The sequence below is a fragment of the Acinetobacter sp. AS5 genome, from assembly GCF_048957595.1.
In the GTDB taxonomy this organism is placed as follows: domain Bacteria; phylum Pseudomonadota; class Gammaproteobacteria; order Pseudomonadales; family Moraxellaceae; genus Acinetobacter.
On sequence record NZ_JARDAL010000039.1, the window covers coordinates 1 to 44,388 of the forward strand.

Below are 44,388 nucleotides of genomic sequence, written 5' to 3' on the forward strand. Positions count from 1 at the left end.
ATTTTGTGTGTAGGCTTCTTCATTTGAAAATTATATCGCTGAAAAAGCCTTTACAGATAGGTTTGTGCAACAAAGCCAGTTAGATCGCGAAAGTGATCTTATGAACTTATACAGCCAAATAAAAAAATGCCTGATCGAATCAGGCATTTTTTTATTATCGTGATTATACCGATGAGATTTTATCTGGCGTCATCAGCGCTTGATTAATATACAGTTTAATCAGACGTTCGCGCGAACCAATCGCTTTTTGGTAATTGGTCGAATTTAATAATAGCGAAGCGCCATAGGTGACTGTCCAGATATAAGACAAATAATCGCGAATCGACATGGCACTTTCTAAAGCCACCAGATAATCATGGGTGATGTCTTTAATCCGGATAATCCGTTCTTCACGAATCCGATAAAGCTCCTGAAATAACTCTTTCAGATTTTTTTCGTTATTGGTTAAACGCTCTTCAATGACATGCAACAGGATGGTTCGGTTTGAATTGAGCATGTGATAGAGCATATATTGTGAAACATAACTTTTAATATCGTTATTATGCTTTTTTGATATTTCTAGAATTCTTTTTTCATTCAGAATAATCAGTTCTAAATATAACTGGTTCTTGCTTTTAAAATGTTTGTAGATGGTTCCTTTTGCGATGTCCAGTTCACTGGCCAGCTCACTCAGGGTAATGTCCTGATTATTATCCAGTAGCAGGCTTTCCGCCATGCTGAGGATCTTCTCTTTACGAAGAAGGAAGTTCTGCTGTCTTACAGTCGTCATCTTCTTGGTCCATACTTTTCGAAAAAGAACCTTTCAAGAATATGCAATTTTGCACGCGATGGCTATAAAACTAAGGTCGTGATATTTATCTCATTTTGTATATTTATGCAGCAACTGCTGACAAATAAAAATAGCGATGCTGAGCAGCCAGAAATATTGTCAAGAAAACTGAACCCTAGAGATCAACTTTGCTAAATAAAATTCCATTTTCAGTATAATTATTTTATTGTTTCAGCGCATCAAGCAAAATCCTTTGACTGTTTTAAGCCCATATTTATCCGGGTTTAGTACGGAAAGTAGATCAATATTAAGCTGGTATATTCAGTTACTCATACTGAACATGAAGACGTGATTTTCAATGCAACTTTATGAATCTAGATATAGATTTAATACTGCAAGAATTGGATATCACAATTTTAAAATGGCTTGTTTGTATTCTAATGAAAATTAGAAAATATTTAGCAACAGGATTGAGTATCACCCTTTAAGGAATTTAAAAATGCCGATTTATAATGCGCCGCTAAAAGACATGGAATTTATTTTAAATGATGTATTCCAAGCGGAACAATTTTGGCAAGGTAATGAAAATCTTGCACATTTAGATATGGCGACTGCAAATGCGGTTCTGGAAGAAATGGCAAAATTTTCAAAAAATGTCATTCTTGATCTGAATCGTCCTGCTGATGAAGAAGGTGGTGCTCAGTTTAACAATGGTGTGGTGACGACACCCAAAGGTTTTAAAGAAGCTTTCAGACAGTTTGCCGAAGGTGGCTGGGTCGGTCTGGGTGCTCCTGAAGAATGGGGCGGGCAAAACATGCCGAAGATGCTCACGGTTTTGGCCGATGAAATGATCTGGAGCACCAATCCATCTTTCATGCTTTACCCGCTATTAACGGTGGGTGCAGGTATGGCGATCAATGACCATGCCTCACAGGAACAGAAAGAAACCTATTTACCAAAATTCTATACGGGTGAATGGTCGGGCACTATGTGTCTGACCGAACCACATTCCGGTACAGATCTTGGCATTATCAAGACCAAAGCTGAACCGAATGAAGATGGTTCGTACAATATTACCGGTACCAAAATTTTTATTACCAGCGGTGAGCATGATCTGAGTGAAAATATCATTCATCTGGTGCTGGCAAAAACTCCGAATGCACCAGCAGGTTCACGTGGTATTTCATTATTTATTGTGCCGAAATTCCTGATCAATGCCGATGGTTCACTGGGTGAGCGTAATACAGTAGCTGCCGGTTCGATCGAACATAAAATGGGAATTAAAGGCTCGGCGACCTGCGTCATGAACTTTGACGGCGCCAAGGGCTATATGGTTGGCAATGAAAATGAAGGTCTGGCCGGCATGTTCGTGATGATGAACTACGAACGTTTGTCTATGGGAATTCAGGGCATTGGTGCAGCAGAATTTGCCTACCAGAATGCGGCACAATATGCGACGGACCGTTTACAGGGCCGTGCATCAACTGGTGCAAAATCTCCAGAAAAACCAGCCGATTCAATTCTAGTCCATGGCGATGTACGCCGTATGCTGCTCAATGTACGTGCTAACAATGAAGCTTCACGTGCGTTTGCGGTGTATGTAGGTCAACAACTGGATATTACCAAATACTCAACCGACCCTGAAGCGGTGCGTAAAGCGACTGACCGTGTGGCGCTGTTAACGCCAATCGCCAAAGCTTATTTGACCGACAAGGCACTGGATTCTGCACTGGAAGCGCAAATGTGCTTCGGTGGTCATGGCTATATCCGTGAATGGGGCATGGAACAGTGTATTCGTGACCTGCGTATTTCACAGATTTATGAAGGCACCAATGGCGTGCAGGCGATTGACCTGATTGGGCGTAAAACCACCAAATGTAATGGGGCTTATATCGCGGAATATATTGCTGAAATCCGTGAATTTGCCCAAAATTTAGATGATTCATTGACGATTAAAACGGCGACATTAGAAGCCTGCCAGCAACTTGAAGATATCACCAAATTCATCGTCGAGCAGTCTAAGCTGAACCCTGATTTTGCTAATTCGATTGCTGTCGATTATTTACATGCGGTTGGGCTGCTCAGCTTTGTCTATATGTATGCGCGGATTAGCAAAGCCGCCGCAGCCAAAGACGATAGTTACTTCCAGAACAAACTGGTACTGGCCAACTATTATGTGGCCAAAATACTTCCGGATTTGAGTGCACGAATCCAACGTATTCAAGCCGGTGCGGAACTGGTGATGCAGTTGCCTGAAGACTATTTTACCGCACAGGCTTAACCCGCAATGATTGCGAAGGACCAGCCCTACAGCGCTTTGGCTATGTAGGGTTGATAACAATGATGAAAAAGGATGAAACTAAAATGATCGTAATTGTAGATGCAGTACGTACCGCGATGGGCGGTTTTCAAGGTTCATTGTCAAGCTGTACCGCGCCGGATTTGGGTGCTGTGGCAATTAAAGAAGTGGTGGCACGTGCAGGATTGGCGGCCAATGATATTGATGAAGTGATCATGGGCTGCGTACTGCCAGCCGGTTTAAAACAGGGTCCGGCACGTCAGGCCATGCGTCAGGCAGGTCTACCGGATTCAACTGGTGCGACCACCATCAATAAAATTTGTGGTTCAGGCATGAAAGCCGTGATGCAGGCAGCAGATGCGATCAAGGCCGGTTCAGCAGAGATTGTGGTGGCTGGCGGGATGGAGTCGATGTCAAACGCACCCTATTTAATGGACAAGGCACGTGCCGGTTTCCGCATGGGACATGGCAAAGTCATTGATCACATGTTCCAGGAAGGTCTGGAAGATGCTGAAACAGGTCTGTCGATGGGAATTCTTGCCCAGGAAATGGCGGATAAAAAAGGTTATACCCGTGAGCAGCAGGATGACTATGCGATTGGTTCCTTAAATAAAGCCGTGACGGCGGTGCAGCAAGGTTTCTTTAAAGATGAAATCGTACCGGTCACTGTCAGTAGCCGTAAAGGCGATGTGGTGGTGGAACAGGATGAACAGCCTTTAAATGCCAAGGCTGACAAAATTCCAACTCTGCGTCCAGCGTTCAAAAAAGACGGAACCATTACTGCGGCAAATGCCAGTTCAATTTCAGATGGTGCTTCAGCACTGGTGATCACCTCGAGCGAAATTGCTGCACAGCGTAACTTAAAACCGCTAGCTCATATTCTGGCCTATGCCAGCCATTCGCAGCATCCATCAGAATTTACCATTGCACCGGTTGGTGCGATTGAAAAAGTCCTGAAAAAAACCGGTTGGGATGCTCAGGATGTTGACCTTTGGGAAATCAACGAAGCGTTCGCCATGGTGACCATGTTAGCCATTGATGGCTTTAAACTTGATCCAGCAAAAGTGAACATTAATGGCGGTGCCTGTGCACTTGGTCATCCATTGGGTTCTTCTGGTTCCCGTATTATCGTGACCTTGATTCATGCCTTAAAACGTACTGGCGGCAAGAAAGGGATTGCATCCTTATGTATCGGTGGTGGTGAAGCGACTGCGATTGCTGTGGAACTAATTTAAGCCCATCTTAAATCGTATATTCAGGTAGCAAACTAAATACTGATTCATTCAAAAGTTGCTGCTCTTGGTTCGCCAGGAGCAGGGATTTTTTAAATCATATTAATTTTTAAAATACACAATAAAATCAATATTTTCAGACTTTGCTGATCCGATTCCATCTATATTTTTACTATAAAAATTACTTTTTAAATTATTTAAAAACTTTTTCTAGCACATGCCGGTGAATAAATCGTAACTTGTCTTTTACTGCTTCGCTCAGCTTGAACGGGTAGGCATCTTCCAGGCCCATACAACGGTTTAAGGCATTCAGATTAAAGGTCAAGGTGACCCAATTTTCTAGAATGTGTTCAAAATCCTGTCCACCAATCGGGCATTCTTTAAAATCCATACTGGCCAGATAGCTGCCATTTCCTTCGACACGCATACCACCATAGTAGGCAGTTTCCAGTGTTTCCATCATATGCAGATAATGTGCCCAGGTTTCTGCCCAGTCTTCCCAGGGATGGGCGGTGGCATAAGCACTGATATACTTTTCCTGCCAGTTGATTGGTGCGCCTTCGTTATAATGGCGTTCAAGTGCCTTGCTGTAGTCTTGCCGCTCATCGCCAAAATACTGACGGAATTCATCTAGCAATTCCGGATGCATATGTTGCATGAGCGCAAAATAATAATGGCCGCTTTCATGGCGAAAATGACCTAATAAAGTCCGGTAGTTTTCACCCATATTTACACGTGTAGTTTCCCGATAAACTACATCGGCTTCAATTGCATTTAGGGTAATGACCCCATTGGCATGACCAATTAAAACAGGCTTATCTTCTTGGGGCAGGAGAAAATCAAAACGCAGACCAAATGGATCATCTTCAGACTTTTTAGGGCGTGGCATCATGTTCATGCGCTGGGCCAAATACAGAAATCGACGTTTGGCTTCTTCCAGTCGAAACCAGTAAATCAGGTTTTCGGAATTTTCCAAATCAGGAATGACATGGGTCAACTGACAGGATTCACAAAATTCCTCATCTTCATCGCTGGGAATCATCCAGTTGCATACCTGATAATTTACATAATTGTGACAGGGTTTATAACTGGCATGCTGGTAGTTTTTGGCGATTGGAACCCATCGCTCAGCACTCTGTTTTTCGAATGCGCATAGCTCTTTTTCCGAAGCGATATAACCGATCGGTGACAGACAGTGATCACAAACTGATTTGTAAAAAAACAGCTGTTGCTTGCAGACGGCACATTCAAAATGTTTCATTAAACTCCCTGTAGGGAAGCGAACGACCTAAAATGTTTATCGATGATGAACACGAAAAAAGGTTCAGAATGCCTACCTAAATTTCTTCCTGATAAAGAAACATCATAAAAATTTCATTGAAAATTCTATATGGATGAATTGTAAATATAGGCTGCTTGATATTAAATGAAACATCAATTGAATCTTTGTTTTAATAAAAAAGTATAGTTAAACAAGCTTTTAAATAAATAAATTTTTAAATAGAGTGAGTTGCCATCTTAAAAACACGGACAAGGCGTATTGAAGGATATTACCAAATATTCCGACCGGTTTTTAAATTTGGGGGAAGTCCATTCAAGAACAGCTAACTTTTAAGAATAAAAAATTTTTAATGTGAGCAAGCTAATAAAGAGGAATTAAAAAAAACATGAAAATTAGAAAAGCCAATCTTCAGGATACTCGTGCCATTGTCGATGTGATTGCACCCTTTGTCGATGCCGTGATCAGTTCGGAAGAAGGTCGCCAGCGCTTTCAGCCTGAGATGATCCAGACCATTTTCGAGCGTCCGGACATTCATTATTTTGTGGCAGAAATCGATCATCAGGTGATAGGCGTCGTGGCTTATATGGAACCTGCACACTTCATGCATTTTTTCCTGAACCAAGTCTATCAGGGGCAGGGTTATGGCCGCCGGCAAATGTGGCACTTTTTAGAAAGCGAGATCCGCCGTCAAGGCCATTCAATTATTACGGTAAAATCCAGTCTTTATGCCTTGGATATTTACAAGCGCTTTGGTTTTGTGGAAACGGGAAAATACACGGAAGAACATGGAATCCGTTTTATCCCGATGCGAAAGGATTATCCAGATTTTTAAAAGAAAATTAAAAAAACTGTTAGGCACAATTTTATATTCCAAAATTTTCCAAAAAAATGGTCATTTTCTGACTGTTTTATAGATGATTTCACCTATAACAATGTGCCATTACTTGAGATAGCATCCGGCGATCTGGTACAGGGGTATTCGTCTTCACTGATGAATACTTGTTGTTATTGCATTTCATATTGGAGCCAAGTAGAAAAGAGTTCAATTACACTTCAGGTCTAATTACATACTTTAAACATATAGAATAAATACACACTGTACACATCAGCCTAGGAAGGTTTGACTAGGGCGTGTCCTCATTTGAAAAATTGGTTTTAAATACTTAAAATCCTCCTTTAAGCTCTTTTGATTTCTATATTTTTTCAATGGCACGTACTCTTCTCACCGATGATATCTGGCAGCAAATTCAAGATACTATGCGATTACACGGTTGTTACTGTTCAAAGAATAGTAGAAATATCATGGAAGCGATCTTATGGAAACTGCGTACAGGCGCCACATGGCGTGATATTCCCCAAGAATTTTGTCCTTGGCAAACTGCTTACAATCGCTTTAATCGTTGGGCAAGCAAGGGATTGTGGGATAAATTTTTTTTAGATTACGAGGCGTCTTGGATCAAGAATGGGTATTCATTGACGGAAGTTACATACGCGTGCATCAACATGCAAGTGGAGCTCGGCATGGTTTCGAAAGAGCAATTGGACAATCACGTGGTGGACGAACAACAAAAATACATCTTGCAACCGACGCGAATGGATTACCGATTGATTTTAAAATCACTGGGGGTGACGTCCACGACAGTCAAGTTGCAAAACAACTGATTGATACGGTAGACGAGGCAACTTATCTCATTGCTGATAAGGGGTATGATGCTGAGCACATTAGAATATATGCCAAGAACAAGAATATGATTCCCATTATTCCATTGAGATCAAACAGTAAGAGATCGAATAAGGAATTTGATAAATATCTATATAAATTAAGACATTTAGTTGAAAATGCTTTTGCGAGATTAAAACATTTCCGTGCTATTGCAACTCGATTTGATAAACTGGCACGCAATTATAAATCTATGATTCGTATAGCCTGTATATTTATTTGGTGCAAAGCCAAATGAGGACACACCCTAAGCAAAATTAGTACCATTTTCACGTTTTAAAATGACTGGCAGATCACATTGCATTTTTTCAGCTGGAATCTTTCCAAATTAAGCCAAACTTTCTGCTATTGGCCAGCATCCTATTTTTAATTAGTCAGTCCTTTTGTTAAGACATAGAATTAATTCACTTTTGTAGTAATAGCGATCAGTAGATGGCATTCAGCTGGATTTTTTTCACTTTAATTGCTGCATTTATGCAGGCTTGGCGCAACGCCTTTCAAAAACAGCTCAGCACCACGGTCGATGTGTGGGGAGTCACCCTGGCACGCTTTATTTTCGGTTTGCCATTCGCTGCGCTTTACCTGAGCAGCCTGTATTATTTCAAGCCAGTTGAAAGTGTGATTCACTTCACGCCCAAGTTCTGGGTCTATGTGGTGATTGCGGGTTGCAGTCAGATTTTAGCTACGGCACTGATGGTGCAACTGTTCAAGCAAAAAAATTATGCCGTTGGGGTGGGGCTGGCGAAAAGTGAAGCCATTTTAGCCGCCATTATTGGTGTGACCTTATTAGCAGATCATTTGTCATTTTTGGCCTGGATTGGTGTGGCGCTGGGCGGATATGCGGTATTTTTATTGAGTAAAGGCCAACAGGTCAGCGGGTTTTCAACCAGAACACTGGCTATTGGCATCGGAAGCGGTTTAAGTTTTGCCATTACCTCACTACTGGTACGCGAAGCCAGTTTAGAATTAACCACTTTACCAACCTTGCATCGTGCGGCCTGGGTGCTGTTAATGGTGATCAGTTTTCAGTGCCTGAGTATGCTGCTTTACCTCAGCCTATTCAGTCGCCAGACTTTAGTGGCCATGTGGCAGCGTCTGGGCTTAACTTTTAAGGTGAGTGTGTGCAGTTTTATGGCATCACTCGGCTGGTTTACTGCCATGAGCATGATGAGTGTGCCGGTCGTGAAAACCTTAGGACAAATTGAGATTCTGTTTAGTATGCTGATTTCGGCATATTTCTTTAAAGATAAACTGGCACGTGCGGAGCATTGGGGACTAGGCTTGGTAGTGATTGCGGCGATTCTAGTGATCTGGGCCTAATCTGAACGAATATTGAGAAGATAAAAAAAGCCACTTCAAAAAGTGGCTTTTTCTTTGCATCTGTTTAAGCGGCAATAAATTTCTGAACTGCCTGATTAAATGCTTCAGGTTGCTCGATGTTGGAAATGTGCAAGGCATTGATTTCAAACAACTGGCTTTGTGCAATTTCAGCTTGCATGGCTTGACCATCTGCAACCGTCGTTACGGGGTCTTGCTGACCGGCCACAATCAGTACCGGCACTGAAATGGTTTTGATCTGTTCGCGTAAATCCGCCTTAGCCAAAGCTTCGCAACAACTTGCATAACCTTCCGGGCTGCCAGCTCCAAGGTCGTTTGAAAGTTCTGCAACTGTCGCTGCGGTGCTTTGGATAAAGGGTTCGGTAAACCAGCGTGATGCTGCAGTTGATGCAATCGGTGCCAGACCTTGTTCACGCACCAACGCGGCACGTTCCAGCCAGGCTTGTTCCTGACCAATCTTGGCAGCAGTATTGCAAATAATCACGTGGCTAAAACGTTCAGGCTTGTTAATCGCTAACCATTGACCGGTTAAACCGCCCATCGAGATACCACAGAAAGCGGCTTTCTGGATGTTCAGGTGATCCAGCAGATTCACTACATCCTGTCCTAGCTGGTCCAGGCTATACGGACCTTGTGGTGCAGAGGAAGCGCCATGACCACGAGTGTCATAGCAAATGACAAAATAGTCTTGCTGGAAAAATTCAATTTGTGGTTGCCACATGCTGAATTTAGTACCCAATGAATTAGAAAAAACCAGGGCAGGTTTGCTGGCATCACCAAAGGTCTGGTAATTGATCTGGGCATCGTTGGATGTAAATGTTGGCATTGAAATCCCTCCCGACCTCCCTTTAAAAAAGGGAGGAGGTTTATCTTTTTAATAGGTTGTTAGACGCGTTCAATAATCAAAGCGATGCCTTGACCGACACCAATACACATTGAACAAAGACCGTATTTACCGCCAGTTTGTTCCAGCTGGTTGAGTGCGGTTGTGACTAAGCGTGCGCCAGATGCACCAAGTGGATGGCCCAAAGCAATTGCACCACCATTCGGATTGACTTTCTCTGAACCATCTTCAATGCCAAGGTCACGAGTACAAGCCAAAGCTTGTGCTGCAAAAGCTTCATTCAGCTCGATCACATCCATCTGCTCTAAAGTCAGACCGGTTTGCGCCAGTAATTTCTTAATGGCAGGTGCTGGACCAAAGCCCATGATACGTGGTTCAACACCAACGACGGTTGAACCAATAATTTTGGCACGTGGTTTTAAGCCATGTTGAGCAATTGCTTCATCAGACGCGATCAACAGGGCAGCTGCACCATCGTTAATCCCTGAAGCATTACCCGCCGTTACCGTCCCCTCTGCTTTCACCACAGGCTTCAGTTTTGCCAGAGCTTCTGCAGTGGTAGATGCACGTGGATGTTCATCAGTATACACAACGATCGGCTCGCCTTTACGCTGCGGAATCACCACAGGAATGATTTCATTTTTATAGAAACCTTTGGCCTGCGCTGCTGCAGTACGTTGCTGGCTGGTCAGGGCAAACTTGTCCTGGTCTTCACGGTTGATGTTGAACTGTTCCGCCAGATTTTCAGCCGTTTGCGGCATGGTTTCTACGCCGTACATTTCTTTCAGTTTCGGATTGATAAAACGCCAGCCCATGGTGGTGTCTTCAATCTTCTGGCTACGGCCATACGCCGTTTCTGACTTGCCCATGACAAATGGCGCGCGCGACATGCTTTCTACACCACCGGCAATAATCAGATGAGCTTCACCGGCTTTAATTGCACGTGCTGCCATCGCCACGGCATCCATTGATGAACCACATAGGCGATTTACGGTCGTCGCTGGTACCTGATAAGGCAAACCTGCAAGCAGAGAAGACATACGACCGACGTTACGGTTGTCTTCACCGGCCTGATTGGCACAGCCATAGATCACGTCATCGACCTGTTCCCAGTTCACACTTGGATTGCGTTCCATCAACGCTTTAATTGGCAGCGCACCTAAGTCATCAGCACGGACAGGCGCGAGGCCACCGGCATAACGACCGAATGGGGTACGGATGGCATCGATAATATATGCGTTTTTCATTGTGTATTTGCTCACATATTTAAAAGAAGAAAACTCCTCCCTTTTTAAAGGGAGGTTGGGAGGGATTTAATGAAGTAGTTTTATTCCTCAAATCCTCCCTAAATCCCTCCTTTAATAAAGGAGGGACTTCCCCTTAATTTGATTGAGTCGCATCAATCAGTTTGGCACCGGTCATTGACTGCAATTTTTCAAATGACAGACCTTCAACTTTCTCAATCACTTTCATCCCTTCAGGGGTGACATCAATCACGCAAAGGTCGGTATAAATACGGTCGACACATTTCAGGCCAGTAGCCGGATAAGATAATTCAGCCACAATCTTTGGCTCGCCTTTTTTGGTCACGTGATCAGTCGTAATAAAGACTTTTTTCGCGCCAACAGCCAGATCCATTGCACCGCCGACTGCTGGAATTGCATCTGGAGCACCAGTATGCCAGTTAGCCAAGTCACCATTTTCAGCGACCTGGAAAGCACCCAATACGGCGATGTCTAAATGACCGCCACGCATCATGGCGAAAGAATCACCATGATGGAAGAAAGAACCGCCTTCAAGTAAGGTCACGAATTCTTTACCGGCATTGATCAGCTCAGGATCGCGGTCTTCTTCAGCAGGAGGAGGACCGAAAGCCAACAGGCCATTTTCAGAATGCAGGAAGACGTCTTTATCGCTTGGCAGGTAGCTTGAAATCTTGGTCGGTAAACCAATACCGAGGTTTACATAGGCACCATCAGGAATGTCTTGTGCCACACGTTCAGCGATCTGGTCACGGGTCAGTTTGCTATAGCTCATTATTTATCTCCGATGCCAATTATTGTGCAGGTTTAACTTGAACAACATGTTGAACAAAAATTCCCGGGGTGATGATGTGCTCTGGATCCAGTGCACCCAGTTCAACCACTTCTGATACCTGAGCAATGGTCACATCTGCTGCCATCGCCATAATCGGGCCGAAGTTACGCGCAGATTTACGGTAAACCAGGTTACCCCAACGATCGCCTTTAGAAGCTTTAATTAAAGCAAAGTCAGCTTTAATTGGATTTTCTAAAACGTAGTCTTTACCTTCGTAGTTCATGGTCGGTTTGCCTTCAGCCAGCAAGGTACCAAAACCGGTAGGGGTATAGATTGGACCTAAGCCCATACCCGCCGCCTGAATACGGCAAGCCAGATTACCTTGTGGCACCAGTTCCAGCTCAATTTTTCCAGCACGATATAATTCGTCAAATACCCAGGAATCAGACTGACGCGGGAAAGAACAGATAATCTTGCGAACAGCGCCCGCTTTAAGCAGTTTCGCCAGACCATAATCGCCATTACCGGCATTATTGTTGACAATAATCAGGTCTTTAATACCCAATTCGATCAGACCATCAATCAGTTCAGCAGGCTGACCCGCTGTACCGAAACCACCGATCATAATGGTAGAACCGTCCTTGATCTGGGAGAGTGCTTCTTTCAATGATAATGAACTTTTATCTATCATAATCTGGTCCTTACATATCCTAAACTGATGGATGTCTTTAAACTCGTTTTGAATCTGATGCTGTAACCGGAACTGCGTTACGGTTTTTCTGTGACAGCAGAAAATGTGCGACCAGGCCAAGGCAAATTCCCCAAAAGACTGAACTCAGTCCCAAGAAATGCATGCCGGAAGCAGTCGCTAAAAAGGTGATCAGTGCTGCATCACGTTGCGACTCTTTGCCCATGGCCACGGAAATGTTGGTGGCAATCGCACCCAGTAATGCCAGTCCTGCCAAAGCCGCAATTAATTCTTTGGGCATCAGGCTGAACAGCATGACGATGCTGCCGGCAAATAAACCGCCTAAAATATAAAAAAGCCCATTCGCCACACCGGCGATATAACGCTTTTCTTTCAGTTCGTGCGCGTCTTTGCCTAAACACAAAGCAGCCGTGATAGATGCCAATACGATGGTAATACCCCCCACACAGGCCACTGCAAGCGAGGCAATACTGGTCGCACTGATAATCGGCTTGGCGGGCATGTCATAACCACTGAGTTTGATAATCGCCATTCCCGGTAAAAACTGGCCAGACAGGCTGACCAGAATCAGGGGGAGGGCCAGATTCAGGGTTGAACTCCAGGTCCATTCCGGTGCAATAAATTGCGGAATTGCCAGACTAAAATCTGCCGTGACCGGGTTAATCTTGCCCAGTAACATACTTAAAACCACACCGGCAACCAGTACCCAGACCATGGCATAGCGTGGACTGAAACGCTTGGCCAGCAAAAATACCGCCAGCATGCCAAAGACGATATAGGGCATGGTATCGGTCGCGGTAAACAGCCCTAAACCAAACTGCAATAAGATCCCTGCCATCATTCCGGCAGCGACTTCCTGAGGAATCCAGGACAGCAATTTATCAAAATAACCGGTGATCCCAATGAAAAAAATCACCACGGCAGAGGTGATATAGGCAGCAACCGCTTCATTGAGCGAAATATCGGGAAACAGCGTGACTAATAAAGCTGTTCCGGGTGCAGACCAGGCGGTAACGACAGGTATTTTGTATTTAATCGATAAGAAAATACCGGCAAGTGCAGCACCAATAGAAATTCCCCAAATCCATGAAATCATCATGTCTGGGGAAACTTGGGCTTGTTGAGCAGCCTGGAAAAAAATGATTAGTGGGCCTGAATAGGAAATCAGTACTGCTAAAAATCCTGCAACAGTTGCTGAAATTGACCAATCATTTTTTAATGTCTGAAACAGGGTGTTCATTGGTGATGTGCCTCCTTGCGTCAAACCATGATCCTGTTAAAAAAAAGTCATGATCAGGATTTAGCCCTGATCACCACCACCGACCGGTACGACGGTACCAGTCATATACGATGATTCATCCGAAGCCAGGAATACAATGGCATTCACCTGTTCCTGAATCGTACCGTAGCGACCCATAAAAGTACGGTCAATGGTCTGATCAACCACTTGCTGCATCCAGTCTTTTTCTGATTCAGTCAGCGGATTGGCATTGCGTGGCACTTTACGCGGTGGTGCTTCGGTACCGCCAGTTGCAATCGCATTGACACGAATTCCATCTTTGGCATGTTCAAAGGCGAGGGAAGCGGTCAAACCGTTCACACCACCTTTAGATGCTGAATATGGAACACGGTTAATACCACGTGTGGCAATAGAAGATACGTTTACAATTGTACCTTTCTGATTTTTAATCATTTCTGGAAGAACTGCACGGCAGCACCACAGCGTTGGGAACAGTGAGCGGTTCACCTCCTTGATAATTTCCTCTTCAGAAAATTCTTCAAAAGGTTTCATCCAAATCGCGCCGCCAACATTGTTGATCAGGACATCGACACGGCCATAAGTTTGCAGCGCTTTGGCGACAACAGATTCTGCGCCGGCAAAGGTTTCCAGATTGGCTTTGACAGTAATCGCATCACCGCCAGTGGCTTCAATTTCAGCCAGAACTTCCTCTACAAAAGGGGAAAGATCCGCCATGACGACTTGTGCGCCTTCGTTTGCCACTTGCAGCGCCACACCGCGCCCGATGCCTTGGGCAGCACCGGTCACGATCACGACTTTATTTTCAAATCTTTTTGCACGGTTCATTCTATTCTCCGGTTCAGTCTGAACTTAGTTTGCAGAGAATTTTTCAAACAGGAAGTTTGCAGGTTTAACGCCTTCAGCATCTAACCAGCCGCGAACTGCTTCAACCATTGGCACAGGACCACACAGATAAATATCCACATCACCCGCATTGAGCCATTCTTTTTCGATATGACCGGTCACATAGCCTTTACGCTCATGATTAGATTCTGGATTCGCAATCACAGTACGGTATTCGAACCAAGGGAATTTATCCTGCAGCTCATTTAGTTTTTCAATCGCTACCAGGTCAAAATCATTGGTCACACCAAACACCAGACGCACTGGATGTTCTGAACCTTTTTCTTCTAAGACTTGCAGCATCGACATAAACGGCGCGATCCCTGTACCACCCGCCAGCATCAGCACTGGACGGGTCACATTACGCAGGTAGAAGCTACCAAATGGACCAGTGAAAGTCATTTTGTCGCCAGCTTTGGCATTGACGCTTAAAAATTCACTCATTTTACCGTTTGGCACGTTACGTACCACAAACCCGGTTAAACGGTTACCTGGTTTTGAACTGAATGAATAAGAACGGGTTTCAGTCGTTCCCGGGATACCGACATTGACATATTGACCTGCAAGGAAGTGAATGTCTGCCTGACCTTCGTCTAACTGAATATCAAAAGTAATAGTCGAGTCAGATAAGTTCTCTACGAGTGCCAAAGTACCCTGGAAGGCATGAATTTCAGTTTTGCAGACCTCAGAAGATGCCTGGATCTGGAATACTGCATCTGAAGTTGGTTTACATTGGCAAGCAAGAATAAAGCCTTCAGCGGCTTCTTCAGGCGTTAAAGCATCTTCAATATAAGTTTCTTCAGGCATGTCAAATGAACCTGATTCACAAAACGCACGACACGTTCCACAAGCACCATCACGGCAGTCCAAAGGAATATTGATCTTTTGACGGTAAGCTGCATCCGACAGTGTTTCACCATCTGAAACAGAAATAAAACGTGTAACGCCATCTTCAAATTGAAGTGCAACATTGTGGTTTGACATGGCTGAATATCCTATATAAATCTTTGTAACTGAGCCTTTCAGCCAATTTTCCATCTGACCGAAAGGCATAACCTAGCTGTAAAAACAGTCTTAGAGGTGATAAATGTCGATAACCTGGTTGATGTAATCGTTTTTCAGTACCACGTATTTGCTTAAAATTTGTGGTTTATCGCCTGAGAAATCGATTTCATAACGAGACATACCGAAATAGCTGTAACTTGTTTTGTAACGGAAGCTCAAAGTATTCCAGTTAAAACGTACAGTCACTTTGTCGCCATCACGTTCAACAATTTCAATATTGCTGAGGTTATGGCAGGTACGTGTGTCCGGCATGGTTGCAGATGAACGTTCAGTCTTGATCCGGAACACGCGGTCTTCTAAACCTTGACGATCTGGATAGTAAATCAACGAGATTTCAGACTGCGGATCTGTGGTCAGTTTGTCATCATCATCCCAAGCTGGCATCCAGAAAGACGCAGTAGGGGCATAACAAGTTAACCAGTCATCCCATTGTTCATCATCTAAAAAGCGGGCTTCTTGATACAGGAACTGAGCAATATTTTCTAAAGTGATGTCGCTCATGCGTTTTCTCCTTCAGTTGATGCTGCAATTTCTTTCTCAGTCGCAATACCTTTTTTGATCAATTCTAACCAGTACTGGTGCTGAGACAGGTATAGACCTTCATCTTCAGTTTTAATACCAGACAGTTTTGGTTTTAAACCGATTTCATTGGCAGCATCATCAGGACCTTGAATCCAGTGTTTAGAACCACGGCACATATCGTTCCATTCCAGCGCGATACCGGCATAACCTGCCTGACAAGCACGGAATTCTTCAAGATCGTCTGGTGTCGCCATACCTGAAGCGTTAAAGAAATCTTCATACTGACGGATACGACGGGTACGTGCTTCAGGCTCTTCGCCTACAGGTGCGATACAGTAGATCGTCACTTCAGTTTTATCGACAGAAATCGGGCGCAGGACACGGATTTGTGAACCGAACTGATCCATGAAGTAAACGTTTGGATAGATACACAGGTTACGTGAACGTTCGATCATCCACTTCGCCATGGCTTCGCCATATTGCGCAGTGTATTCATCTTTCTTGGCAAAGTTAGGACGGTCTTCCGGGTTAGCCCATTGAGTCCAAAGCAGCATATGACCATGTTCAAAGCCGTAAGAACCACCGCCTTGTTTGCCCCATGCGCCTGCGCTCATGGCACGGATGTTGTCGCCAGCTTCTTTTTCTTTACGTTGCTGAGTCGTTGCAGCATAGTTCCAGTGTACAGCAGACACGTGATAACCATCAGCACCGTTTTCAGCAGTCAACTTCCAGTTACCTTCATAGGTATAAGTCGAAGAACCACGTAAAACTTCCAGACCTTGTTCAGACTGATCCACGATCATGTCAATGATTTTGGTCGCTTCGCCCAGGTATTCTTCCAGAGAAGGAACATCCGGATTCAAGCTGCCGAACAGGAAACCTTTATAGTTTTCAAAACGGGCAACCTTTTTCAGGTCATGTGAGCCGTCTTTGTTAAAGCAGTCTGAATAACCCGCTTCAGCCGGATCTTTGACTTTTAATAACTTACCTGAGTTATTGAAAGTCCAGCCATGGAATGGGCAAGTATAAGTTGCTTTATTGCCTTTCTTGTTACGGCACAATTGTGCACCGCGATGCGAACAGGCATTTATCATGGCATTCAGTTCACCTTGACGGTTACGTGCAATGATGATCGGCTGACGACCAATATAAGTAGTATAGAAGTCGTTATTGTTTGGAATCTGGCTTTCATGTGCTAGATAAACCCAGTTACCTTCAAAGATGTATTTCATCTCAAGGTCAAACAGGGCCTGGTCTGTAAATACTGAACGGTGTAGTTTAAATTCACCAGATTCATAATCATCAACCAGTAATTCGTCAATGCGGTCTAAATGGCTGGTGTTAATTACGGGAATACGAGGCATGTCCTTTCTCCGACTTTCCAAGGGGGAAGTCAGCGGGATATATCTCAAGGCATATCCCGCTTCTTAATGTATTAAGCGCTAGCGCGGCGACGATCAACTTCAGTAGAAGGTACGTTTTGTTTCTCTTTCACAAGTTCAATATCAAATTGAATGTGTTTGAAAGGACCGTTTAGACCACGTTTTGCAATTTCAGCTTCATCAGTCACGTCAACCGCAGTTGCAACCAAGCCTTCACGAGTCGCGAATGCAAAGTCATCCCACAGGTATTGGTCGCCTTCAATGTTGAATTGAGTAGTCAGTTTGCGGTAACCCGGTGCAGATACGAAGTAATGTACGTGCGATGGACGGTTACCGTGACGGCCTAATTTGTCCAGTACAAACTGGGTGGTACCTTCTGGAGGGCAGCCATAACCCACTGGCATTGTAGTCAATGCAGTATATTGACCATCGGCAGCGGTAATGATGCTGCGACGCAAGTTAAAGTCAGACTGTGACTTGTCAAAGAATGAGTAGTTACCCAGGCTGTTTGCATGCCAGATTTCAACTTTGGCACCTTCAACACGGTTGCCGTCAGTATCCGTCACTGTACCTTCAATGATCAGCGTCGGGATTTTGCCTTCTTCAGAACCATCATCCATACGCGCAAAGCTTACAGTTTCAGGTGCGCCAGCGACATAAAGTGGACCTTCAATCGTACGTGGCGTACCGCCAGTAATACCTGCTTTAGCATCTGCTTCATCAGCACGTAAGTCTAGGTAATGCTCCAGACCCAAACCTGCAGCCAATAAACCTAATTCGTTCGCTTGACCGGCATCAGTAAAGTATTCCAGGCCTTTCCACAGTTCTGACTGGGAAATATCAAGATCTTCGATAGCCTGGAAAAGGTCGCCCAATAAACGCACAACAACTTGTTGTACACGTTCATCTACAGGACCTGTCGCTGTATCAACGTTCATTTGCTTAACTAATGCATCAATTTCTTGGCGATTCATACTATTGCTCCTAAAGTATGTCTTTCATCTTTTAGTGGCGCACTTTTTTAGCTTTCATTGGCTGGCTAAATCTGGCTGGCCACAATCCTTGTTGAGGTACCCTCTGTTTTCGATTCGGAAGGGGAATCCGGTGACTCCCAATCCGCTCATTTAATCAACTGTCGTCATCTCGAACTGAAGATGGGTGACGGTTTAATGCCATCACTTCAATATTCATATAAGGATAGAGCGGCAAGCCTTGTAACAGGTTGTGCAACTCTTCATTGCTTTCAACATCAAAAATACTGATGTTTGAGTACTGGCCCGTGATGCGCCAGATATGACGCCATTTGCCTTGACGCTGCAATTCCTGCGAATAGGCTTTTTCAACAGCCTTAATTTCGTTTGCCTGTTCAACTGGCAGGTCACGTGGAATGTTTACATCCATACGTACGTGGAAAAGCATGGGTTTCTCCTAATTACTGACGACGTAAGTTGTCAATCTTGTTTTCATCCAACTCAATCCCCAGACCTGGTCCTTTCGGAATCTCAAGTTCAAAGTTTTGATAGTTGAGCGGGGTTTTCAAAATATCTTCAGTCAGCAGCAAAGGACCAAACAGCTCGGTACCGAACGCCAGACTTTCAAAAGTAGAGAACACATGTGCCGAAGCAATCGTGCCCACCGGGCCTTCCAGCATGGTGCCGCCATACAGGTCAATACCTGCAAGTTTGGCAATCTTGCCTACTTCACAACCTTCAATCAGGCCACCCGACTGGGCAACTTTGACCGCAAATACAGAAGAACCGTTTTGTTTGGCAATCTCATACGCCGAGTGCGGGCCCATTAACGATTCGTCTGCCATGATGGCAACATCAAAACGTCGGGTCAGACGGCGCATGGCATCCAGGTTATCAATTGCACATGGCTGTTCGATCAGATCAACACCGCCATCTTGCAATAACTGAATGCCTTTAATGGCTTCCAGTTCTGACCAGGCACGGTTCACATCGACACGGATCGAAATGTCTTTCCCTAAGGCTTTCTTAATTGCCAGCACATGTTCAACATCTTCTTCTACCGGACGAGAACCGATTTTCAGTTTGAAAATGTTGTGACGTTTTGCCGCAACCATTTTCTCTGCTTCAGCAATATCTTTTTCGGTATTGCCAGAAGCCAATACCCAAAGAACTGGAATACTGTCACGTAAGCGGCCACCGAGGACTTCGCTTAATGGCAAACCTAAACGTTGTGCCTGAATGTCTAAAAGTGCAGTCTGAATCGCACATTTGGCAAAACGGTTACCATTAATATTCTTTTTAATTGCTTGTAATGTCTGTGCAACATTTAAACCGGATAATGTTTTTAAAAGAGGCGCAAAATAAGTTTCAATATTTACTTTTACGCTTTCCGGGCTTTCATCACCATAACCTAAGCCACCGATAGTTGTTGCTTCACCCCAACCGATGTAACCATCTTCAGTGGTGATTTTGACCAATACCAGGGTCTGGGTTTGCATCGTCGCCACTGCCATCTTGTGAGGGCGAATGGTTGGAATTTCTACCAGCAAGGTTTCAACTGACTTATACATAATACGGGTTCACATTCTTGCTTTAATGCTTTGACTTGATATACCTTAAAAGAATAATGTTGATTGGTCTAAGATCGATTTAGCATTTTTTTATACTTTAAAGGTATTCAGAGCCATGGAACTCAGACATTTGCGTTACTTCGTTGCCGTCGTCGAAGAACAAAGTTTTACCAAAGCGGCAGAAAAACTGTTTATTGCTCAACCACCTTTGAGCCGACAGATCCAAAATCTAGAGCAAGAGCTCGATATTCAGCTATTTGAGCGTGGTAGCCGTCCGCTAAAAACCACCGAAGCCGGTCAATTCTTCTATCAGCACGCTGTTAAACTTTTGTCTAATGCTGAAGAAATAAAATCGATGACCAAACGGATTGGCATTGCTGATCGCACCATAACCATCGGTTTTGTTGGCTCTTTATTGTTTGGTTTGCTGTCACGGATTTTATTTTTATTTAAGCAGCAGCATCCTTATCTCAAAATCGAGATGATGGAAATGAATACCTATGAACAGATTCAGGCGCTGAAAGAGGGAAGAATTGATGTCGGTTTCGGCCGTTTAAGAATCTCGGATCCTGCGATAAAACGCGTGTTATTGCGTGAAGAACGCCTAGTAGTGGCGGCTCATTCAAGTTATGTACTGGCTCATCGTGAAAATATACATTTATCTGAACTGGTCGATCAGCATCTGTTCTTATATCCGAATACTGGAAAGGCAAATTTTTCGACCCAGGTTCGTGGCATATTTTCCGAGTATGGTCTGGAACCAAAAAATATCCGAATTGTCCGTGAGTTACAGCTGGCACTGGGCTTTGTCGCTGCCGGAGAAGGCGTCTGCATCGTACCGGAAAGTGCGCAAAACATTAAATTAGCCCATCTCAACTTTGTACCTCTAGCAGATGCTTTTGCAGTGAGTCCTGTCTTTATGGCCATGCGCAATATGGATGAAAGCGAATACATTCGTTACCTGTTTGATGCGGTATATCAAGTCTATGATCTTGAAGCGCTAAAATACGATCGATCGGTATTTTAATCGCTAAAAATTGTGCGAATGATATAGCGCCAAAACCTATGAGGACGTGATAAAAACAACCTGTTTTAGAAAACTTCATGATTGAATAATATATTTATTAATTAATTGAATAGTTTAATTTTACCCAGACCTTATAGGTATAAAGCCATGCCTATTCAGTTTTAGACATTTTTTCCTATTTTCTGCATTGTGAGCAGCATAAGTTGAACTTCACAATTAGGAGGTGGAGATGTCTACAAATAAAGTGAATATAAATACGCTGATTGATGAAGCGAAATTCACACCCTTTCATTGGGGTGTTTTGATCTGGTGTTTGCTGATCATTATCTTTGACGGTTATGACCTGGTCATCTATGGGGTGGCGTTGCCGTTACTGATGCAGGAATGGTCGCTAAGTGCGGTACAAGCGGGCATGCTGGCCAGTACTGCCTTATTCGGAATGATGTTTGGTGCCATGAGTTTCGGTACTTTATCCGATAAACTCGGCCGTAAAAAAACCATCATGATCTGTGTGGCTATTTTTAGTGGGTTTACCTTTATCGGTGCCTTTGCCACATCACCAGTCGAATTCGGAATTTTACGTTTCCTGGCTGGCCTTGGAATTGGCGGTGTCATGCCTAACGTCGTGGCATTGATGACCGAATATGCGCCTAAACGTATCCGCAGTACGCTGGTTGCCCTGATGTTTAGTGGTTATGCCATTGGCGGGATGACTTCTGCGCTACTCGGTGCATGGTTGGTGCCACAATTTGGTTGGAAAATCATGTTCCTGCTTGCAGGCGTTCCATTACTCATCTTGCCGATTCTATGGAAATATCTGCCAGAATCCCTGATGTACCTGACCAACAAGCAACAGACGGCTCAAGCACACACTATTATTCAGAAAATTTCTCCGACACAGGTCATCACTAGTGACACCCAGTTTGTACTGAATGAAGTGCAAAAAGGGGATGAGGCGCCATTAAAAGCACTCTTTCAACAAGGCCGTAGCTTCAGTACCTTTATGTTCTGGCTGGCATTCTTTATGTGCCTGTTGATGGTCTACGCCTTGGGTAGCTGGTTACCAAAACTGATGATTCAGGCAGGATACTCGCTGGGTGCAAGTATGATCTTCCTGTTCGCACTGAATATTGGCGGTATGGTAGGTGCCATTGGTGGTGGATATCTCGCAGATAAATTCCATATCAAAAAAGTGCTGTCTATCATGTTCTTATGTGGTGCCATTGCATTAATTCTGCTTGGATTTAACAGTCCGCAATTCGTTCTATATACCTTGATTGCTGTGGCAGGCGCTGCAACGATTGGCTCACAAATTCTGCTCTATACCTTTGTGGCGCAGTATTATCCGTCGACGGTACGTTCTACCGGTATGGGCTGGGCATCAGGTATTGGACGTATTGGTGCAATTGTTGGGCCGGTACTCACTGGTGCTTTATTAACCATGAATTTACCGCATCAAATGAACTTCTTTGCAATTGCGATTCCTGGCGTAATCGCTGCGCTGGCAATTTTCCTGGTGAACTTAAAAACTTCCGTAGATGGCCAAGCCCTTGCAACACCTGATGTGAAGCCGAATCCATTGGCAAAAGAAGCGACACATTAAGTTAGATTTCAATCAATAAAGATAATATTCCCAATGATATAGATCGCCATCGTAACGGGTGGTGATCTGTTGCTAGAATCGAAACGCATAATAAAAAGCGAGTTTAGGATGAACACGACACAATTATTTAATCAACCAACAATCACATTCAAGCGCACAGTTCTGATGAGCATGATGGCAATGAGTTTAGGGGGCATCAGCTTATCGACTCAAGCACAAACCTCAGCTCAGTCGAATCAGCAGGAAATTGAACAACTGCGCCAGGAAGTTCAGGCTCTACGGGCACTGGTTGAGCAACAGCAAAGACAGACGGCTGTGGTCACTGCACATGTTGCAGCAACACCTGCTCCAGCAACAAAACCCGTAATGAAAATTGCCAGTGGTGCCGAATTTAATCTTTATGGAAATATTCGTGCCGATGCCTCTTATCAGGCTGAAGGTGGTTCAGCAGCACGTATGTATAACCAGATTAATGCTGTACCTTTAGAAGGTGTCGGTGAGCGTAGTGATGAATTTAAATCTACTCTGGCTGCAACCCGTTTAGGCATGGATTTTAAAGCACCAGTCGGTGCTGGAGATAAAGCTTTAAGCGGTAAAGTTGAAGTGGATTTTCTGGGCGGCGCAAGCTTTGATAACTTGCGTATCCGTCATGCTTATATCAGCTATGCCAACTGGTTGATCGGTCAAACCTGGTCGAACTTTGCAGTGCCAGATTATATTCCGGAAACTGTAGATGCATTGGTTTATGCTGGCGGTTCAATTAAACGGACGCCACAAGTTCGTTATACCAGCACCATCAGTCCTGAAACCAATCTGGTATTTGCAGTAGAAGATCCTAAAGATGCAACCATTACTGGTATTAAACAGCGCCTACCTGCTTTAACAGCACGTTTAAATCATAAATTTGCTGATAATCTTACAGTCAGTGCCCGTGCGATGGGGAATGAAAAGCGTGTCAATGAAGATGAAAAAACCGCATGGGGTGTAGGGCTTGGTGCCAAGTATGATGTTGTACCGGGTACAACGCTCAAAGCTGATTATTACCATGTTAAAGGCGATAGCAGCTTTGTGTCTTATGCAAATACAGGTGTTGTTGCAGCAGGTGGAAATCTTTACCAAAGTGAATTTGACTCGATTACAGTAGGTATTACCCAGCAGTTTAATGACAAATTGCGCGGTACATTAGGTTATGGTTATATGAATTTTGACCAAGATAATGGCTATCTTACTGCCGTGAATACAAGTACAGTTAACAAAGATCTGTGGCAGGCTTGGGCAAACGTTTTCTATAGCCCAACCAAACCTTTAAGTTTCGGTCTGGAATATATTTATGGTGAACGCGAAGCATATGGGCCTGCATTAAATATTGATGGTGACGTAATTAGTGGTCGTACAGGTGAAGACAACCGAATCAATGCGGTTGCGATTTACAACTTCTAAGACTTCTTTCAATGAGAGAGTCTGATCTGTAACAGAAGCGTGGATGAATTAATCCGCGCTTTTGCTCTTTTGAAGCATGGTTTCTGCCAGCAGATTGACTGCATCTTCAATCTTGGCTGTCCATTCAAACGAACAGCTCAGCCGAATATAATGTTGGCTGGCAGGCTCAGGCTTAAACAGCAGTGCAGGGGCAATTGAAATATGCTGCTGAAGCAATTGTTCATAGAGCTGCTGGGCATCGACTTCTTTAGGCAACTCAATCCAGAGGAAATAACCACTGGAATAATAATAAATTTCACAGACGGCGCCTAAACGTGCTTTAAGTTCCTGATAAAATTTCTTTTTATATTTTTCCAGATGCTGCCTTAAATGCCGCAAATGTTTTTCATAATGATGATGTGAAATAAACTCGACCAGCGCATTTTGAAGTAAGGGACTGACCGTTAAAGTGCTCATGAGCTGTAAGTGCTGAATGGCATCCGAAAATGGGCCGGCATACACCCAGCCGACGCGGGCGCCCATCCCCAGCGTTTTCGAAAATGAGGCACAGTGCAGCACCATTTGATGCCGATCAAAATATTTAACGGGTAGCGGTTTGGATGAACCATAATTTAATTCCTGATAAACATCATCTTCGATTAAATACACCTGATATTCATACAAGAGTTCCGCAATTCTTTGTTTGATTTCAGAACTGACGGTAAAACCAATCGGATTATGGGCATTCAGCATCAGCCAGCACACCTTGATTGGATACTGTTTTAAAGCCTGTTCAAATGATTCGAGATCAAAGCCAAACTGTGGATGTTCCGGGATGGTAATCACCTGTAACCCCAAACGCTCGGCTGCCTGCCAGGCGCCATAAAATATGGTTTGCTGTAGCAGGATAAAATCACCGGGTTGGGTTAAGGCCTGTAAGGACAGATTCAATGCTTCTAGCGCACCAGATGTAATGACAATGTCATCCGGGTTACAGGTAACGCCTTGTAATTGATAACGGTTGGCAATCAGTTGCCGCAAGTTCTGATTGCCGGGCGGCATATGATTCTGATTGTTGTAACTGCTTTTTCTTTTGGCCTGCTGTGCCAGAATCTGCATGAATTTGGCGTTATATAACAGCTCTGCATTGGGAAAGGCTGAACCAAAAGGTACAATTTCGTCTGACTGAGTCGATTTTAAATAATTAAATACCACCGAATTGATTTGAATTTTAGGATTTAAACCAATCTGGACAGACTGTTTGCTATTGAGCAGTGCTTGAGTGTGTTCTGCAACGTAATAGCCCGATTTGTCTTTGGCATAAACCAGCCCTTGCGCTTCAAGTTCTTGATAAGCATTGAGTACCGTCATCAGGCTATAACCAGATAATTGGGTCTGTTCGCGAAGTGAGGGCAATTTTTCATGTGCCTTCCATACGTCATTTTCAATCATCTGACGAATATTCTGTGCCAGTTTTTCAGACTTATACATATACTTTCTTGAACTAAAACTGTTCTAATTATTTTGATTTATAGCATATTTTAAGATACTCAATATAACAAAAGGGAGGAATAGGATTGTTGTCATTCTATTTTTTAAGCTTGAGTCTTGATGCACGACAATTAAAGTGAAAATCAGATCTCAGATTTTCTGTGGAAATTTTATCTCTACATAAATTGTATTCCTATTTTTATACGCCTCAGTCACTTGGCTTAATTTGTCACAATTCGATACTTACAAAGTTAGATTTCCTTGCTAAATTCAATCCACATGATGATAAAAAGTAAGTTACGGTTTCAGACCGAGCCATCATGCAACTATAACAACGATACGCAAATACGGACCAATAACAAGCACAAAGGAGTGGAGAATGCTCGGAAATATGATGTTTCAGCCTTTACTGATCAGCAGCATGATTGAACATGCAGGACGCTATCATGCCGATACCGAGGTAATTTCCAAAAATACCGATACCAGTATTACAGTGACCAATTGGGGAGAAATTCACCAAAACTCGAAACGTTTTGCCAATGCATTACAACAACTCGGCTTAGCGCAGGGAGATCGGGTCGCGACTATTGCCTGGAATAATCATCGCCATTTAGAGTCCTGGTATGCCATTTCTGGCAGTGGCCTGGTCTGTCATACCATTAACCCGCGCTTATTTCCGGAACAGCTGATTTTTATTATGAATGATGCTGCGGATCGCGTGGTGCTGTTCGATAAAACATTTGTCCCTTTAATTAAAGCCGTGAAAGCGCTGTTGAGCTCAGTCGAGCATTTTATCTGTCTGGATGCAGCTGATCCGGCAGTTAGAGAAGCGATACCAGAAGTACAATTTTATGATGATCTGATTGCCGGCCAAAATGCAGATTTTGAGTGGCCAACACTTGATGAAAACTCGGCAAGCTCTCTGTGTTATACATCAGGAACCACGGGCAATCCCAAAGGTGTGCTGTTTAGCCATCGCTCTACGGTATTACATAGCTATGCCATCATTTTACCTGATTCCTTAAATGTCTCGGCTGCCGACATTATGTTGCCTGTGGTGCCGATGTTCCATGTGAATGCGTGGGGCACACCGTATGCCGCTGCGATGGTGGGATGCACTTTGGTCCTTCCTGGACCGGGCCTGGATGGCGCCAGTCTGGTCAACCTGATTGATAATTATCAGGTTTCGGTAGCTCTTGGTGTGCCGACCATCTGGCAGGGTTTGATTGCCGCCGCAAACCAGTCAGGCTCCAAACTGGAAAGCCTAAAACGGAATGTAGTAGGTGGATCGGCATGTCCACCGGCCATGCTAAGAGCTTTCAAAGAACAGTTTAATTGTGAAACGATCCATGCCTGGGGCATGACGGAAATCAGTCCACTGGGTACAGCGAATCAGCTCAAGACCAAACATTTGCATCTGTCTGATGAAGAAAAATTGCAGATTCGTCTGTCCCAAGGTCGTCCTCCGTTCGGGGTTGACCTACGTTTGACCGATGCAGAAAAAGGGACGCATGAAATTGAACGTGATGGACAGACCACAGGAAATTTACAGGTCAAAGGGCATTGGGTCATCAGCCATTATTTCGGCAAGGAAGAATCAGCACTAACTGCAGATGGCTGGTTTGATACCGGCGATATTGCTACGCTGGATCAGGATGGTTTTATGAAACTCAGTGACCGTTCTAAAGATTTAATCAAGTCTGGCGGAGAATGGATTTCATCGGTGGAACTGGAGAATATTGCCATGGGACATCCGGAAATTGCGATGGCTGCCGTAATTGCCGCCCAACATCCTAAATGGGATGAGCGCCCGGTATTGATTGCCATTAAAAAGCCGGACAGCCAGCTAAGTGAGATTGATCTGCTGGAATATTATGCAGACAAGGTAGCCAAATGGCAGATTCCAGACCGAGTCGTATTTGTTGATGCGATTCCACTCAGTGGTACTGGTAAAATGCTGAAAAAAGATCTGCGTGAATTATATGGGACTATTCTTTTGGAGCAGGCAGCAGGTTAAAGCGTCATTTAATCTGAAAATTCCTACATGAAGTCAAAAAACTGATCTCGAATAGAGATCAGTTTTTTTATGTACAGGCTAAGCAGCGTTGTCTGTTTAAAAATGCTTTTTCTCAATCCATATCGCCTTGATCGATACTTTTAGATGATATTGTCCGACAAAAAGTCATATTATATGGCTTAGGCACATAATTTGACCTGTATTGACATGGTCTGAATGTGAGAATTCTTTATCCTGAGCAATATAATAATTAGACAGTTGTACATTAATAAAACTGTCTGCGGATAAGGGGATAAAAATGACAAGCATGCCAACCTATCAGCCGCATTGGATCCGGGAAGATTTCATTGATTTTATTGGTGAAAAAATCCATCCAACCTGGGCAATTAAAAAAGTTAAGGCTGCCGTTATGGGCATTCAAGCCATCAGCCCTGACTTTTTCAAAATTCACTTACGTCCAAATCATAATTTTAAAGCCAAGTCATTTCAGGCCGGCCAGAATATTGCAGTGACTGTTAGACTCGATGGCATACGACATCAGCGACATTATTCTGTGGTGACGGTATTGAAAAATGGTGATCTGATCATTGCGGTTAAACAGCAGGGTAAAGTGTCACGTGCCTTAAGTCTGATGCAAATTGGTGCGGTGGTTGAAATATCTCAGCCCCAAGGTGAGTTCACATTGCAAAAATCCACCCAGCCGATTTTATTCCTGGCTTCAGGTAGTGGTATTACCGCCATTTACTCCTTGCTGCAAAAAGCAGTCATTCAGTCTCTGGAACAGATCGACCTGATTTATTTCACTCGAGATGATGCCTTTCATGCTGAACTGAAAACATTGGCTCTTATGCATCCAAACTTGAAATATCACCATTTCAATACCGTGGAACACCAGCAGCATCTGACGCAGAGCTTATTACAAAAGCTGGTGCCAGACTTTGCAGAACGAAAAATTTATGCTTGTGGCTCCGCCGGGATGATGAAGGCCGCACTTCGCATCGTTGATAAACTGGAATTGAAATCCAATTTTCATTGGGAATATTTCCAAATTGTGGTCGATGAAAAAATTAAAGCACAGCCGGTACGGTTTTTAAGATCGCAGCAGGAATTTCAAGCCCAGTCCAACTTACTGGAAAGTGCCGAAAAATCCGGCTTGAGACCAGCGCATGGCTGCCGAATGGGTATCTGCAATACCTGTTCCTGTACCAAAGTCAGTGGTTCGGTACGAAATGTCCTGACCGGTGAAATTGATCATGGTAATAATACCCAGATCAAACTGTGCATTTCTCAGGCAGTGAGTCCTGTGGTGATTAATTTATAAACTATTGATAAGCCATTAATTAAACTATAAGAAGGTGCTCCCATGAATATGCAAATTGATTTTAAACGACATAGCAAAAGCCAATTTCTTAGTCCTGAACAGATTGAGGAATTCGGTACCAAAGTCGATGCGATCCGCCGCGAGGTCATGGATGATCTGGGGGAAAAAGACGCCGAATATATTTATAAAATCCGCAACTTTGTCCGCTATAGTGAAATTGCCTCACGCGGCATGCTGATGTTTGCCGGCTGGTTGCCACCGGTATGGCTAGCAGGGACAGGTCTGCTCGGTCTTTCCAAAATCGTGGAAAATATGGAACTCGGCCACAATGTCATGCATGGCCAGTTCGACTGGATGAATGATCCGAGTCTGAACGGTGCGACCTATGACTGGGATACGATTTCAACCGGCGATGACTGGAAATACACCCATAACTATATTCACCATACTTATACCAATATTGTCGGGATGGATCATGATGTGGGTTATGGACTGATTCGAGTCAGTGAATCGCAGAAGTGGGAACCACGCTTTCTGTTCAATATTCCACTGGGCATTCAGTTAATGGTATTTTTCGAATGGTATGTTGGCCTGCAACGTCTGCATCTGGAAGATGTGATTGCCTATAAAACCAAGACCTGGAAAGAAGTCTGGGAAGAGGCAGCACCTTTACGCCAGAAAATGCGACGTCAGGTGTTAAAAGATTATGTATTTTTCCCGCTCATTGCCGGCCCAAACGCCATTCCGGTATTTACCGGAAATGCGGTGGCCAATGTGATTCGCAGTCTATGGGCTTCTGCTGTCATTTTTAACGGTCATTTCACTGAAGATGCTGAAACCTTTGAAATGGACAATACTGACAATGAAACCCGTGCCGAGTGGTATTTACGCCAGATTCGTGGTTCGAGCAATTTTAGTGGAACAACCTGGCTACATATCTTGAGTGGCAATTTGAGCCATCAGATTGAGCATCATTTATTCCCAGACATGCCCGCCAATCGCTATGCGCAGGTTGCGCCAAAAATCAAAGCGCTCTGTGCAGAATATGGCATTCATTATAACGAAGCCAGCTTTATGAAACAGTTTTCTACTGTATGGGTAGGTCTCGCTAAATGTTCTCTACCGAATCACTGGACTGAGCAGGTGGTTGAAAAAACCCATGCTGCCAAATCTGTATTCAACTACTTTAAAGCGAAACTATTGTCATAATTTTTTAAGCGTTACTTATTCACCGTTTTGGTAATCCTCAATAGATTTGGATGGTCTATTGAGGAATTTTTTTTGAGTTTTATCAGATTCAATATCATTAGAATGATTCTGTTTATGAATAAAATATGGATACAGATTTCAAAAAATGACGAAAGCAAAACAGATCCAGTACTGCTGAAACGCTTTGCCTACAACAACCTGCTTCAGCCCTAAGGGCTTCTCTCTATAATGGCCGCGTCGTTACACTCAAGGTCTCAGTTTTGAAACATCTTAAATATTTTTCAGCAATTCCATTATTAGTACTTTTAACTGCTTGTAATACCACTGAAGCGCCAGCACCAGATTATCAGGGCAATTGGAAAAACACCGTGGAAAATCCAAAACTTGAAAATATTCTGGTTATTTCCAAAAATGGTGAAAATTATCTGATTACCAATACGATCAAAGATAAGGAAACCGGTAAAACCGAGAAAAAGAATCCAATGCCCGCTGCAGTGAACGAAAATGGCATGCTTCAGTTGAACGCAGGTGCAGGTATGGTCGATTTTGCAATCGATGAGAAAACCGGAAATCTGGTTGGTTCAGGCTCAATCTATAAAAAAGCCAAATAGTCAGCAAGATTTTTAAGCCACAAATAGTATTCAAGATGTCATGAACAAGGATGCTTCATGGCATCTTTTTTAGTGGATGTTGTTATTGAATGAACTTAATAATTCAGCAAAATTTTCGACATAATAATTTGCTTTGGCTTTGATCAAATCTATTTCATGAGCGGAGTGCTGGTCATAAATTCCCACTACCTCGATGCCCGCATGATTTGCTGCTTCTACACCGACTAGAGAGTCTTCAATAATTAGACATTCCTCAGGTCGAAGGTTAAAGGCTTGCAAAACATTCAGATAAACTTCGGGATGAGGTTTAATGTTCTGGACATTTTCACGGGTGAGAATCAAGGAAAAGTCCTCATCAAAGCTGATTTTAGAGTTAATATTTCGATTGTTATCCTGATAGCGCTGTACATTGAATAAACTGGTGGTGGTGGTCAAAGCCAGTGATATCTGTTGCTGTTTTAAAGCCTGAATCAGGAGGTCTGCCTGAGGTTTTAACTCGACGATATAATCAAGAAAATGTCGGGAAATACTATAACGACGATTTTTTACTTCTTCTTTAGCTGGTTCAAAACCGTATTGTTCTTTTAAAAATCCACAATATTCCAGATAAGGATCTGACATATGTCTCAAGGCGGTAAGTTGAAGATCGCGCTGTTGCTGAATCTGAATCTCATGTAAATCGACTTTTCTGTTGGAGAGCTCATCAATCAGGGCTGCATCTACCTGATTCCAGATGCCTACAGAATCAATCAACGTACCATCTAGATCAAAACAGACCAGCTTTTTATCCTGAAACATATAAGATTTCTCTGTATTTTTACCATTTATTCAGTGGGGCTGAGTATATCGCATACGATTTAAATGTTTAACTGACCTGAGTAAACCGGGCTGGAAATTTTGCGTTGAGGTACTTTTTAATGAATTTATTCATCTGGCAAAAGTATTTTTTTCGGAAAATTACAGCGAGTTTAATCCTGAAAATAGTTGCAAAGTGTTATATTTTAATCTGACTCTAAATAGACTTATGCGGATAAAAGACCTGTCCGAATGAGGAGAAAGTTAAAGGAAATGTATTTCTGTGTTTGAACTTGACTGTAAATTGCTCAGTATTTTTTATTATGTCTATAAATTTAAGAACGTATCTCAGGCAGCCGATCATTTAGATATGAGCCAGCCAGCGGTGAGCAATCTGCTGAATAAAATTCGTCAGCATTATGGTGATCCTTTATTTTTACGTATTGGCAATGAGATGCTGCCGACAGACCTTTCCAAACAGCTCTTTCCCTTGGTCAGCGAAGCACTGAGCAAAGTTGAAGCAATCAATAATTTCACTATCAATTTTGATCAGGTCACTTCACAGCAGCGCTTTACACTGGCGATGACCGATGTATCGCATCTGGTGTTATTGCCAAAAATTTCCCAGTATCTGAAGCAGCATGCATCCCATATCCGTCTGAATGTGCGTCCGATTACCTCGGAAACCAGTTATCAGATGGCCAATGGCGAGATTGATCTGGCTTTGGGCTTCTTGCCAAATCTGGAGAATGGCTTTTATCAGCAGAAACTGTTTGAGCAATATTATGTAGTGATCGCGGCGAAAGACCATCCGCGACTAACGGGTGACTGCATCACGACCGAAGAGTATTTACGTGAAACCCATATCGATATTGATGCCGGGATGGGGCATTACCATATTGAAAATGAATTGCTGAATCTGGAACTTAAGCGTGACATTCTAATGCGTCTGCCAAGTTATCTGGGAGTCGGACTGGTAGTGCAGGAAACCGATGCGATTGCGACCGTGCCTTATTATTTGAGTGAAGTCCTGTTATCACGTGGCAATCTCAAGATCTTTAATGCGCCAATTGCGTTCCCGACCTATTCCGTAAAGCAGTATTGGCATATGTCCTGTCATCATAAAACCAGCCATCAATGGTTACGCAATATGCTGCATGAGATTTTAAGTAAATAACTCTACAACTTAAATAGTTTGATTGAGTTCTCATCTCTAGATTTTAAACTCCCGGTTCAAGCCGGGATTTTTTTATTTTGGTACATCTTGATGCCTTTTTCAGAGCCTTGCACCTGAAGTGATCAGTTCCATCTCAAAAAAAGTATTACGAATATAAAAAATAGTATTACCAGTTTGGCACGTCCTTTGCATCTATCTACTCAATCATAAAGTGATCTAGGGTTCCGATACATGAAGATTCATGTAGGTCTGCGACCGAGAGTTCACGGCTTAAGTTTCAAGCTCAAGCTACACGGAGGGATAAAAGCCCGGGAGGTAAACCGTACAAGATTGGGATGGATGCATATGAGCACAACTACTTATCACGAAGATCAAGTCCTTTGGACTGAACGTTTACCGGGTGGACACCACTGGTCAGCACGCATCCAGCGTGGCGCAGTTTTACAACTTAAATCTTTAGGCGCAAATGCCAATGTTTCACTGTTTTGTGTGAATAGCGAAGATAAGCTTGAAGCCTATAACATGCCAGACAGCTTAAAAGGTCAACACAGCGCATTTTTAAGTACAGGGCACATTTTGGCGTCTGATTTAGGTCGTGCGATGATCTCGATTGTTAAAGATGACCATGGTTGGAATGATGCCTTTTGTGCGCCAAGTACCGCACAGCAAATCGAACAACAGTTTGGCAAGCAAAGCTTCCAAGATGCGCGTAACGACATGTACCGCAATGGCAAAGACAGCTTATTACTTGAAATGACCAAATTTGGTTTATCTGCAACCGATCTTAGCAATACCTTAAATCTCTTCTCGAAAGTGCAACCAGATGACAACGGCAACTTGTCTTATGTCACCTCTGACAATACCGATCAAGTAATTGAATTGCGTTTTGAAATGGACTGCTTGGTGTTTTTATCGAGTGCGCCACATGCTCTAGATAATTCGACTGAATATGCACCTGCTGATATTCAACTCTCACTCTTTAAAGCATTACCTTTAGGCGAGACAGATGTCTGCCGTGACTCATGCCCGCAAAATCAGCGTGCGTTTCAAAATAATAACCGCTACTACGCTTTAACTGCTTAAGGGGAATGATCATGACTGCACTCGTAAATCTAGAAAAATCAGTACTTAGCGAAGTTTGTCCTGCCGGTGAAGCATGGATGTGTGAAGTCAAAAAAGGCCAGTATTTCCGTATTGTTGATCTTGAAGGTAATCAAGCGGTGGATACTTTGTTTATTTCCGCACATAACCCTGAAGAGCGTTATAGCGCAACCGATACTTTGGCGATGAACCGTCAAATTTATCTAGAAAAAGGTACGACTTTATATACCAACTTTGGCAATAAAATTGCGAGTATTCATGATGACAACTGCGGTCGCCACGATACTTTAGGCGGTGCATGTTCATGTGAAAGTAACACGGTTCGTTATGCGCATGATAAATATCCAATGCACAGTTGCCGTAACAATTTCATGATTGCATTGTCACAACATCCGATTGCGAAAAAGCATGGTCTGGATGTGCGCCATATCGGTCCAAATATTAATTTTTTTATGAATGTACCTGTAACTTCAGATGGTCACCTGAAATTTGATGATGGGATTTCTGCACCGGGCAAATATGTGGAAATTAAAGCTGAGATGGATTTGATTGTGTTGATCTCAAACTGCCCACAACTGAATAACCCATGTAATGCCTATAACCCAACAAAAATTCAACTGATTGTCCGTGAAGGCGAGGTATAAGACTATGACTTTAAAATATGGGTTTAATAAAGTTCTCATCGCCAACCGTGGTGCAATTGCTTGTCGTGTCATCCGTACCCTTAAAAAATTAGGCATCCAATCGGTTGCGGTGTATTCGGAAGCAGATCGTGATTCATTGCATGTCACTTTAGCCGATGAAGCGGTCTTTATTGGTGATGCACCTGCTAGCCAAAGCTATCTCAATGTCGATAAAATTTTAGAAGTTGCTAAACAAACCGGTGCGCAAGCGATTCATCCGGGTTATGGATTCCTCTCTGAAAATGCAGAATTCTGTAATCTGTGTGAAGCACAAGGCATTGTGTTCTTAGGACCAAATGCGGAACAGATGAAAGCCTTTGGTTTAAAACACACGGCACGTGAGCTTGCAATTCAAGCCAATGTACCGTTACTTCCGGGTAGTCAGTTATTGGCTGATGAAGCTGAAGCACTGCTTGAAGCGGAACGTATTGGCTATCCTGTGATGCTGAAAAGTACAGCAGGTGGTGGTGGCATCGGCATGCGCTTGGTCTGGAATGCGGAAGAGCTGAAAGATGCCTACGCAACCGTGTCGTATTTAGCGCAAGCCAACTTTAAAGATGCAGGTTTATACCTCGAAAAATTCGTACAAAATGCCCGTCATATCGAAGTGCAAATTTTTGGTGATGGCAATGGCTTAATCCTAGCACTCGGTGAGCGTGATTGTTCGGTGCAACGTCGTAACCAGAAAGTGATTGAGGAAACGCCTGCGCCACACTTAAACGATACGCAACGTGCCTATATTCAAAATGTCGCAATTCAATTGATGCAATCGGTGAATTACCGCTCGGCAGGTACCGTGGAATTTGTGATGGATACCGACACGCAAGCATTCTATTTCTTGGAAGTGAATACTCGTCTGCAAGTTGAGCATGGTGTCACCGAGCAAGTCTTTGGTGTGGACTTGGTTGAATGGATGGTGACTTTAGGAAGTGGTGATTGGGTTGCACCGACATCAAAACTTGAATCCAAAGGGCATTCGATTCAGGTGCGTCTCTATGCTGAAGACCCAATCAAAAACTTCCAACCAAGTGCAGGGTTATTAACTCACGTAGAATTTGATGACAATGCGCGTAATGAAACTTGGGTAGAGACCGGTTCAAACGTTTCATCTTTCTATGATCCGATGATTGCCAAAATCATTGTGACTGCGGATGATCGTGAGTCTGCGATTCAAGCCATGACCGATACACTGGCTAAAACCCAAGTGGCAGGCATTGAAACCAACCTTGAATATCTACAAAACATTATCGACTGCGATGTATTTAAAGCCGGTACACAGACCACGCGCTTTTTAAATACCTTTGAATGGAAAACCCAAAAAATTGAAGTCTTACAAGCGGGCATTCAAACTGCCGTGCAAGATGTCACAGGTCGTTTGGGCTATTGGGATGTTGGTGTGCCACCATCAGGTGCGATTGATCCGCTGTCTTTAAATGTCGCGAACCAATTGTTAGGCAATGCACCCAATACCGCAGGGCTTGAATGTACTTTGCAAGGTCCAAGCTTAAAATTCCATTGCGATAGCCAAATTGTATTAGCAGGTGGCGATATGCCATCGACTTTGGATGGTGTGTCTGTCCCGATGTGGCAAACTGTGAATGTGCGTAAAGGTCAGACGCTGAAATGTGGCAAGATCGCCACAGGTTGCCGTACTTATATCGGGATTAAAGGTGGTCTGAATGTGCCTGAATATTTAGGCTCACAAGCGACTTTTACCTTGGGTCAGTTTGGCGGTCATGCGGGGCGTAATTTACTGATTGGCGATATGCTTCCAATCACGGCATTTACATCTGATGACGTGAAAGCCTTAATAGAAGATCAAATCCCTGCATTCTCAAACTCTTGGGAAATTGCGGTGATGTACGGTCCACATGGTGCGCCTGATTTCTTTACCAAAAACGACATTGATACCTTCTTTGCCAACGAGTTTGAAATTCACTTTAACTCAAGCCGTACCGGTATCCGTTTGATTGGACCAAAACCTGAATGGGCTCGTCAGGACGGTGGTGAAGCAGGTCTGCATCCATCCAATATTCATGACAATGCCTATGCGATTGGTGCGATTGATTTCACCGGTGATATGCCAATTATTCTCGGTCCAGATGGTCCAAGCCTCGGTGGTTTCGTGTGTCCTGCGGTAGTGATCAATTCTGAGCTGTGGAAACTCGGTCAACTCAAAGCAGGCGATAAAGTCAAATTTGTGCCTGTGAGTTACCATCAAGCGAAATTGCTGAATGAAAAATATCATGCGCAATTAAATGCTCAAGATACGCAAGCTGTCACTTTTGATGAATCGTTCTATCCTGAAATCAGCACGTTGAAATCTGCCATTTTAGATACCTTAAAAGGTCAAAATGGCACGCCTGATGTGGTGTATCGTCCTGCTGGCAACAACTATATGCTGGTTGAATATGGCGAACTGGTTTTAGATTTAAACCTGCGTTTCCGTATTCATGCGCTGGTGCAATGGGTCAAAGATCAAAATATTCAAGGCATTATTGACCTGACACCGGGCATTCGTTCGCTGCAAATCCATTTTGATTCGACCAAGCTTGATCAGATTGATTTATTGCGTATGCTTCAATTCGCAGAAGAGCAACTGCCTGATGTCACTGAGATGCAAGTGCCATCACGTACTGTGTATTTACCGCTTGCTTGGGAAGATTCACAAACCCAACTCGCAACCGAACGTTATATGCAAACTGTGCGCCCTGATGCACCGTGGTGTCCTGACAATATCGAATTTATTCGTCGTATCAATGGCTTAAAAGACAAACAAGCCGTGAAAGACGTGGTCTATAACGCGAGTTATTTGGTCATGGGCTTGGGCGATGTGTACTTGGGTGCGCCTGTGGCAACCCCGCTTGATCCGCGTCAGCGTTTAGTCACGACTAAATATAACCCTGCGCGGACGTGGACGCCTGAGAATGCTGTGGGGATCGGCGGTGCGTATATGTGCGTGTACGGTATGGAAGGTCCGGGTGGTTATCAGTTTGTCGGTCGTACTTCGCAAATGTGGTCACGCTACCGTAAAAACCCTGACTTTGAACAAGGTATGCCGTGGTTACTGCGCTTCTTTGACCAAATTAAGTTTTATGAAGTGTCTGAAGCGGAACTCATGCAAATGCGTGAGGACTTTAAAGCAGGGCGTTTAAAATTACGCATTGAAGATGGTGTATTGAATCTAAAAGAATACAACGACTTCTTAACTGAAAACCAAGAATCTATTTCGGCATTTAAAGCGGTGCAACAAGCCAACTTTGATGCAGAGCGCCGTCGCTGGCATGAAGCAGGTCTTGCGGAATATGTCTCTGAAAGTCTAGATGCTGTGGATGATGGCGAAGGTGTTGAAGTGCCTGAAGGTGGTTGTGCGGTGGAATCACATATGCCGGGTTCAATTTGGAAAATTGAATGTCAGTCAGGCGATATTGTGGAAGAAGGTGCGACCTTAGCTGTGATTGAAGCGATGAAGATTGAGATACCAATTATTGCACCTGAGCGTATGCGTGTGGATGCAATTACCATTGAAAAAGGGCAGACGGTAAAAACGGGGCAGGTGTTGTTTACGTTGGCACCAGTGGCTTAATGAAGTAGGAATAAAATAGACCGTCCGCAAGGGCGGTTTTTGCTTTTTAAATGTTAAGAATATATAGATAATATATGGATGACAAAAGCGAATAAATCTGAAATGACTAACTACTTTATAAAATCTTTTAATGCAGAAAATTTTAGAATGTTTTCTAAGATTTCAGTAAAATTTAATGAAAAATTTAATTTTATAACCGGACCTAATGGTTGTGGTAAAAGTAGTATTTTAACTGGTATACATCACTGCCTTCATCATGATTTCAACTCCTCTAGATTAACTAGTGAATCTAGTTTTCATATAGAAGTTGTAAATGGAGGTGAACTTATATTTCTAGGTTTAGCCAAAGAGTCCTTCAGGGAAGGTAATGCATATAGAGAAACTCAAATGAAAAATTGGTTTCCTCCTCGCATTGAAAATGTAACACAACCATACAGGGTGTTTGTTCCTGATGGTCAAAATAAAGAAATAATACCCTTATTTTTAGGGACAAAAAGATCTATTGATTATGTAAGAGTTCAAGGCGCACAGCGTGAGGAACCACGGCAAAATTCTATAGATATATATCGACAAAGAAATCTTGAATATAGTAATTCAAATGTTAAGCAATGGTTTATCAATAGATATTTCTATATTGATAAAGATTGGGCATACGAGGAAAAGATTAATTGGGATATTTTGCTTGAAAACTTACCAAGAATTGCTCCTACGGGAAGTGATTTCCAATATTTAAGAACAGAAAGAGATTTAGAACCTATTTTCAGATTGTATGGTCAGGAGTGTTATCTAGAAGAATTGTCTGCTGGATTTCAAGCAATTTTTTCTGTGATTGCTAATATTATTGAATGGATTGAAAAAATTAACCCTCAAGGACATAGAAATATTCAAGAGGCAACTGGTACGGTTTTAATTGATGAATTGGACTTACATTTGCACCCTGAATGGCAATTTAATATTAGAGATGGATTAGAGGCTTTATTCCCTAAACTTCAATTTATTGTAACGACTCATTCACCACATCTTTTGGCTTCAGCAAAAGAAGGTGAAGTCATTATTATGAATCGTGAAACTGGGAAAACAGAATATTATTTTAAGCCTAGTGATAAGCGCTACTCAGGTTGGAATACTGATCAGATTTTGGAAGATGTAATGGGAGTTAAAAGTCTTAAGAATAAGGATTATGAAAGGCTTATAGATGAAGCTCTCGATGCTTATGAATCAAAAGATAAGACTAAACTTTTATCTGTAATGGAGCATTTGAAAAATATTACTCATTCAGATGACACGATAGTACAAGTATTAGAAATGAAGATGGCTTCTTTGGAGCTTGAATAAGTCATGATCAAGCTTGAAAAACAAAATGATATTCCTCAAATCCTTCAAGATAAACAAAGAGAATGGACAGATCATTTACTTGCATTAGTAAGTAAATATGGAACTTACAAGAATATTCCGAAAGAAGAGAAAGCTTCGGCTCTTAGCCATTACAGACATAAGGATATTACTACCCCTTTATTTGCTAGCTCACATCAAAAATGTGCTTTTTGTGAAGGAAGTCCAAAAGATAGTGGAAATATAGAAGTTGAACATTTCTATCCAAAATCTATCTATCATGATAAAGCTTTTGATTGGGATAATTTTTTACCAAGTTGTCGTAAGTGTAATGATTCAAAACTTACCCATGATGTAGGTGTTGAACCTATTTTAAATCCGTATGATGAAGATTTTGATCCTAGTCAGCAGTTTGAATTTGTCTTAGCACGTATGAAAGGTAAAACTGAAATAGCTAAACGTACAATTGATGTCTGTGGTTTAAAAAGTCGATTGTATGATCCCTACAGCAAATTGATAAAAGTATTTTGTGAATATGAACAAACCTTAGAAGAGGCTCTTGAAGAGCTAAACGAGAAAGATACTAATCGAAAACGTTTAAACCAGATACGTAGAATTTCTGATTCCATTGATAGAATCGAATCATTAATGAAACCTACTGAAAAATATTCATATTTTTGTTCTTATATCATTCGAAGTAGTGAAGTTTATAATGAAGCAAAAAGGATACTCTCTTTAGAGCTTCAACAAGTAGGCTAAGGAATTTATATTGAACAATATTATCTATTCACGCTTTGTCGCAAGCATTTCATATCTAAAAAGAACCTCATTGAAGTGGTGATTAATTGCTTTAGTACAACAGTTGCGATTCTCACCCGTAATAACCCAGCATTCTATTGCGTTCCTGCGGACATGTATGAACGCCTGATGGATTTGATTGAAGACAAAAAACTGCTCAAACTTGCAGAAGAAGTTGAAACTGAAAAAAAACTGTAAAGATAAGTATTAATGACCTACGAGCTCGAGTTAACAAAAACCGTGCTTAAAGAGTTTAATATGTTCAGCCACACTTTGATGCACTCTCGAACCCCAATGGTGCAAAATGGGCTATTTTTTAGCCGCACTTAATAAAATTAAATCATCCTTATTCTGGTTTATATATGTATGTGATCGATTTTAAAAGTATTCTGCTTAAATCTATTCTATTTTATATTGTGGCACGCTTAATGCATTTATTTATATACAACATAAATAGAGGAGAGCAATACACTTGATCACTCATAAGCATAAACATCGGTTAACCATTCATGTATAAAAAGAATAGCAAGGACATGAGCAATTAAAATGGAATAAACCGGTGAAATACAAAACTTACTTTTGCTTTAGAACAAGCCCCATTTCAATGTTATGGGGCTTTTTTTCGCCCTTTTAAGCAATTTTATTTACCTCATCCAAATAACTAAAAATTGGCACGCTTTCTGCATTTTCCTAAGTAATACGAAATTCTGGTTTTGTAATATCCCTAGGAGATGCACATGAACAATCCGACATCAAATAAAAAAATGCATCCATGGCTTCACTTTCTGGTTGAGCTGCTCAGCGTACGTGCAGGCTTTCACATTAAACAGTCTTCCCAATATCAACCCAAGGATCAACATCGTGCCTAAACAAAAATTGGCACGGATCAGTATTACCGTGCCAGAAACCACGCTGCAGGCGATGGATCAAAAAATTGTCGAGCAGCACTATGAAAGCCGTTCGCAGGCCATTGTCGACATGATTAACCGCCACCTCATTGATGATCTGGTGATTCGCGATGAAGTCATGGTTGGCACACTCACCTTGCTCTACGACGTCAGTCTAAAACCGCTGCGCAGTCAGCTGGTCGATCTGCAGCAGCAGTATCTGGCACAAGTGATCAACTCACTTCATATCCAGCTGGATGATGAAAAAATCCTGCAAGTCATGCTGATGCAGGGCGCGAGCAGTGATCTGAAAGAAATTAGCGAACAATTTATTGCACTGAAAGGCGTGATTAAAGGGCATCTCGAACTGATGGATGCCGTCATGCCGCCTATTCCACAAAATACCGAACACACTTAAGGAGAACAGCTGTGCACAACTTATGGACTGTACAGGACTGGCAACACGCCTACCAGAATAACAATATCCAGCTTAGTGACCTGATTGAGTATGTTGCCGGGTTGAATAATGACGATCATGCCTGGATTTCAATTGCGACAGCAGCACAATTACAGGCACAAATTGATGCATTGACTGGTGCAGATAGCGCAAGCTTGCCACTTTATGGGGTGCCATTTGCGGTCAAGGACAATATTGATGTTGCGGGGTTCTATACCACAGCGGCTTGTAAAGAAGCAGCTTATCTGGCGACTGCCGATGCAACAGCAGTAGCCAAATTAAAAGCTGCCGGCGCGATTGTCGTGGGTAAAACCAATCTGGATCAGTTTGCGACGGGTCTAGTTGGTGTGCGCTCCCCATACGGCGCGGTAAAGAACAGCTTTAATCCTGAATATATCAGTGGCGGCTCGAGTTCGGGTTCCAGTGTAGTCGTCGCAAACGGATTAGTGCCATTTTCACTGGGTACAGATACTGCAGGTTCAGGACGTGTACCGGCAGGGCACAATAACATTGTCGGACTCAAACCGACCAAAGGCTGGTTCTCGACTACGGGCCTAATTCCAGCTTGTCGTACCATCGATGTTATTTCGATTTTTGCCTTAACGGTGGATGATGCCTGGCAGGTGGCGCAAGTTATGCAAGGCTATGATGCCAGCGATGAGTATTCCAGAATGCATCCTCAGAATGAACCGAGCCAATTTTCAAAAGGGAAAATTGCCATTCCGGATACACTCGAATTTTATGGCGATGCTGAAACTGAAAAAGCGTTTAATCTAGCGATCGCACGTGTACAAAGCTTGGGTTATATGGTTGAGCCGATTGATTTTGCTCCATTTCAACAACTGGCGACTGCACTTTACAATCGCTCTTGGGTGGCTGAACGTACCAGTGCCGTGGAAAAAATGGTGCAACGTGAGCAGACCCATCCGGTAATTGGCCAGATTATTTCGCAGGCAGACCGGTTCAGTGCGGTCGATGCCATGCAGGATGAATATGAACGCGCCCGCCTGAGCCGTGTTATTCAAAATACACTGGCAGATTATGATGCTTTGATGGTGCCTACTGCACCCACTATTTATCGCATTGCAGAAGTAGAAGCGGATCCTCTGGTGAAAAACAGCCATATGGGTGCTTATACCAATTTTGTCAATTTTGCCGATCTGTCGGCTTTGGCGCTACCAAACAGCATTCGTGCTGATGGTTTGCCAACGGGCGTGACCTTTATTGCGCCAGCCTGGATGGATGAAGCACTGGCCAAATTCGGGCAAAAATGGCAGCAAGCAAGCCAGTTAAAGTTGGGCACATCTGAACTTAGCTATGAAAAAATAACTGAAATCTCATCGGGTCACAGCGTCAAACTGGCTGTCGTCGGTGCACATCTGACCGGTATGCCACTGAATTTTCAGCTGACCACACGTGCTGGAACCCTGATCAAGCAGACCCGGACTGCTTCGCATTACAAACTGTATGCTTTAAAAAATATCACACCGCCAAAACCTGGCCTGCAATACAATGCGAAAGGTTGTTCAATTGAAGTCGAAGTCTGGGACATTCCACGTGCACTGTTCGGGGACATTGTTGCAGAAGTTCCGGCACCTTTGGGGATCGGTAATGTCCAGCTGATTGATGGTACTTGGGTGAAAGGCTTTATCTGTGAAGGCTATGCACTTGAGGATGCAACAGATATTAGTCATTTCGGTGGCTGGCGCGAATTTATGAAATCTAAACAACTTTCAAATACCAAATTTAAATGTGAATGCATAGGGGAAGTCGCAAAATGATCAAAAAAGCACTGATGTCCGTTTCCGTACTGTCTGCAATCCTTTTTAGTGGCTGTGACAATACCGCTAAAGTACCTGAACCAAATGCCAAGGCAGAAGGACGTGTGACTACTCAGCCCATCCGGATTGGTTATAGTGACTGGCCGGGATTTGTGGCCTGGCAGGTGGCGATTGAAAAAGGCTGGCTGGAAGATGCCGGAGTTAATGCCGATTTTAAATGGTTTGACTATTCTGCTTCACTCTCTGCATTCGCAGCGAATCAGCTGGACGCCGTACTGGTCACCAATGGTGATAATCTGGTCACTGGTTCTGGCGGCACCAAGGGTGTGATGATCATGGCGACTGATTATTCAGCTGGAAATGACGTGATTATTGCCAAGAATGGCATTAACTCAATTGAGGATCTGCGCGGTAAAACGATTGCAACTGAAAAAGGCCTGGTCGATCACTTGTTACTGTCCAATGCACTAGATGATGCCAAGGTTAAACTGAATGAAGTTAAACTGGTCAATACCATGACCAATGAATTGCCACAGGTTTTTGCTACTCCCGATATTGATGCGATTGCAGTATGGCAGCCGGTGGCGAATCAAGCGCTATCTGCAGTGGCCGGTTCAAAAATCATTTTCACCTCTAAAGACAAGCCGGGATTAATCTACGATACCTTGACCGTGAATCCTGCCCATCTGGAAGCCAATAAAGAGCAATGGAAAAAGGTGATTCAGGTTTGGGATAAAACTGTCAAATACATCAATGACCCGGCGACTCGAGAAGACGCTGCACAGATCATGTCCAAACGTGTTGGTGTCGATGCGAAGACCTATATGCAGTTCATTGATGGCACACATTTACTGGATTTGGCCGCCAACAAGAAAGTCTTTACCAAAGGTGATGGTTTCGACTCGATCTATGGTTCCAGCTATCATGTGAACAAGTTCAATGTGGCCAACGGCATTTATACGACTGAAATGAACGTGGATGGTGTGATTGTTCCAACGCTGGTACAAGAGCTGCAATAAAGCCTGATCTCAAGCATAAAAAATCCCCGGTCTGGGGATTTTTTATTGTCAGATAAATAGGGTTCTTTCATAAATTATTTTGAATCACTACAAATAAAATTCCCTCTCCTTGTAGGCATAGGTATCTACACAATTCCTGAACTTTGCGTTAAATTGAAGAGCATGCTCTTCAATTTAACATCTCTGGCCT

At 43.1% G+C, this 44,388-nt stretch carries 39 protein-coding genes and 1 riboswitch; of the genes, 23 read left to right on the forward strand and 16 right to left on the reverse strand.

Features of this window, described 5'->3' with window-relative positions:
• Positions 1-163: 163 nt before the first annotated feature.
• Entirely contained in the window at positions 164-769 is a 606-nt protein-coding gene (locus PV763_RS12620; protein WP_004647055.1) for a TetR/AcrR family transcriptional regulator, read from the reverse strand.
• A gap of 499 nt (positions 770-1,268) precedes the next feature.
• On the opposite strand from PV763_RS12620, the gene PV763_RS12625 reads away from it, so the two are divergent.
• Together PV763_RS12625 and PV763_RS12630 are read left to right on the forward strand one after the other, a co-directional pair.
• Positions 1,269-3,050: an acyl-CoA dehydrogenase C-terminal domain-containing protein gene (locus PV763_RS12625; protein WP_420937969.1), complete on the forward strand. Its 1,782-nt coding sequence runs from the start codon at positions 1,269-1,271 to the stop codon at positions 3,048-3,050.
• A gap of 83 nt (positions 3,051-3,133) precedes the next feature.
• A complete protein-coding gene (locus PV763_RS12630; RefSeq protein WP_253114688.1) occupies positions 3,134-4,303 on the forward strand; it encodes a thiolase family protein in 1,170 nt (389 codons plus the stop codon).
• A gap of 190 nt (positions 4,304-4,493) precedes the next feature.
• Here PV763_RS12630 and PV763_RS12635 read toward each other — a convergent pair whose 3' ends face one another.
• Positions 4,494-5,561 (reverse strand): zinc-binding metallopeptidase family protein, encoded by a 1,068-nt coding sequence (locus PV763_RS12635; RefSeq protein ID WP_004731123.1) that lies wholly within the window; start codon positions 5,559-5,561, stop codon positions 4,494-4,496.
• A 406-nt stretch (positions 5,562-5,967) separates the two neighbouring features.
• On the opposite strand from PV763_RS12635, the gene PV763_RS12640 reads away from it, so the two are divergent.
• The 3 genes from PV763_RS12640 to PV763_RS12650 all read left to right on the forward strand — a co-directional run bounded on the left by PV763_RS12640 (position 5,968) and on the right by PV763_RS12650 (position 8,622).
• On the forward strand, positions 5,968-6,414 hold the full coding sequence (locus PV763_RS12640) for a GNAT family N-acetyltransferase (protein ID WP_004731121.1): 447 nt from the start codon (positions 5,968-5,970) through the stop codon (positions 6,412-6,414).
• Between the two features lie 374 nt (positions 6,415-6,788).
• Positions 6,789-7,540, forward strand: a protein-coding gene (locus PV763_RS12645; RefSeq protein WP_370981754.1) for an IS5 family transposase whose coding sequence is annotated in 2 segments (ribosomal slippage) — positions 6,789-7,023 and positions 7,023-7,540 — 753 coding nt in all. Because the reading frame shifts where the segments join, the coding sequence is not laid out codon by codon here.
• 194 nt (positions 7,541-7,734) lie between these two features.
• The gene (locus tag PV763_RS12650) at positions 7,735-8,622 is read left to right on the forward strand and encodes a DMT family transporter (RefSeq protein ID WP_253174739.1); all 888 of its coding nucleotides are present in this window, start codon (positions 7,735-7,737) and stop codon (positions 8,620-8,622) included.
• 64 nt (positions 8,623-8,686) lie between these two features.
• Here PV763_RS12650 and pcaD read toward each other — a convergent pair whose 3' ends face one another.
• The 12 genes from pcaD to PV763_RS12710 form a co-directional block, all read right to left on the reverse strand.
• A complete protein-coding gene (gene pcaD / locus PV763_RS12655) occupies positions 8,687-9,466 on the reverse strand; it encodes a 3-oxoadipate enol-lactonase (RefSeq protein ID WP_420937970.1) in 780 nt (259 codons plus the stop codon).
• A 59-nt stretch (positions 9,467-9,525) separates the two neighbouring features.
• Positions 9,526-10,731 carry a 3-oxoadipyl-CoA thiolase gene (gene pcaF, locus PV763_RS12660; RefSeq protein ID WP_420937971.1) on the reverse strand — a complete coding sequence of 402 codons (1,206 nt, stop codon included), beginning with the start codon at positions 10,729-10,731 and terminating at the stop codon, positions 9,526-9,528.
• Between the two features lie 133 nt (positions 10,732-10,864).
• On the reverse strand, positions 10,865-11,521 hold the full coding sequence (locus PV763_RS12665; RefSeq protein WP_420937972.1) for a 3-oxoacid CoA-transferase subunit B: 657 nt from the start codon (positions 11,519-11,521) through the stop codon (positions 10,865-10,867).
• 19 nt (positions 11,522-11,540) lie between these two features.
• Positions 11,541-12,212, reverse strand: coding sequence for a 3-oxoacid CoA-transferase subunit A (locus PV763_RS12670; RefSeq protein ID WP_004731110.1), 672 nt, complete (start codon positions 12,210-12,212; stop codon positions 11,541-11,543).
• A 37-nt stretch (positions 12,213-12,249) separates the two neighbouring features.
• Complete coding sequence (gene benE, locus PV763_RS12675; RefSeq protein ID WP_420937973.1) at positions 12,250-13,470, reverse strand: benzoate/H(+) symporter BenE; 1,221 nt, start codon at positions 13,468-13,470, stop codon at positions 12,250-12,252.
• 60 nt (positions 13,471-13,530) lie between these two features.
• Positions 13,531-14,316, reverse strand: coding sequence for a benzoate diol dehydrogenase BenD (gene benD / locus PV763_RS12680; RefSeq protein WP_179999712.1), 786 nt, complete (start codon positions 14,314-14,316; stop codon positions 13,531-13,533).
• 24 nt (positions 14,317-14,340) lie between these two features.
• A complete protein-coding gene (benC, locus tag PV763_RS12685; RefSeq protein WP_420937974.1) occupies positions 14,341-15,357 on the reverse strand; it encodes a benzoate 1,2-dioxygenase electron transfer component BenC in 1,017 nt (338 codons plus the stop codon).
• Between the two features lie 90 nt (positions 15,358-15,447).
• Complete coding sequence (benB, locus tag PV763_RS12690; protein ID WP_005096959.1) at positions 15,448-15,939, reverse strand: benzoate 1,2-dioxygenase small subunit; 492 nt, start codon at positions 15,937-15,939, stop codon at positions 15,448-15,450.
• Positions 15,936-17,324, reverse strand: coding sequence for a benzoate 1,2-dioxygenase large subunit (benA, locus tag PV763_RS12695; RefSeq protein ID WP_005096958.1), 1,389 nt, complete (start codon positions 17,322-17,324; stop codon positions 15,936-15,938). Before benA ends, benB begins: the two co-directional genes overlap by 4 nt.
• 71 nt (positions 17,325-17,395) lie before the next feature.
• Positions 17,396-18,316, reverse strand: coding sequence for a catechol 1,2-dioxygenase (catA, locus tag PV763_RS12700; protein ID WP_004731099.1), 921 nt, complete (start codon positions 18,314-18,316; stop codon positions 17,396-17,398).
• Between the two features lie 154 nt (positions 18,317-18,470).
• Positions 18,471-18,761, reverse strand: coding sequence for a muconolactone Delta-isomerase (gene catC / locus PV763_RS12705; protein WP_004647036.1), 291 nt, complete (start codon positions 18,759-18,761; stop codon positions 18,471-18,473).
• 13 nt (positions 18,762-18,774) lie between these two features.
• Positions 18,775-19,884, reverse strand: a complete 1,110-nt coding sequence (locus PV763_RS12710; RefSeq protein ID WP_420937975.1) for a muconate/chloromuconate family cycloisomerase — start codon at positions 19,882-19,884, stop codon at positions 18,775-18,777.
• 115 nt (positions 19,885-19,999) lie between these two features.
• Here PV763_RS12710 and PV763_RS12715 point away from each other — a divergent pair, with 115 nt between their 5' ends.
• The 3 genes from PV763_RS12715 to PV763_RS12725 all read left to right on the forward strand — a co-directional run bounded on the left by PV763_RS12715 (position 20,000) and on the right by PV763_RS12725 (position 23,954).
• Complete coding sequence (locus PV763_RS12715) at positions 20,000-20,911, forward strand: LysR substrate-binding domain-containing protein (RefSeq protein ID WP_420937976.1); 912 nt, start codon at positions 20,000-20,002, stop codon at positions 20,909-20,911.
• 229 nt (positions 20,912-21,140) lie between these two features.
• Positions 21,141-22,514 (forward strand): MFS transporter, encoded by a 1,374-nt coding sequence (locus tag PV763_RS12720; RefSeq protein WP_420937977.1) that lies wholly within the window; start codon positions 21,141-21,143, stop codon positions 22,512-22,514.
• 108 nt (positions 22,515-22,622) lie between these two features.
• On the forward strand, positions 22,623-23,954 hold the full coding sequence (locus tag PV763_RS12725; protein WP_420937978.1) for a DcaP family trimeric outer membrane transporter: 1,332 nt from the start codon (positions 22,623-22,625) through the stop codon (positions 23,952-23,954).
• 48 nt (positions 23,955-24,002) lie between these two features.
• Here the strand turns inward: PV763_RS12725 and PV763_RS12730 are convergent, their stop codons facing one another.
• On the reverse strand, positions 24,003-25,424 hold the full coding sequence (locus tag PV763_RS12730) for a PLP-dependent aminotransferase family protein (RefSeq protein WP_420937979.1): 1,422 nt from the start codon (positions 25,422-25,424) through the stop codon (positions 24,003-24,005).
• Between the two features lie 379 nt (positions 25,425-25,803).
• Here PV763_RS12730 and PV763_RS12735 point away from each other — a divergent pair, with 379 nt between their 5' ends.
• From PV763_RS12735 to PV763_RS12750, 4 genes are all read left to right on the forward strand, one after another.
• A complete protein-coding gene (locus tag PV763_RS12735) occupies positions 25,804-27,441 on the forward strand; it encodes a long-chain-fatty-acid--CoA ligase (protein WP_253174746.1) in 1,638 nt (545 codons plus the stop codon).
• Between the two features lie 298 nt (positions 27,442-27,739).
• Entirely contained in the window at positions 27,740-28,762 is a 1,023-nt protein-coding gene (locus tag PV763_RS12740; RefSeq protein ID WP_034439364.1) for a flavin reductase family protein, read from the forward strand.
• 42 nt (positions 28,763-28,804) lie between these two features.
• Positions 28,805-29,971 carry a fatty acid desaturase family protein gene (locus tag PV763_RS12745; RefSeq protein ID WP_420937980.1) on the forward strand — a complete coding sequence of 389 codons (1,167 nt, stop codon included), beginning with the start codon at positions 28,805-28,807 and terminating at the stop codon, positions 29,969-29,971.
• A 260-nt stretch (positions 29,972-30,231) separates the two neighbouring features.
• Entirely contained in the window at positions 30,232-30,582 is a 351-nt protein-coding gene (locus PV763_RS12750) for a hypothetical protein (RefSeq protein WP_004280391.1), read from the forward strand.
• A gap of 69 nt (positions 30,583-30,651) precedes the next feature.
• Here the strand turns inward: PV763_RS12750 and PV763_RS12755 are convergent, their stop codons facing one another.
• Positions 30,652-31,380, reverse strand: a complete 729-nt coding sequence (locus tag PV763_RS12755) for an HAD family hydrolase (protein ID WP_420937981.1) — start codon at positions 31,378-31,380, stop codon at positions 30,652-30,654.
• 280 nt (positions 31,381-31,660) lie between these two features.
• Between PV763_RS12755 and PV763_RS12760 the strand changes: the two genes are divergently transcribed.
• The 11 genes from PV763_RS12760 to PV763_RS12810 all read left to right on the forward strand — a co-directional run bounded on the left by PV763_RS12760 (position 31,661) and on the right by PV763_RS12810 (position 44,198).
• Positions 31,661-32,554: a LysR family transcriptional regulator gene (locus PV763_RS12760; protein WP_005106887.1), complete on the forward strand. Its 894-nt coding sequence runs from the start codon at positions 31,661-31,663 to the stop codon at positions 32,552-32,554.
• Between the two features lie 205 nt (positions 32,555-32,759).
• Positions 32,760-32,871: riboswitch (guanidine-I (ykkC/yxkD leader) on the forward strand.
• 28 nt (positions 32,872-32,899) lie between these two features.
• Positions 32,900-33,637, forward strand: coding sequence for an urea amidolyase associated protein UAAP1 (locus PV763_RS12765; protein WP_420937982.1), 738 nt, complete (start codon positions 32,900-32,902; stop codon positions 33,635-33,637).
• An 11-nt stretch (positions 33,638-33,648) separates the two neighbouring features.
• Positions 33,649-34,299 (forward strand): urea amidolyase associated protein UAAP2, encoded by a 651-nt coding sequence (locus tag PV763_RS12770; protein ID WP_420937983.1) that lies wholly within the window; start codon positions 33,649-33,651, stop codon positions 34,297-34,299.
• A 4-nt stretch (positions 34,300-34,303) separates the two neighbouring features.
• On the forward strand, positions 34,304-37,924 hold the full coding sequence (gene uca / locus PV763_RS12775) for an urea carboxylase (RefSeq protein ID WP_420937984.1): 3,621 nt from the start codon (positions 34,304-34,306) through the stop codon (positions 37,922-37,924).
• A 78-nt stretch (positions 37,925-38,002) separates the two neighbouring features.
• The gene (locus PV763_RS12780; RefSeq protein WP_005246271.1) at positions 38,003-39,259 is read left to right on the forward strand and encodes an AAA family ATPase; all 1,257 of its coding nucleotides are present in this window, start codon (positions 38,003-38,005) and stop codon (positions 39,257-39,259) included.
• A gap of 3 nt (positions 39,260-39,262) precedes the next feature.
• Positions 39,263-40,015, forward strand: coding sequence for an HNH endonuclease (locus tag PV763_RS12785; RefSeq protein ID WP_034683050.1), 753 nt, complete (start codon positions 39,263-39,265; stop codon positions 40,013-40,015).
• Positions 40,016-40,090: 75 nt separating this feature from the next.
• On the forward strand, positions 40,091-40,252 hold the full coding sequence (locus tag PV763_RS12790; protein WP_265596633.1) for a hypothetical protein: 162 nt from the start codon (positions 40,091-40,093) through the stop codon (positions 40,250-40,252).
• 539 nt (positions 40,253-40,791) lie between these two features.
• The gene (locus PV763_RS12795; RefSeq protein ID WP_004647016.1) at positions 40,792-40,923 is read left to right on the forward strand and encodes a hypothetical protein; all 132 of its coding nucleotides are present in this window, start codon (positions 40,792-40,794) and stop codon (positions 40,921-40,923) included.
• A complete protein-coding gene (locus PV763_RS12800) occupies positions 40,916-41,359 on the forward strand; it encodes a CopG family ribbon-helix-helix protein (protein WP_004894906.1) in 444 nt (147 codons plus the stop codon). The genes PV763_RS12795 and PV763_RS12800 overlap by 8 nt, the downstream gene beginning before the upstream one ends.
• A gap of 11 nt (positions 41,360-41,370) precedes the next feature.
• Complete coding sequence (atzF, locus tag PV763_RS12805) at positions 41,371-43,179, forward strand: allophanate hydrolase (protein WP_420937985.1); 1,809 nt, start codon at positions 41,371-41,373, stop codon at positions 43,177-43,179.
• Entirely contained in the window at positions 43,176-44,198 is a 1,023-nt protein-coding gene (locus PV763_RS12810) for an ABC transporter substrate-binding protein (protein WP_420937986.1), read from the forward strand. Before atzF ends, PV763_RS12810 begins: the two co-directional genes overlap by 4 nt.
• Positions 44,199-44,388 lie beyond the last annotated feature (190 nt).

What these genes read in the sequence shown, in the direction of transcription:
- uca (WP_420937984.1), top strand. Translation starts at nt 34,304, where the DNA reads ATGACTTTAAAATATGGGTTTAATAAAGTTCTCATCGCCAACCGTGGT.
- PV763_RS12730 (WP_420937979.1), bottom strand. Translation starts at nt 25,424, where the DNA reads ATGTATAAGTCTGAAAAACTGGCACAGAATATTCGTCAGATGATTGAA.
- PV763_RS12640 (WP_004731121.1), top strand. Translation starts at nt 5,968, where the DNA reads ATGAAAATTAGAAAAGCCAATCTTCAGGATACTCGTGCCATTGTCGAT.
- PV763_RS12710 (WP_420937975.1), bottom strand. Translation starts at nt 19,884, where the DNA reads ATGTATAAGTCAGTTGAAACCTTGCTGGTAGAAATTCCAACCATTCGC.
- benC (WP_420937974.1), bottom strand. Translation starts at nt 15,357, where the DNA reads ATGTCAAACCACAATGTTGCACTTCAATTTGAAGATGGCGTTACACGT.
- PV763_RS12650 (WP_253174739.1), top strand. Translation starts at nt 7,735, where the DNA reads ATGGCATTCAGCTGGATTTTTTTCACTTTAATTGCTGCATTTATGCAG.
- PV763_RS12770 (WP_420937983.1), top strand. Translation starts at nt 33,649, where the DNA reads ATGACTGCACTCGTAAATCTAGAAAAATCAGTACTTAGCGAAGTTTGT.
- PV763_RS12735 (WP_253174746.1), top strand. Translation starts at nt 25,804, where the DNA reads ATGCTCGGAAATATGATGTTTCAGCCTTTACTGATCAGCAGCATGATT.
- catC (WP_004647036.1), bottom strand. Translation starts at nt 18,761, where the DNA reads ATGCTTTTCCACGTACGTATGGATGTAAACATTCCACGTGACCTGCCA.
- PV763_RS12810 (WP_420937986.1), top strand. Translation starts at nt 43,176, where the DNA reads ATGATCAAAAAAGCACTGATGTCCGTTTCCGTACTGTCTGCAATCCTT.
- PV763_RS12765 (WP_420937982.1), top strand. Translation starts at nt 32,900, where the DNA reads ATGAGCACAACTACTTATCACGAAGATCAAGTCCTTTGGACTGAACGT.
- PV763_RS12715 (WP_420937976.1), top strand. Translation starts at nt 20,000, where the DNA reads ATGGAACTCAGACATTTGCGTTACTTCGTTGCCGTCGTCGAAGAACAA.
- PV763_RS12670 (WP_004731110.1), bottom strand. Translation starts at nt 12,212, where the DNA reads ATGATAGATAAAAGTTCATTATCATTGAAAGAAGCACTCTCCCAGATC.
- PV763_RS12745 (WP_420937980.1), top strand. Translation starts at nt 28,805, where the DNA reads ATGAATATGCAAATTGATTTTAAACGACATAGCAAAAGCCAATTTCTT.
- PV763_RS12795 (WP_004647016.1), top strand. Translation starts at nt 40,792, where the DNA reads ATGAACAATCCGACATCAAATAAAAAAATGCATCCATGGCTTCACTTT.
- benE (WP_420937973.1), bottom strand. Translation starts at nt 13,470, where the DNA reads ATGAACACCCTGTTTCAGACATTAAAAAATGATTGGTCAATTTCAGCA.
- PV763_RS12635 (WP_004731123.1), bottom strand. Translation starts at nt 5,561, where the DNA reads ATGAAACATTTTGAATGTGCCGTCTGCAAGCAACAGCTGTTTTTTTAC.
- PV763_RS12780 (WP_005246271.1), top strand. Translation starts at nt 38,003, where the DNA reads ATGACAAAAGCGAATAAATCTGAAATGACTAACTACTTTATAAAATCT.
- catA (WP_004731099.1), bottom strand. Translation starts at nt 18,316, where the DNA reads ATGAATCGCCAAGAAATTGATGCATTAGTTAAGCAAATGAACGTTGAT.
- benB (WP_005096959.1), bottom strand. Translation starts at nt 15,939, where the DNA reads ATGAGCGACATCACTTTAGAAAATATTGCTCAGTTCCTGTATCAAGAA.
- PV763_RS12630 (WP_253114688.1), top strand. Translation starts at nt 3,134, where the DNA reads ATGATCGTAATTGTAGATGCAGTACGTACCGCGATGGGCGGTTTTCAA.
- pcaF (WP_420937971.1), bottom strand. Translation starts at nt 10,731, where the DNA reads ATGAAAAACGCATATATTATCGATGCCATCCGTACCCCATTCGGTCGT.
- pcaD (WP_420937970.1), bottom strand. Translation starts at nt 9,466, where the DNA reads ATGCCAACATTTACATCCAACGATGCCCAGATCAATTACCAGACCTTT.
- PV763_RS12785 (WP_034683050.1), top strand. Translation starts at nt 39,263, where the DNA reads ATGATCAAGCTTGAAAAACAAAATGATATTCCTCAAATCCTTCAAGAT.
- benD (WP_179999712.1), bottom strand. Translation starts at nt 14,316, where the DNA reads ATGAACCGTGCAAAAAGATTTGAAAATAAAGTCGTGATCGTGACCGGT.
- PV763_RS12620 (WP_004647055.1), bottom strand. Translation starts at nt 769, where the DNA reads ATGACGACTGTAAGACAGCAGAACTTCCTTCTTCGTAAAGAGAAGATC.
- PV763_RS12725 (WP_420937978.1), top strand. Translation starts at nt 22,623, where the DNA reads ATGAACACGACACAATTATTTAATCAACCAACAATCACATTCAAGCGC.
- PV763_RS12665 (WP_420937972.1), bottom strand. Translation starts at nt 11,521, where the DNA reads ATGAGCTATAGCAAACTGACCCGTGACCAGATCGCTGAACGTGTGGCA.
- benA (WP_005096958.1), bottom strand. Translation starts at nt 17,324, where the DNA reads ATGCCTCGTATTCCCGTAATTAACACCAGCCATTTAGACCGCATTGAC.
- PV763_RS12720 (WP_420937977.1), top strand. Translation starts at nt 21,141, where the DNA reads ATGTCTACAAATAAAGTGAATATAAATACGCTGATTGATGAAGCGAAA.
- PV763_RS12625 (WP_420937969.1), top strand. Translation starts at nt 1,269, where the DNA reads ATGCCGATTTATAATGCGCCGCTAAAAGACATGGAATTTATTTTAAAT.
- PV763_RS12740 (WP_034439364.1), top strand. Translation starts at nt 27,740, where the DNA reads ATGACAAGCATGCCAACCTATCAGCCGCATTGGATCCGGGAAGATTTC.
- PV763_RS12755 (WP_420937981.1), bottom strand. Translation starts at nt 31,380, where the DNA reads ATGTTTCAGGATAAAAAGCTGGTCTGTTTTGATCTAGATGGTACGTTG.